The organism is Desertibacillus haloalkaliphilus, assembly GCF_019039105.1.
GTDB classification, from domain to species: domain Bacteria; phylum Bacillota; class Bacilli; order Bacillales; family KJ1-10-99; genus Desertibacillus; species Desertibacillus haloalkaliphilus.
This window is the reverse complement of sequence record NZ_JAHPIV010000023.1, coordinates 1-51,950: the sequence shown is the minus strand read 5'-3', so window position 1 is coordinate 51,950 and position 51,950 is coordinate 1. Positions and strand designations below refer to the sequence as shown.

Annotated in this window: 41 protein-coding genes and 3 tRNA genes; 29 read left to right on the top strand and 15 right to left on the bottom strand. The window is 39.2% G+C overall.

Features of this window, described 5'->3' with window-relative positions:
* Positions 1-217 precede the first annotated feature (217 nt).
* From KH400_RS19760 to KH400_RS19750, 3 genes are all read left to right on the top strand, one after another.
* Entirely contained in the window at positions 218-1,105 is an 888-nt protein-coding gene (locus tag KH400_RS19760) for a TetR/AcrR family transcriptional regulator (protein ID WP_217227617.1), read from the top strand.
* A 28-nt stretch (positions 1,106-1,133) separates the two neighbouring features.
* Positions 1,134-2,588, top strand: a complete 1,455-nt coding sequence (locus tag KH400_RS19755) for an MDR family MFS transporter (RefSeq protein ID WP_217227616.1) — start codon at positions 1,134-1,136, stop codon at positions 2,586-2,588.
* Between the two features lie 184 nt (positions 2,589-2,772).
* Complete coding sequence (locus tag KH400_RS19750) at positions 2,773-3,333, top strand: DUF6944 family repetitive protein (protein WP_217227614.1); 561 nt, start codon at positions 2,773-2,775, stop codon at positions 3,331-3,333.
* A 588-nt stretch (positions 3,334-3,921) separates the two neighbouring features.
* On the opposite strand, the gene KH400_RS19745 is transcribed toward KH400_RS19750, so the two are convergent.
* The 4 genes from KH400_RS19745 to KH400_RS19730 all read right to left on the bottom strand — a co-directional run bounded on the left by KH400_RS19745 (position 3,922) and on the right by KH400_RS19730 (position 8,243).
* Positions 3,922-5,904 (bottom strand): hypothetical protein, encoded by a 1,983-nt coding sequence (locus KH400_RS19745; RefSeq protein WP_217227612.1) that lies wholly within the window; start codon positions 5,902-5,904, stop codon positions 3,922-3,924.
* The gene (locus KH400_RS19740) at positions 5,879-6,781 is read right to left on the bottom strand and encodes an ABC transporter ATP-binding protein (protein WP_217227610.1); all 903 of its coding nucleotides are present in this window, start codon (positions 6,779-6,781) and stop codon (positions 5,879-5,881) included. Before KH400_RS19740 ends, KH400_RS19745 begins: the two co-directional genes overlap by 26 nt.
* Positions 6,778-7,155, bottom strand: a complete 378-nt coding sequence (locus KH400_RS19735) for a GntR family transcriptional regulator (protein ID WP_217227608.1) — start codon at positions 7,153-7,155, stop codon at positions 6,778-6,780. Before KH400_RS19735 ends, KH400_RS19740 begins: the two co-directional genes overlap by 4 nt.
* 188 nt (positions 7,156-7,343) lie before the next feature.
* Positions 7,344-8,243, bottom strand: coding sequence for a LysR family transcriptional regulator (locus KH400_RS19730; RefSeq protein ID WP_217227607.1), 900 nt, complete (start codon positions 8,241-8,243; stop codon positions 7,344-7,346).
* Positions 8,244-8,427: 184 nt separating this feature from the next.
* On the opposite strand from KH400_RS19730, the gene KH400_RS19725 reads away from it, so the two are divergent.
* Positions 8,428-10,605 carry a malate synthase G gene (locus tag KH400_RS19725; RefSeq protein ID WP_217227606.1) on the top strand — a complete coding sequence of 726 codons (2,178 nt, stop codon included), beginning with the start codon at positions 8,428-8,430 and terminating at the stop codon, positions 10,603-10,605.
* A gap of 63 nt (positions 10,606-10,668) precedes the next feature.
* Here KH400_RS19725 and KH400_RS19720 read toward each other — a convergent pair whose 3' ends face one another.
* Entirely contained in the window at positions 10,669-11,478 is an 810-nt protein-coding gene (locus KH400_RS19720; RefSeq protein WP_217227605.1) for a histidinol-phosphatase, read from the bottom strand.
* A 30-nt stretch (positions 11,479-11,508) separates the two neighbouring features.
* Positions 11,509-13,062, bottom strand: coding sequence for an FAD-dependent oxidoreductase (locus KH400_RS19715; RefSeq protein ID WP_246589891.1), 1,554 nt, complete (start codon positions 13,060-13,062; stop codon positions 11,509-11,511).
* Positions 13,063-13,285: 223 nt separating this feature from the next.
* On the opposite strand from KH400_RS19715, the gene KH400_RS19710 reads away from it, so the two are divergent.
* From KH400_RS19710 to KH400_RS19700, 3 genes are all read left to right on the top strand, one after another.
* A tRNA-Glu gene (locus tag KH400_RS19710) sits at positions 13,286-13,360 on the top strand.
* A 6-nt stretch (positions 13,361-13,366) separates the two neighbouring features.
* Positions 13,367-13,442, top strand: a tRNA-Val gene (locus KH400_RS19705).
* A 66-nt stretch (positions 13,443-13,508) separates the two neighbouring features.
* A tRNA-Asp gene (locus KH400_RS19700) sits at positions 13,509-13,585 on the top strand.
* A gap of 492 nt (positions 13,586-14,077) precedes the next feature.
* Here KH400_RS19700 and KH400_RS19695 read toward each other — a convergent pair.
* The 4 genes from KH400_RS19695 to KH400_RS19680 form a co-directional block, all read right to left on the bottom strand.
* Entirely contained in the window at positions 14,078-14,602 is a 525-nt protein-coding gene (locus KH400_RS19695) for a carbonic anhydrase (protein ID WP_217227604.1), read from the bottom strand.
* Positions 14,603-14,666: 64 nt separating this feature from the next.
* Positions 14,667-15,680, bottom strand: coding sequence for a sodium-dependent bicarbonate transport family permease (locus KH400_RS19690; RefSeq protein WP_217227603.1), 1,014 nt, complete (start codon positions 15,678-15,680; stop codon positions 14,667-14,669).
* Between the two features lie 157 nt (positions 15,681-15,837).
* A complete protein-coding gene (locus KH400_RS19685; protein ID WP_217227601.1) occupies positions 15,838-16,212 on the bottom strand; it encodes a Na-translocating system protein MpsC family protein in 375 nt (124 codons plus the stop codon).
* Positions 16,213-16,583: 371 nt separating this feature from the next.
* The gene (locus KH400_RS19680; RefSeq protein ID WP_438821130.1) at positions 16,584-18,101 is read right to left on the bottom strand and encodes a glycine betaine uptake BCCT transporter; all 1,518 of its coding nucleotides are present in this window, start codon (positions 18,099-18,101) and stop codon (positions 16,584-16,586) included.
* A 495-nt stretch (positions 18,102-18,596) separates the two neighbouring features.
* Between KH400_RS19680 and KH400_RS19675 the strand changes: the two genes are divergently transcribed.
* From KH400_RS19675 to KH400_RS19645, 7 genes are all read left to right on the top strand, one after another.
* A complete protein-coding gene (locus tag KH400_RS19675) occupies positions 18,597-20,135 on the top strand; it encodes an aldehyde dehydrogenase family protein (RefSeq protein WP_217227598.1) in 1,539 nt (512 codons plus the stop codon).
* 28 nt (positions 20,136-20,163) lie between these two features.
* Positions 20,164-21,039: a 50S ribosomal protein L11 methyltransferase gene (locus KH400_RS19670; protein WP_217227597.1), complete on the top strand. Its 876-nt coding sequence runs from the start codon at positions 20,164-20,166 to the stop codon at positions 21,037-21,039.
* Between the two features lie 231 nt (positions 21,040-21,270).
* Entirely contained in the window at positions 21,271-22,071 is an 801-nt protein-coding gene (gene motA / locus KH400_RS19665; protein ID WP_217227596.1) for a flagellar motor stator protein MotA, read from the top strand.
* The gene (motB, locus tag KH400_RS19660; protein WP_217227595.1) at positions 22,064-22,789 is read left to right on the top strand and encodes a flagellar motor protein MotB; all 726 of its coding nucleotides are present in this window, start codon (positions 22,064-22,066) and stop codon (positions 22,787-22,789) included. The genes motA and motB overlap by 8 nt, the downstream gene beginning before the upstream one ends.
* A gap of 20 nt (positions 22,790-22,809) precedes the next feature.
* Complete coding sequence (locus tag KH400_RS19655; RefSeq protein ID WP_217227594.1) at positions 22,810-23,202, top strand: flagellar basal body-associated FliL family protein; 393 nt, start codon at positions 22,810-22,812, stop codon at positions 23,200-23,202.
* A gap of 211 nt (positions 23,203-23,413) precedes the next feature.
* The gene (locus KH400_RS19650; RefSeq protein WP_217227593.1) at positions 23,414-24,679 is read left to right on the top strand and encodes a GntP family permease; all 1,266 of its coding nucleotides are present in this window, start codon (positions 23,414-23,416) and stop codon (positions 24,677-24,679) included.
* A 45-nt stretch (positions 24,680-24,724) separates the two neighbouring features.
* Positions 24,725-25,441 carry a glycerophosphodiester phosphodiesterase gene (locus KH400_RS19645; protein WP_246589887.1) on the top strand — a complete coding sequence of 239 codons (717 nt, stop codon included), beginning with the start codon at positions 24,725-24,727 and terminating at the stop codon, positions 25,439-25,441.
* A 62-nt stretch (positions 25,442-25,503) separates the two neighbouring features.
* Here KH400_RS19645 and KH400_RS19640 read toward each other — a convergent pair whose 3' ends face one another.
* Entirely contained in the window at positions 25,504-27,933 is a 2,430-nt protein-coding gene (locus KH400_RS19640; protein ID WP_217227619.1) for a glycogen/starch/alpha-glucan phosphorylase, read from the bottom strand.
* 313 nt (positions 27,934-28,246) lie between these two features.
* On the opposite strand from KH400_RS19640, the gene KH400_RS19635 reads away from it, so the two are divergent.
* From KH400_RS19635 to KH400_RS19620, 4 genes are all read left to right on the top strand, one after another.
* Positions 28,247-29,467, top strand: coding sequence for a NupC/NupG family nucleoside CNT transporter (locus KH400_RS19635; protein WP_217227591.1), 1,221 nt, complete (start codon positions 28,247-28,249; stop codon positions 29,465-29,467).
* 145 nt (positions 29,468-29,612) lie between these two features.
* Positions 29,613-30,305, top strand: coding sequence for a DUF2225 domain-containing protein (locus tag KH400_RS19630; RefSeq protein WP_217227590.1), 693 nt, complete (start codon positions 29,613-29,615; stop codon positions 30,303-30,305).
* A gap of 191 nt (positions 30,306-30,496) precedes the next feature.
* The gene (locus KH400_RS19625; protein WP_217227589.1) at positions 30,497-32,038 is read left to right on the top strand and encodes a bifunctional GNAT family N-acetyltransferase/carbon-nitrogen hydrolase family protein; all 1,542 of its coding nucleotides are present in this window, start codon (positions 30,497-30,499) and stop codon (positions 32,036-32,038) included.
* A 182-nt stretch (positions 32,039-32,220) separates the two neighbouring features.
* A complete protein-coding gene (locus KH400_RS19620; protein ID WP_217227587.1) occupies positions 32,221-32,724 on the top strand; it encodes a FixH family protein in 504 nt (167 codons plus the stop codon).
* 57 nt (positions 32,725-32,781) lie between these two features.
* On the opposite strand, the gene KH400_RS19615 is transcribed toward KH400_RS19620, so the two are convergent.
* Positions 32,782-33,033, bottom strand: a complete 252-nt coding sequence (locus KH400_RS19615) for a hypothetical protein (protein WP_217227586.1) — start codon at positions 33,031-33,033, stop codon at positions 32,782-32,784.
* A 188-nt stretch (positions 33,034-33,221) separates the two neighbouring features.
* Here KH400_RS19615 and KH400_RS19610 point away from each other — a divergent pair, with 188 nt between their 5' ends.
* From KH400_RS19610 to KH400_RS19580, 7 genes are all read left to right on the top strand, one after another.
* Entirely contained in the window at positions 33,222-33,767 is a 546-nt protein-coding gene (locus KH400_RS19610) for a glycerol-3-phosphate responsive antiterminator (protein ID WP_217227585.1), read from the top strand.
* Between the two features lie 187 nt (positions 33,768-33,954).
* On the top strand, positions 33,955-34,788 hold the full coding sequence (locus KH400_RS19605) for an MIP/aquaporin family protein (RefSeq protein WP_217227584.1): 834 nt from the start codon (positions 33,955-33,957) through the stop codon (positions 34,786-34,788).
* A 45-nt stretch (positions 34,789-34,833) separates the two neighbouring features.
* On the top strand, positions 34,834-36,327 hold the full coding sequence (gene glpK / locus KH400_RS19600) for a glycerol kinase GlpK (RefSeq protein ID WP_217227583.1): 1,494 nt from the start codon (positions 34,834-34,836) through the stop codon (positions 36,325-36,327).
* A 194-nt stretch (positions 36,328-36,521) separates the two neighbouring features.
* A complete protein-coding gene (locus tag KH400_RS19595; RefSeq protein ID WP_217227581.1) occupies positions 36,522-38,204 on the top strand; it encodes a glycerol-3-phosphate dehydrogenase/oxidase in 1,683 nt (560 codons plus the stop codon).
* Between the two features lie 208 nt (positions 38,205-38,412).
* A complete protein-coding gene (locus KH400_RS19590) occupies positions 38,413-40,164 on the top strand; it encodes a phospho-sugar mutase (RefSeq protein ID WP_217227579.1) in 1,752 nt (583 codons plus the stop codon).
* A gap of 544 nt (positions 40,165-40,708) precedes the next feature.
* Complete coding sequence (locus KH400_RS19585) at positions 40,709-42,235, top strand: AbgT family transporter (protein ID WP_217227577.1); 1,527 nt, start codon at positions 40,709-40,711, stop codon at positions 42,233-42,235.
* Between the two features lie 227 nt (positions 42,236-42,462).
* A complete protein-coding gene (locus tag KH400_RS19580; RefSeq protein WP_217227576.1) occupies positions 42,463-43,878 on the top strand; it encodes a SpoVR family protein in 1,416 nt (471 codons plus the stop codon).
* A gap of 152 nt (positions 43,879-44,030) precedes the next feature.
* On the opposite strand, the gene KH400_RS19575 is transcribed toward KH400_RS19580, so the two are convergent.
* Both KH400_RS19575 and KH400_RS19570 read right to left on the bottom strand, forming a co-directional pair.
* Positions 44,031-44,996 carry a TIGR03943 family putative permease subunit gene (locus KH400_RS19575; RefSeq protein WP_217227575.1) on the bottom strand — a complete coding sequence of 322 codons (966 nt, stop codon included), beginning with the start codon at positions 44,994-44,996 and terminating at the stop codon, positions 44,031-44,033.
* 52 nt (positions 44,997-45,048) lie between these two features.
* Positions 45,049-46,080: a permease gene (locus KH400_RS19570; RefSeq protein WP_217227574.1), complete on the bottom strand. Its 1,032-nt coding sequence runs from the start codon at positions 46,078-46,080 to the stop codon at positions 45,049-45,051.
* Between the two features lie 174 nt (positions 46,081-46,254).
* Between KH400_RS19570 and KH400_RS19565 the strand changes: the two genes are divergently transcribed.
* A complete protein-coding gene (locus tag KH400_RS19565) occupies positions 46,255-47,235 on the top strand; it encodes a CobW family GTP-binding protein (RefSeq protein ID WP_217227573.1) in 981 nt (326 codons plus the stop codon).
* 81 nt (positions 47,236-47,316) lie between these two features.
* On the opposite strand, the gene mgtE is transcribed toward KH400_RS19565, so the two are convergent.
* Positions 47,317-48,678, bottom strand: coding sequence for a magnesium transporter (gene mgtE / locus KH400_RS19560; RefSeq protein WP_217227572.1), 1,362 nt, complete (start codon positions 48,676-48,678; stop codon positions 47,317-47,319).
* Positions 48,679-49,178: 500 nt separating this feature from the next.
* On the opposite strand from mgtE, the gene KH400_RS19555 reads away from it, so the two are divergent.
* The 3 genes from KH400_RS19555 (at position 49,179) to KH400_RS19545 (ending at position 51,481) form a co-directional block, all read left to right on the top strand.
* Positions 49,179-50,321: a metal ABC transporter solute-binding protein, Zn/Mn family gene (locus tag KH400_RS19555; protein WP_217227571.1), complete on the top strand. Its 1,143-nt coding sequence runs from the start codon at positions 49,179-49,181 to the stop codon at positions 50,319-50,321.
* A 243-nt stretch (positions 50,322-50,564) separates the two neighbouring features.
* Entirely contained in the window at positions 50,565-50,870 is a 306-nt protein-coding gene (locus KH400_RS19550; protein ID WP_217227570.1) for a DUF2325 domain-containing protein, read from the top strand.
* Positions 50,871-51,211: 341 nt separating this feature from the next.
* Positions 51,212-51,481, top strand: coding sequence for a DUF1507 family protein (locus KH400_RS19545; protein WP_246589885.1), 270 nt, complete (start codon positions 51,212-51,214; stop codon positions 51,479-51,481).
* Positions 51,482-51,950: the final 469 nt, after the last annotated feature.

Here is a 51,950-nt window from a genome sequence, read left to right as displayed (position 1 = left end):
TACTCCCCCTAAGGTAAAACAGATTTTTATTTTTTAATCTGTCTACCCTAGAGGGAGCATATCATTTTGTCCCAGCCCCTTCTTTATTTTTATCGTAGTTCGAGCATCTCAATTGACACAACAGTAACCTGACTATATAATCAGTCATAAAACTGATCAGTTTTCATGATACTTAGTAGTACCGAAGAGTTGTGACTTCGATAAGGGTGTGTAAGAGATGAAAGAGAAAGTTTTTAAGGTAGCCATCGAACGTTTTTCTCATAAGGGGTTCTTTTTTACATCAATGCAACAGATTGCCGAAGATTGCGGGATGTCTAAAGCAACTCTTTATAAATATTTTGAGTCAAAAGAAGACTTATTGATTCAATTGTTTGAATATACTCTTGAGACGATGTTTGCAAAATCTGAAGAAATTAATCGCGTGACAAGTTTGTCAAAGAAAGAGCGTTTGCAAAAAAAAATATTCGTTGAATTAGACGAGAATCTTAAAGTGCGAGCTTTTTTGAATTTAGTTTTTAAATCAATCCCTATTCATCAAAACCTAGAAGTCATCTCGGCCATTAAGCAGTCAAAAGTAACATTTCTAAATTGGCATCGGGATTGCCTTAGGGAAGCTTATGGTGAGCAGGTTGATCTTTATGTTTGGGATATGTCTCTCCTTTTTCAAGGGACGTTACGAGAGTATATTGATCTACTAATGTATGAAAAAAAGCCATTGGATAAACAGGAGGTTGCAGCTGTACTCGTTGCACAACTTGATATGATTGTCGCTGGCCCTAAGACGGTCGAGCCAGCTTTACGTGCTGAAATGATGAGTGAATCTGAGTCGGTTACATCTATCCCATTAAAAAAGTCAAGGGAGCAGATGATTAAAGATGTCTTTAGGAAAATTAAACAAGAATTAGATCGTTCTCGAATGACGTCGTTGGAGAAGAAGGAAGCCTCAGAAGCAGTTGCTTCATTAGAAGAAGAATTAAAAGCTAACGAGCCCAGAAAGTTTATTGTTGAAGCATTATGTTATTTTCTTGAGCGCCGCATTGACATTAAACAAGAAACACCAGTCCTGCTTGCGCTAGTAGAGAATTCAAAAGCCGAAAAAGAATAAAACTTATAGTTAAAGAAGGTTTGAAAAGATGGACACAAGTCAACAATCAATCGAAAATATAAAAAGGATACCTCTAGTTGCTGTTTTGTTAACCGGAGCTTTTCTTGCCATATTAAATCAGACCTTGCTAACAACTGCGCTTCCTCACTTTATGAGGGATTTTGATATTACTGCTAACACAGGGCAATGGCTGACGACAATTTTTATGCTAGTAAATGGTGTAATGATCCCTATTACCGCCTTTCTAATTGAAAAGTTTACAACGAGAAAGTTATTCTTAGTGGCAATGGGATTATTCGCTTTAGGGACGCTTGTCTGTGCTCTTGCACCAACATTTTCTTTTTTAATGGTCGGTCGGGTGTTACAAGCGGCAGGGGCAGGGATTATGATGCCACTGATGCAGACGGTCCTTTTGTTAGTCTTCCCGATTGAGAAACGGGGAGCGGCAATGGGAATGGTAGGGCTCGTGATTTCATTTGCTCCCGCTCTTGGACCGACACTTTCAGGATGGATTGTTGAAAATTATCACTGGTCTGTTTTATTTTGGGTTGTCTTTCCTGTCGCTATTATTGATATGATAGCTGCTTATTTTATCTTGAAAAATGTGACAACGTTGCGAAACCCTAAGGTAGATATCTTATCGATCGTCTTGTCTTCACTTGGGTTTGGTGGTTTATTATTTGGTTTTAGTAATGCTGGTGAACACAGTTGGATCAGTTATATGGTGATATTACCTACCGCCATTGGGGTTGTCACATTGATATGGTTTATTCGACGTCAATTACGATTGGAACAACCGATTCTGGAATTTCGAGTGTTTAGATACGGTGTGTTTACATTAACAACTGTTATTGGGATGGTTGTGTTTATTGCACTGATTGGTGGTGCGACGATCCTGCCAATTTATATGCAAGATATGCATCATTTTACCGCCCTTGAAACAGGGTTAATGATTTTGCCTGGGGCAGTACTTATGGGATTGATGTCTCCAATAACAGGGAGAATTTTCGATAAAATTGGGGCGCGTACACTGACGATTATAGGGTTGACCTTGATAACAGTGACTACGTTTATGTTTACAAACTTAACACCTACAACTTCCTTTACTTATATTACGGTTGTAAATGCGGTTCGAATGTTAGGTGTATCAATGGTAATGATGCCTGTCACAACAGCAGGCATTAATGTACTGCCACGTGTATTGATCCCACATGGTACAGCAATGAATAATACGATGCGCCAGGTCTCTGGTTCAATTGGGACGGCTGTGTTAGTAACAGTGATGACAACGACAGCACTCGACCCGCAAGCGACTGGTGATATTGATTTGGCGCTGGTTCATGGTGTTAATATGTCCTTTATTGTTGCAGGGGCGTTATCATTGGCAGGTCTTATTTTAGCTCTTTTTATAAAGAAAAAAGAAGCGCCAGAAGATGATACAGATGAACGGAAAGAACAAGGAAAGGCCGTTACCGAAGGATAGTTATTATAAAGGGAAGAAAGCCTCAGCTTACATGTTAGATGTAAGGTGAGGTTTTTTAGACTTATCAAAAAAATACTATGGGAAATGATGCTTGTAGCTTTGCAACCAGGTTGATAACCTCACTGAAATTAAAGAGGATGAATAGAATAAAACAAACAGAGTACGAGCAGAGGCGGTGGTTGCAATGGCAGTAGATGAATATAAACTGTTAAGTGGTGCTTGGTTAGATGCAATTGGAACCATAGTCTCTGCGATTGCAGAGGGGAGAGAGTTAGCTGGCATACAAAATAGCAATGAACTCCTCGTTACTATCGGTGAAGGACTACAAGCAGTCGGGAGTTTGTTAATTGGAACGGTCGCAACAGATAACGTGCTTGATTTTACAGGAAACTGGATTGATGGTGTTGGGGCGTCAGCCTCCTCATTAGGGGCTTATTTGCAAGCGTTTGATGAGAATGGTGATGATAACATTCGTCTCGAAGCTCTAGGTGATACCTTTCAGTCAATGGGGTCGTCGATTAGTGCAGCGGCTGATCATTTTGAAGGGGAGCATGATTATGCCATAGGAAATGCGACACAGGCTCTTGGGGCAGGGTTAGAGGCTATTGCTGGTGTTTTTCGTTTGAATGAGCGGGGAGAAGAGGCTCAGCCGATTTCAACAATTGGTGCTGTTCTACAAGCGATTGGCTCTAACTTTAATGCGATTCTTTATACGAATGAACTAAGGGAGCAACAGTTGTTATAGAAAATCGGATGCCATGGATTAAACGTTCCTTGATTAGAAGTTTGGGAATCTCGTTAAATTGGGGAGTTAGTCAAAGAGGGGTGACATTAAAGTGAGTATAGTGACAAAAGGATAGTCACGAGAGAAAAGTCCTTCATAGAGCTGATGAAGGACAAAATGAGGTAGAAAAGCAGGGGAAAAGTCCTTCATGAAGCTGATGAAGGACAAAATGAGGTAGAAAAGCAGGGGGAATGTCCTTCATGAAGCTGATGAAGGACAAAATGAGGTAGAAAAGCAGGGGGAATGTCCTTCATGAAGCTGATGAAGGACAAAATGAGGTAGAAAAGCAGGGGGAATGTCCTTCATGAAGCTGATGAAGGACAAAATGAGGTAGAAAAGCAAGAGGAATGTCCTTCATGAAGCTGATGAAGGACAAAATGAGGTAGAAAAGCAAGAGGAATGTCCTTCATAAGAGCGATGAAGCACAAAAGAGCCAGGAATCTCATTAAAAAGCCGAAACACGCAGAGGTTAATCCCCCTGCGTGTTTGTGCGATTGACACTACTATCTCCCTTGTCATTGTAGTCTCACCGCTTTTGTGACGGTGAGATTACAATTGTGAATAAATCTCCTTGGGGATCGAATCGGATGTAAACATTCCATAAAATTCTGTACCATCAATAGTTACAAACTTAAGGAAATATTGCCCTTCTGTGTAGTCACTATATACTTGTAGTGCCGCGTCTATTTCCTGTTCATCAACGATTTGTGTAGACGAAAGAATATGATATTCGTGTGGGAGGTTGAAAACCTGAGTTGGATGGATATGTCTATCCCCGTTCTCGGCAATCTGTACGACTTCGAGATACTCAACCTCATGAGCATGTATTCTTGCTTGATCAAGATAATTATTCTCTTCTAACCATTGTTCCAAAGTTGAAAACGACTTTTTCCAAGGAAATGCTGTACGTTGCATGTTCAGTTGGTCTTGGTCTGTGTCAGTGAATGACAGTTGGATAGTCGCCCAATCTCTTTTACTTGTCATCATTTCGTCATAGCTCATGTTGATATACTCACCTTTTACAATTTGCTTCAGCTCAGCCATCTCATCAGGATCTATAATGGCTATACTTTTATTGATTGGTTCGTTTGCAATAATTGTAATCGTATCGGTTGGTCGCTCGAGCTGCTTAAGATGAAAGTGACTGTTTTTATATTGTTCAGATTCTAGAACCGGTGCAATCTGTTCTTTGGTTAGTTCATGTGAAAGCTCATATTCACGAACAAGACGATTTCCATTTTCAAGCTGGTAAGCTATGAAAAAGTAGTTACTACCATATTGGTGACTTTCTTGTTCATTTGATTGTTGTTGGCTTGCAGTTTCATGTAAAGCAATCACTTTTTCAATATAATCTTCGTCCGTAATGAAAGCATCACTGCTGTCTTTGTCTAGCTCGTCACGCAAATTGAAAATATTTTGACCGAAATAAACACTTTCTACTTGACTAGCTTCTGGAACCCTGGTTTCATAGCCAGTGATATCCATGCTTATTGCGATAATAAGGAGAACGGTAACGGCTGCAAACCCGATATATCCGATGAAAGCTTTTGGTTGGAAAATTCGCCATGTTTTTTGCAATATCATTTCTGCAATGATATAGCCAATGAAGGAGCCGATGATATAACCGAAAATGAGCCAGCTGAGCCCATCGCCTCTCTCAAAATATGCGCCGCTCAGTAACATGAAACAAAATGTGACTCCATATTTGAATACCGGACGCAACGGCTGAATCGCGATCGCTTGTGAAGCCGATTCGATATGGCGAAACTTATATAGAATGTAAGCGATGATCACTAGCAGGAGTGTACCACCGAAGTACATGGTCACCTCAAAAATAGAGAGTGCGTTGCGAGAAATCTCAGCAAAATGGATCAGTGGTGACCATTTTTCAACGTTAATACTCGTTGTGTATCGCTCTGAGAACCCATTTAAGAACATTCGTAAATGAAAACTCATTAACGTAATTAGTCCGAGCGGTAAAACTAGTAAAATATAAGTGAGGATCCCTTGAATCACGCTGATCCCTGTCATCATACCGACGAGAACGGAGCATGAGTAAAAGAAGATCGTAAATAGTGTCATTGTTACGGCCCACGTGATGAGATCACTTGCTGTGAGCTGGTCTCCGTATGAGACAATCGAACGTACTAAGTTTGTGATGATTGCGGTTGTCCATACAGGGATAAGTAACATGAAAAGCCCGCTTAAATAATGGTTGGTAAATAATGAGCCTCTGCGTAATGGGAGGCTATGGGCCATATCAGCAGCAACCTTAACGTGTAAATAACGGAAGATGAATATCCCAGTTAATATCGGTATGATACTGACAGCTAACGTTTGTAAAGGTCCTGCAAAACTAAAAAAATCATCGAGATGATTAAACCGGTGTTGGTGCAGCTCTGTATCAATCATGATCATCTGGAGTGGTAATGCAAAAATAAGAACGGTAAAATAAATTAGACTAATCCAACCATGTTGTTTAACGTTTTGCCTGATGATTCCGCCATTATAGAAGGATGTTTTCGATTTCATAGCCGTGTCCCTCCATTTCATAGATAAATATTTCTTCTAGTGTTAGTGGTAAGCTATCAAAAATGACCGGCTGATATGGTTTTACTGTGTCGTTAATATCATCCTGATGCCCTCTAACAATAAGTAGGGAGACACTCCCTCGTTTTTCACGGTGTAGGACCTCCAGTTGTGCTAACAGCTCTTGTTCATCATCTGGGTGTTGCAGGGCAACTTGGATTTTTTGTGTATCAGCCTTTAGGTCATCTAATTCTTTTTCAATGACGAGCTTCCCGTGATGCATAATCCCGATATGGTCACAGATATCTTCAATTTCTCTTAAATTATGCGAAGAAATTAGTACCGTCATTTCTCGTTCAGCGACATCCTGAAACAACAAATTTTTAATCTTTTTGCGCATTACCGGATCGAGGCCATCAATTGGTTCATCAAGAATCAATACATCAGGCATACAAGATAACGCTAACCAAAACGCGACTTGTCGCTGCATCCCTTTTGAGAGGCGATGAATCTTCTTTTTTGGATCAATTTGAAACACTTGCTCAAGCTTTTTAAAACGTTCTTCATTCCAGTTGATATAAAAGTGACGATAATAAGCCGCCATTTGTTTAATCGATGATTGCGGGAAAAAATACAACGCATCCGGGATAAACACTACCCGCTGCTTTAAACTATCATTTTCATAAACAGGTGCATCATCAATATGAATACTCCCTTGATTAGGACGGTAAATACCTGTGAGCATTTTAAGGAGTGTTGTTTTTCCGGCACCATTTGAGCCTAACAATCCATAGATCGATCCTTTCTTTACAGTTAAATCAATGTTTTGGACGGCCCTTTCTCCATCAAATGATTTGGTTAATCCTTTCACTTGAATCATTCTATTCCCTCCTTATCCACATCTTTGTACCATTCGATTAGTTCCTCTTCCGTTAAACCTAGATAAATAGCTTCCCGAAGCAATTGATAAAATTGTGGCTTTAATTCTTTCTCTAATTTCTCTTCGTTTGAGATCAGCTCGATTGGCGCTACGAAATACCCTTTCCGGTTTGATGAATATAAATAGCCTTGCCTTTCTAATTCACGATAGGCTTTTTGTATCGTGTTCGGGTTGATCGTCAGCTCTTTAGATAACAACCGAACGGAAGGTAGCTTCTCATCTGGTTTAAGCACTTGTGTCACAACTAACTCTTTGACTTTATCAACCAATTGTTCGTAGATGGGTTTACGACTTCGTACATCTAATTCAAACATTCGACCCCTCCTTTATATGTACTTGGATCTGCTGTATTACTTGTACCATCTGTATTACAACGTTTAATACAGATATAGTATAAAGGAGTGGTGCGCATTCGTAAAGAGTCTTTTGTGGAAAAGATTAGGGTGTACCTATAAAAAAACCGTCACGATCGGGTTTGATTGATCGGACGGGTTACCATTTTTTATATTTGTTCTTTTGTTAAAATCAGGTGGTGTGCAGTATCGATTAATTGACGTGCTGCAAATGGGAGGTACTTATCTTTTCTCCAGACGAGGCCTAACTCTAAATGTAAGTCTGTATCGCTTAAGGGGATAACTCGAATATGCTTATTCGTAATTTGTTCACAGACTTTACTCGGGAGTAGGGCAATACCTAACTTTGCTGCCACCATTTCGATCATAAAATCGCGTTGTGAGCTTTCGCAGATAATTTGTGGTTGGAAGCCATTCTGCAAACATTGCTCGATGATCGTATCGTGAAGAGAAAAGTCTTCACGATATAAGATAAATGATTCCGTTGCTAAAGTAGAGAAGTGAATCTTTGTTTGTGAAGCTAAGTGGTGGTCTTTGTAGACGACAAGCTGCAAGGGATCTTTCGAGAGTTTTAACGTTTCAAAGCTTTGGTTTGTCTTTGGGATTGAACAAATTAATCCGATGTCTAGTGAACCGTTTTCAACCCCTTCTTTTATTTTCTTGGTGCCTACTTCAGTTAGTTTAATGTTGATGTGTGGGTACTGTTCTTTAAAATATTTTACGACTTGTGAAAAAAATGTTGCCCCAACAATTGGCGGTATGCCAATGTTAATTTCCCCTTTTTTTAATTCGATGACATCGGTTAGTTCGGTAGTTAACTGCTCAAAGGCTTCTAAGACGTGTTTGGCATTCACTAATACTGCTTTGCCTGCATCGGTTAGTTCGAGACGTTTCGGTGATCGGTAAAACAATGGAACGCCGAGTTCATCTTCTAAGTTTTTTATAGCCTTACTAATTGATGGTTGAGAAACGTGCAGTGTTTTTGATGCCTTTGTGAAACTTAAGTGACTGGCAACAGCAGAGAAATATTCAAGTTGACGAATGTCCATAATCCGATGTCCACCTTCCATCTATAACTTTTGTGCATAATAGATATTTAAAATATGTATTTTGATTATACCATAGCAATATATTATAATATAACAGAGGTTAAAAGTGTTTTGTGTAGTATAATAGATAGTGAGTATTATATAATGGATGAACAAAGACGAAATTGAATGGGGGAAGCAGTTTATGGGAAACTATGTAAAAGTTGAAAATCTACAAGTAGCATCGGTTTTATATGAGTTTATTAATTCAGAAGCTTTACCTGGTACGGGTGTTTCTAGTGAACAGTTTTGGTCGGGGTTGAACACAGTTGTTCATGAATTAGCGCCTGAAAATAAAGCGTTATTAGTGGAACGGGAAGATTTGCAACGAAAAATTAGTGAGTGGCATAAAGGCAATAAAGGATCAATTGATTTTAAGACATATAAAACATTTTTAGAGGAGATTGGATACTTAGAACCGGAAGTGGAAGATTTTGAAATAACAACAACGAATGTTGACGATGAAATTGCGATTCAAGCTGGTCCGCAGCTAGTCGTTCCTGTCAATAATTCGCGTTATGCGATTAATGCCGCTAATGCTCGTTGGGGAAGTTTGTATGATGCGCTTTATGGAACGGATGCAATCAGTGAAGAGGATGGTGCAGAACGAGGGACGTCATACAATCCGACTCGTGGCGAGAAGGTGATTCGTTATGCAAAAGAATTTCTAGATCAAACGGCCCCATTAAACGAGCAATCTCATGGTGATGTGGTTCAATACGTCATTGCTGATGGTAACCTAAAGGCGTTCCTACGCAATGGAGAGACAACAGGATTAAAGAATGGTTCTCAATTGGTTGGTTATCAAGGGCAACCTAGTGACCCATCTGCTGTTTTACTAAAAAATCATGGATTGCACGTTGAAATCCAGATTGATCGTACTCATCCAATCGGTAAATCTGATGAAGCAGGTGTAAAAGATCTGTTGTTAGAATCAGCGATTACAACGATCATGGATTGTGAAGATTCTGTTGCTGCGGTTGATGCTGAAGATAAAACAGAGGTTTATCGGAACTGGTTAGGGTTAATGAAAGGTGACATTCAAGCAACGTTCAAAAAGGGCGATCAGGATGTTACTCGTAAGTTAAACCCAGACCGTGCGTATTCATCGATAACGGGAGGAGAACTCACTTTATCGGGACGTTCGCTGATGTTTGTCCGTAATGTTGGACATTTAATGACCAATAATGCTGTTTTGGATCAAAACGGTGAAGAAGTTCCTGAAGGCATCTTAGACGGGATGATCACGAGTGTAATTGCAAAGCATGATTTATTAAAAAATAGCGATTATCAAAACTCAACGAAAGGCTCTGTCTATATTGTTAAACCAAAAATGCATGGCTCTAAAGAGGTAGCGTTTAGTAACAAATTATTTAGCCGTATTGAGGATGTCCTTGGTTTAGAACGACATACGCTTAAGATCGGGGTTATGGATGAAGAGCGCCGTACTTCATTAAACTTAAAGGCATGCCTAAAAGAAGTGAAGGAACGAGCAGTATTTATTAATACAGGATTTTTGGATCGCACAGGTGATGAAATCCACACGTCAATGGAAGCAGGGCCGATGATCCGCAAAAGTGAGATGAAGAATTCAACGTGGTTACAATCCTATGAAAAATCAAATGTTAACGTCGGTTTAGCTTGTGGACTTTCTGGGCGCGCGCAAATCGGAAAAGGGATGTGGGCAATGCCAGACCTTATGGGAGATATGCTAGAGCAAAAGGTTGGCCAATTACATGCTGGTGCTAATACAGCATGGGTTCCGTCACCGACAGCAGCAACGTTACATGCCATGCATTACCATCAAGTCGATGTTCCGAGTGTTCAAACGGAACTTAAGGGCAAAATCACAGACTTAAAAGACGATATTTTACAAGTGCCGGTAGCCGAGAATCCGCAATGGAGTGCCGAAGAAATCCAGCATGAACTAGACAATAATGCTCAAGGTGTCCTTGGATATGTTGTTCGTTGGATTGACCAAGGTGTTGGATGTTCAAAAGTTCCTGATATTAATAACGTTGGCTTAATGGAAGACCGTGCAACGCTCCGTATTTCTAGTCAGCATATGGCAAACTGGTTACACCATGGAATTTGTACAGAGGAACAAGTGTTAGAGACCTTAAAACGAATGGCGAAGGTTGTTGATGAGCAAAACGCTGGTGATTCTTCATACCGACCGATGGCTGATAACTATGAGAACTCGGTGGCCTTCCAGGCAGCAAGTGATCTCATTTTCAAAGGATATGACCAACCTAGCGGATACACTGAACCGATTTTACATCGTCGTCGTATTGAAGCAAAAGAGAAATTTGTAACACAATAACGGGTATAAAAATAGAGGAGCCCTAGCGGTTGAAATACGAACCGTTGAGGGCTCCTTTTTGTACTAGATCGGAACTGGTACTTTCTTTTGGTCTACAAAATATACCCATTCATGATAGCCGATCTCTTTTAATCGTTTGGTAACGATATTAAATTCATCACCAACCCGCTCAGGTACATGGGCATCTGAGCCGAAGGTAACTGAAACATTGTGAAAAAGAGCCCGCTCGAGAATCTCGTCGGATGGGTACCAGCCACCGGAATCTTTAGTTTTTCCAGACGTATTAACCTCAATGACTAACTCGTGGTCGGCAATCACCTGTAATGTTTGGTCAATGACATCAGTTTCGATCTCAGAAAACTGAGGATAGAAACCTTTCATCGCATCAATGTGACCGAGGACTTGGAACATTCCTGACCGTGCCGACTGTTCAATTAGGGAGTAATAGCTTTCTTTTGTTTTTATTTTTTGTTCCTTAGTCAGTCCTTCCCAACGCCCTTTTTTAAAAATGCTGATGTCATCAACGAAGTGCACGGAACCAATAATGTAGTCAAACGGTATATTACGTACCGCTTGACGGTAACTCTCCATATGGGCAGGAAAATAGTCACATTCAATCCCAAGTAACACATCGATTTTATCGCGATATTTTTCTTTAAAGGTTAAGACTTCGTTTACATAGTCATTAAATTGACTTTTGGCCATCGTCACACCAGGAGAGGGGTGGTCCTCTTTGGAATGGAAGTATGGCGAATGATCAGCGATACCAATAACATCTAACCCATTTGAAATCGCTGCGGTGATATAGTCTTCGATCGTTCCCTTCGCATGACCACAACGTTCGTGATGAGTATGTAAGTCAAATACGGTCATTATTCATCACCTTTTGTTTATAAAGATTGGTTATTCAGCTGTTTTTTCTATTTTTTGTAACGGTTTTTTTGCTGGCCCTTCAATGACTTCACCTTCGATCGAGTATCTTGAACCATGACAAGGACAATCCCACGTACGATCACCACTATTCCATTCAACTTCACAATACATATGGGTGCATGTCGTATCAACGATGTGTAGCTGTCCGTCTGTATCTCGATAGGCACCAGCTCTTTTTCCGTTAACTTTAACGGCACTTCCCTCATCTTCACTTAATTCTTCAGGCTTACGTAAATCAAGGGCAAACTCTAATTTTCCTTGAATTAAATGTTTGGCCACATCGGCATTTTCATTTAAGAAGTATTTAAGACTTGGATCACTATAAAAGCGTGAAGGTGAATACAAGTCTTTGTATGGACTTGTTCGTTGCGTAACTAAATCTCTTAATACAAGTGCGGCTGCTGTTCCATTTGTCATTCCCCATTTTCGGTACCCAGTCGCCACAAATATATTTTCAGTCTTTGATGTAAGTTGTCCGATATATGGCACTTTATCTAAGGTCGTTAAGTCTTGAGTGGACCAACGATAAGGAATTTCTTTAATGCCAAATAGGTCTTCACCAAATGCTTCAAGTGCTTGATAATGATTGATCATCGGTTTCCCTTGACCTGCTTTATGACCCTCACCACCAATAAGAATAAGGTTCTCACCGTTATAGGGTGTTGAGCGGAGTGATCGTGTCGGTTGCTCTGCACTCAAATACATACCGCCAGGATAATCCGCCTTAACCGTTGCGGCTAACACGTAAGATCGATCCGCATACATGCGTGAAAAATAAAAGCTCTGTTTATCGTAAAATGGGAAATGTGAACAACTAATCACCTTATCGCATTTGATTTTATAACCGTCTCTCGTTACAACTTTTGGATACAGGTCGTCCTCGATATCAACGGCTGTAGTGTTCTCGTAGATCGCACCGCCATGATCAACGATATAATGAACAAGGTGTTCTAAGTACTTCAAGGGATGGAATTGCGCTTGATTTTTCATGACGATCGCTGCTTTGATATCGATAGGTAGAGGGATGTTTTCTAAATAAGCACCATCAATCCCTAGTTGTTCGTACGTACGGTATTCATTCATTAAATCAATCACATATTTATCTGAATTAGTGTAAATGTACGCATCCTCTTCGGTGAAGTCACAGTCAATATCAAACTCATTGACGGTATCTTTAATAAAACGATAAGAATCATTTGTTGCTTGATAGTAAAGCTTTGCTTTTTCTTGGCCAAAGTGGTGAACTAATTCATTATAGATAATGTCGTGTTGTGAGGTGACTTTTGCTGTTGTATGACCGGTAGTACCATTCAAAATGTTGTCTGCGTCAACAAGTGCAACGTTCATTCCTGCTTTGACTAGGAGATACGCAGTCGTAATCCCAGTAATTCCACCGCCAACAATCGCTATGTCAACTTTAATATCCTCTTTTAGTTTCGGGAAGGACTTGACATCAACAGAGTCCGTCCAATAAGGTTCAGGGTACTTTGGCATATTCTCATTTACTTCGTTTGTTTCACTCATAAAAGCCTCCTGTAGATGATCAAAGTTTAATACATGTAGTGGGTGAAAGTAGATGGTATTCATATATTTCCTTAGCTGATAAGAGGTTATACACTTAGAAGATAATTGTGGAAACGATCTCGTTACCACGAATGAAATAAAAATAAAAAAATATAAAAAAAGCTATTTACTTTTTTAAAATAGTTTTATATAATAACATTATCAAGTTGAGAGAAAACAGTTTGGCCCGTTGGTCAAGTGGTTAAGACACCGCCCTTTCACGGCGGTAACACGGGTTCGAATCCCGTACGGGTCACCAACATATGGAGGATTAGCTCAGCTGGGAGAGCACCTGCCTTACAAGCAGGGGGTCGGCGGTTCGATCCCGTCATCCTCCACCATATTTAAGTTGACGATACAATGGTGTAACACATCACTGCAAGTCAACATCAGTAAATATCATATCTGGTCCGGTAGTTCAGTTGGTTAGAATGCCTGCCTGTCACGCAGGAGGTCGCGGGTTCGAGTCCCGTCCGGACCGCCATATTTATTAAAATAATAATGCAAGGTAGTAAAAGAAACTCTAAATGACTTAGGGTTATTTTTTTGATTAAGAATAGTAAAAATATTTGGAAAATAGAAATTTTCCAGTGAGTAATGGGTTCAGTTTTGTCAGAGAAAATGACAATTTACATAAAAGGCCGGAATCGCAGTAGAAATGTCCTTCATAAAGGTGATGAAGGACAAAGGAGTTGGAAATCGCAGTAGAAATGTCCTTCATAAAGGCGATGAAGGACAAAGAAGTTGGAAATTGCAGTAGAAATGTCCTTCATAAAAATATACGAACTATTTTCGTCGGTATAGCGACATCTTCAACCAATGGATATCTTAGTTCAACAAGGGAAGAAAATATGAGTAAAAACGCACAGAAAAAAATCTGTGCGTTTTTGTATGCTAATTGTAATGCTATTTAACCTGCGAATTAACGTTTTCCCTCCCAAAACTGAACCTGTTATCTGTTGTCCTAGCCTCTTTATTATTGGTTTGCAAATTGATCTTCTAAATATGTCACTGTTTCTTTTTCGTTATTAACTAGCAACCCACGGACGCTAATTCGGTTAGGGATGAGTGGGTGATTGCTAATGGTTGCTTTGCTTTTTTTAATAGCAGATTCGATGCAGTTCTCATCTCCTACTAACCATTGATACATATCTTCACCGATAGGGTCTTTTAAATATTCAAGAGTTTTGATGGCATTCTTTGTGATGCCATCATCATTCATTTTGCGCATGATCAGCTCTCGATCCAGCGTTCGTCGTTTAGCTTCTTGCTCACCGATGATATAAATTTCATCAACATTGTTTTCATAAATACTAATAATAATATTTCTTATTATACTATCAAATGGGTGAGAAATGACGTTATCATAGCTTTTTAAGACGATCATTTCTGTTGAACGAATATTTAATTCATCGAGAATGAATGGTTTGATGTCGTGGTCTAAACATGTAATAAATAGCTTCTTTGTCGTCGTGGCTTGCGTTTCTTTTGTTAATTCCATCTGAAAAATCCTCCTTTAATGATCTCACATTCGCTAATGGATGGTACTAATAGGGAGTATTTTTTTAAGCGATCCACTGTGCGACCGTAAAATAGATAGGAATACCTAAGATTAGGTTAAATGGAAAGGTGATTCCTAAAGCTAAACCTAAATAAATCGATGGATTTGCATGAGGAACACTCGTTTTCAGAGCAGCTGGTGCAGCGATATAGGATGCACTTGCAGCAAGTACCCCCATTAAAGTCATTCCCCCAAGTGATAGGTTCACGGCATAACCAACGAGTACACCGATCACTCCATAAAGGATTGGGATACAAATACCAAACAAAACAAGTTTTATGCCATGTTTTTTAATGAGATCTAACCGTTCTCCAGCCATAATTCCCATGTTCAATAGGAATAACATGAGGACACTGTTGTACAAATCAATGAATAAAGGTTCGATGACAGGGAGCCCATCTTTTCCAACAATAAGTCCAATAAATAAGCTTCCAACTAATAAAAGAACACTTTTTCCAAAAAAGCTTTCTTTTAAGACATCTTTATCGATCCATGAAAGTCCTGGTGTGGCTGTAATCCCTACCTGTTTTGTAGGGGCCATTGGTTGTTTTTTCGTCGTTTTAATGGCTCCGTAAATAAAAAGAGCAACAAGGATCGCTGGGATTTCCATTAGAACAACCATTGCATTCATGAAGCTTTCATAGCCTATGCTGTGGTTCTCTAAAAAGGATAAGGCAGCACCATACGTAACAATACTTACTGATCCATACGTCGCGGCTAAACCAATCGCGTTATTGATGTCTAGTTTTAGAGTGAAGCGGAGAATAATTAGCGTCAGGATTGGAGTGGCAATCCCTAGAAATAAGGTACCTGCAATCGGTTGAATCACTGCTTCTAGTGTATAATTAGAAAGTTCAATCCCGCCTTTAAGCCCGATCGCTACTAATAAATAAATACTTAAAGCTTCACTTAAACCTTTGGGAAACGTTAAGTCTGACTTGAAAATCGCTGCAATCAAACCAAGTACAAAGAATAAGACGACAGGAGATAAAAGATTCTCAGTAATAATTTCAATCATACTCTTTACCACCTTTTTTTAACTTTTCTTTATGTCCGGTTCAGAGACATAAAAAAAGCCGACAAGACAATGGCGGAAATAAATTTCGCCTATTATGTCATGTCGGTCTATTATTAACTCACCTTACCTTAAAGGTGTTTTAATGAATCTCCCGGAATCATATTAATTTTTTTTCAAGATTATCATTTAGCATAAATACAATGACACGTTCGCCGTTATGAACGCTTATATCTGTATGAAAGCTAACAACTTCTTCGTTTGTCATCTCATAAATAATTGATTTCAATTGTTGGTTGCCGCTCTCAATCAATGCTGCTCGTGTTTTTTTAATGTCTAATATCCCTTGAGGATCTTTAGCAAGTTCCTTTTCAGCAGGTGTAAGAACCCCTTTTAATATGACGATAATCATGTTTCTGACAATGTCAGTTTTTACATTTACTGACCCACGTCCGAGGTATTCTTTCTCCCACTGTGTTAATGATTTGCTGATTTCTGCTTCTAGTACGCTTTTTTTTAGTTGTGTCTTTTGCATGGTTCTCCCCCTTTTTTGGAACTAAAAAAGGTATACTTCTACCTAGACATGTCTAAACAGAAATATACCGATAACTTCTAATCCCCATCTTATAGCAACAAATAAAATTTTCACATGATCAATAACAAATATTAATCATATGCTAATTTCACTTTAGCTATAAGTGTGTATTGATAAAACTATTCGGAGTTGATTATTATATTACATACAGTATATAAAAACCGTCTATGTTTGTCAATATAAAATATTATAAGGAGTGAACGATTCATAACAGATCGGTTGTTTATTAAGCCAACTAACAGTCACCTCAGGTAAGAAACTAAACGAGGTGAGCTGTTAGTTGTTAACCAATGTCCTTTTGTTCGATTCGGTTAGGATTGAATTCTACGCTCACGTTTCCAACGTCTTCCACCTTTGTCTTCTTTGGTGAACTCTTGACTTAAAGCCTTATACAGAGAAATACATATCCCAACCATAATAATGGCAAATGGTAAGGCCGAGGTGATGAGCATCTGCTCAAGTGCCACTAGGCCACCGGCTAGTAGAAGGATGGCTGCAACCGCAGATTGTAAAATACCCCATGTAAATTTAATTCTAAGCCCTGGCTCCATTGAACCGTCGCTTGACATCATCCCAAGAACAAACGTCGCCGAATCTGCTGATGTAATAAAGAACGTCATTACCAGCAGAATCGCAATGAGTGAGGTAACCATACTTATTGGGAACTGATCAAGCGTAACAAATAGCGCAGTATCCATATCCGTATCAACCGCTGTACTAATATCTACGCCTTGGAATAGATCAAGGTGTATCGCGGATCCGCCAAAGACAGAAAACCAAAAGAAACATGTGACTGTCGGTACAAGAAGTACACCGATGACAAATTCTCGTATCGTTCTCCCTCTAGAGACACGAGCGATGAATGAGCCGACAAATGGAGCCCATGCAATCCACCATGCCCAATAAAAGATTGTCCAATCTTGTACCCAAGGGTGCTGGTCAATGGCACTTAATGAGAAACTCATTTGGACAAGGTTACCTAAGTAATCCCCAATCGACTGAGTGAATGTATTAAGAATAAATAGGGTTGGACCTAGCAAGAACGTAAACAGAAGCAGTAGCGCTGCCAGCACTAAGTTCGTGTTACTTAAATATTTGATCCCTTTCTTCAAACCGGTATAAGCAGATAACATAAATAATACGGTCACAATGGCAATAACTGAAATTTGAGTTGTTGTTGTGTTTGGTATGTCAAAGAGATAATTAAGTCCTCCGGAGATCTGTGACGCACCAAAACCGAGCGTGGTGGCGACACCAAAAATTGTCGCGAAAATCGCAATGACATCAATAATGTTGCCGATTGGCCCATAAACGCGATCACCAAGTAACGGTTTGAAAATCATGCTAATTAACCCTTTTTCTCCCTTTCTGAAGTTAAAGTAAGCAAGGGCAAGGGCAACTAATGAATAAATGGCCCAAGGTTGCAATCCCCAATGGAAGAACGTATAACGAAACGCCAATTTTGCCGATTCCTCTGATTCTGATGGTGCTATATCAAATGGTGCATACAAGTAGTGAAAGGTTGGCTCTGCTACTCCCCAGAAGACTAACCCTATCCCCATTCCGGCACTAAAAAGCATGGCGAACCAACTCGCTTTTGAAAATTCAGGTTCATCGTCATCTTTACCTAAGCGGATTTTCCCAAAGCGGCTAAATGCTAGATAAAAAATGAAAATAACGAATAACACGGCAATTAGTACATAGAACCAACCAAAAACTTCAAGTACAAAGGCTAGGGCATCAGCAGTGAGATTTGAGAGGTGATCTGTGAAGAACACACCCCAAAAAACAAATAACAGAGCGATAATAACAGACGTATAAAAGACAATCCCTGGTTTGCCTTGTTGATTTGTTTGTTCCAAGTCCATCCCTTCTTTCCTTATAGTGTTGTTTAACTAGTGTGTCCACTTGCTTGATTTTCATTTATGATATAGGGGCTGCCTGTCATCCAAGTCATCGTTACCTTAGGACAATAGGTGCGATAACTTGTAGACAGCCCCAAACGATAGGTGTAGATGTTTAATATGTGGTACGATATTTAAGGTTTAGCGTGATTTTTTTGATGTTCGATTACCGCTCCCATATTCATAAGAAGCTTCAAGCCCCGTATTTTTGGCTTTACGACTTAGTACGTGATATTGGTTGGGATCGCGTTGTCCGACTCTGTTATTGCTACGGTTTGTCAACATGCATCCTCCTTTTGAAGTAGTCATAGGTTAGTTTTGATAAATTTTTCAATCCTATACAAAAACTCATGAATGTTAGTAGGTATGAATTAAGGGTATAAATAAGGACACGTTGAGTAGAAAGAAGAGGTTGAAGCCATGCAAGAAAATAATAAGTTACACTCTTACCATCCAGCCACAGGCCAATGGATCGGTAAAGTTGAATTGACAGCCACCTCAGATGTGCCCGATCTTTATTCGAAGGCGAGAGCAGCTTTTGCGACATGGTCAGGTCTACGGTTACCTGAACGAATTAAGTACATAAGAAATATTCGCATTTATATGACGGAGCATCTTGATGATATTGCTACGGTTATCGCCGATGATACGGGAAAGGTAAAGACTGAAGCAGTTGTAGCCGATCTTTTGCCCGTTGTAGATGGTTTGTGCCATATCGAAAAACATGCCAAGCATATATTAAGTGAGCAAAAAAAGACGACACCACTTTTGTTTTTTGGTAAAAAATCGTACGTTGAGTATATCCCCCGTGGTGTTGTGTTGGTTATTTCACCTTGGAACTATCCGCTCCAACTCGCTCTTATCCCAGTTGTTAGTGCACTAGTTGCTGGGAATACTGTTATCCTCAAACCATCTGAGGTGACCCCGTTAGTGGGAAAGCAAATTGAAGACATTGTCCAAGGGGCAGGTTTACCTCCTCATGTTGTTCAAGTTGCTCATGGAGGAGGCAATCTTGGGGCCGCGTTAACAGCTGGGAAGCCGGATTATATTTTTTTCACAGGCTCTGTACGAACAGGCAAAATGATTCAACAACAAGCAGCCAAGGATTTGATACCGACCACTTTAGAGCTAGGAGGGAAAGATCCAATGATTGTCTTTGAGGATGCCAATATTGAGCGTGCTGTTCAAGGGGCTTTGTGGGGAGCGTTTACTAATAGTGGACAAGTATGCATGTCTGTCGAAAGGCTTTATGTACATCGAAGCATTTATGACTCGTTTAAAGAAAAATTAGTTGCAGAAGTGAAGAAGTTAAAACAAGGTACGGCTATTGATGATGACATTGGCTCGATGACCTATCCCCAACAGGTAGAAATCGTTAAAGCTCAAGTAGAAGAAGCGATACGTGAAGGGGCTACATTAGAAGCTGGTGTGGTACCGGAACAATGGGATCAGAGTAGTGGGTTGTTTATCCCGCCAACTGTTCTAACCAATGTGAACCAAGAGATGAAGGTTGTCAAAGAGGAAACGTTTGGCCCTATATTACCGATGTTGCCATTCGATACAGAAGAAGAGTCCATTGCCCTTGCTAATGATTCAAATTATGGATTAAATGCAAGTGTTTGGAGTTCAGATATAAAGAAGGCTAAGCGAGTGGCTAGTCAGTTGCTGAGTGGAAATGTCTTAATTAATGAGGTGATTGTTACAGTAGCTAATCACCATTTGCCGTTTGGGGGAATAAAAGAAAGTGGGCTTGGACGTTATCATGGTGAGGCTGGTTTGCGGGATTTTTGCCATGAAAAATCAGTCATGGTCGATAAAGGAAGCAAGAATAGTGAACTCTATTGGTATCCATACCGTGAGAAATACCCGTTACTAAAAGATTTAATTTATCATTTATATTCAAAAAAGCGTAACTGGGCAAAGTTTGTTCGTACGTACAAAAAGCTACTTAAAAAGTGAAAAAATTGTTTGGAAAGGAAGATGTGAGATGCTCCATGAATTTGTTATTTCTGTTTCATCAGATGAAATTGAGCATGTTATTGAAAAATTAACGGCAGCTGGAATCATCAACCTTTATTATGAGGCGCCAATCGAGGTCACAAAAGTAAGAAATGGGTATGATTTTATAGAAACGAATAAGGAGATCATTGAACTGAAAATTTACGGTGATCCAGAAGAAGTACCAGATTTACCGGAGAGTTATTTTAATCAACTCACTCAAGTACTAGCCATTGAAAAGTCAGCTATTCATTACCAAAAAATAGAAGTCGATTACTCTACTCCAGCTTTTACTGATGTTGACTTAGGGAATGGTTGGGTGATTGCCTATCCTGGCTCTGATGAAGATTATACGAATAAACAGGTCCTCAAGTTTGATCCGCAAGCTGCGTTTGGGACAGGGCTGCATGAAACCACTCAAGATTGTTTACGGATGTTATTAGCACGTGATTTAAACCGATGTGACGTCCTTGATTTAGGTACTGGATCAGGAATCTTAAGTGTTGCCTGCGCGCGAAGGGGAGCAAAAGCAGTTACTGCTGTTGATATTGAGCCTGTTGAACGTGAAGTGAACCATAATGCATCATTAAATGACATCTCTACTATTCAAATCGTACAGGCAGATTTGTTTGCTACAGATTTCAATATTGATCAGACATATGATTTGATCATTATTAATATTGGTGCTGATGAAACGATTCAGCTCATTCATAAGCATCAGTTATTAGCTAAAGGAAAAAGCTTTTTGATTTCTGGTATTGTCGAGTGGAACTGTGAGCAGCTAAGGTCTCTGTTTACAAAGGCGGGTTTTGTGATCAAGGATGAGCAGCAATCAAATGAATGGATTACGCTTTATATTGAATAATGTAGCAGCTTTTTTGAAGATCGATGAGATTTGTAAAAAGGTGTTTCCATTTTCCCATTTATACAGTATGATAATTAAAATAGATAGTTCTATAGGCGTGGATCTGAAGTGCCTTACGATGCTGATAGGTAAAAGTTACTAACACAAACCTATTAATTTTCATAGCGGATAGTAGTATGATAGAAAAGTGATTATTATGACTTCAGAGAGAAGCAAAAGTGAGGGGTTATTATGGATAAGACATCCGTTATTGGAGTTTTACTAGGTGTTGTCGCATTGTTAGTTGGTATGGTAGCCAAAGGAACTAGTCTTGCCGTCTTAGTTAATCCAGCGGCCATTTTAATTATTTTTGTTGGAACCATTGCTGCTGTGTTAATTGCATTTCCAACAAATGAGATTAAAAACGTACCAAAATTATTTAAAATCTTATTTTCAGATCAAAAGGAACAGAAAATCGTTGATGTTATACCGTTCTTTGTTGAATGTTCAAAAGTCGCCCGACAAGAGGGACTTTTGAGTTTAGGAAATAAGATAGAAGAAGTAGAAGATCCATTTTTAAAGCAAGGTCTGCAAATGACAATGGATGGGATGGAACCTGAATACATAAGAGATACGATGGAAGAGGAAATAGCTGCGATGCAAGATCGTCACGCTGTTGGTGCAGGGATTTTTACACAAGCAGGAACCTATGCTCCCACATTAGGGGTGCTTGGAGCTGTATTAGGTTTGATTGCAGCTCTTGGTGATTTAAATGATATGGATGCCTTAGGTTATGCCATTGCAGCCGCGTTTGTTGCTACACTTTTTGGTATTTTTAGTGGGTATGTATTATGGCATCCGTTTGCCAATAAGTTGAAGAGAAAGTCGAAACAAGAGGTCATGGTTAAGCAAATTATCGTCGAAGGGGTCCTATCCATCCAGCAAGGTGTCGCACCTCGAGCGATTGAGGAAAAATTATTGGTTTATTTACCGATTCGTGAACGTAATAAGCTCCAGTCTACGGACGGTAAAGGTGCGGATATCGATGCCTAGGAGAAGGAGAAAAGAGCAAGAAGAACATGTTGATGAATCATGGTTAATCCCGTACGCGGATATGTTAACGTTGCTACTTGCGTTATTTATTGTATTGTTTGCGATGAGTTCAATCGATGCTGAAAAATATCAAGAGATGAGAGTCATTTTAAATGATGCTTTCGGTGGTGGTGACCTTTTTGATCATTCTGGTCAAGTTCCGATCGATGTCGGTCAAACAAGTACATCTCAGCAAAATCAAGGTGATGGTCAGGACGAATACCATCAATTGGAGAACCTTCAAACTGAAATTGATGAATACATCGCAGTTAATGATCTAGAAGAGCACCTTGATACTCATTTAGATCAGGAAGGACTGATGGTAACGATATTAGATCATGCTCTATTTGACTCGGGAAGTGCTGAAGTGAAAGCAGAGGCTAAAGAGTTAAGTGAACAAATTTCTGACATGCTTATTTCTGAGCCAGCCCGTCGTATTCGTATTTCTGGTCATACAGACTCCCTTCCAATTTCCAATCAGCAGTTTCGTTCCAACTGGGACTTAAGTGCGATGCGTGCACTCAACTTTATGAAAGAAATGTTAGAGAACCCTAACCTTTCACCAGAATATTTCAGCGTGACAGGATACGGGGAGCATCGCCCGGTTGAATCGAATGATACAGTTGAGGGTCGAGCGGAAAATCGGCGCGTTGAAATATTGATTTTACCGAATCAATAGTATATCTGTTGGGGGTAGCCATGAAAAATTTAGTTGTTATATTGAGCATTTTGGTGGTAGGTTTATCTGCTGCGTTAGTCTATCTCATATTGGGTGATGGTGATGGGGTCGATGACCTTGCTGACCGAGTGAATCATACAGAGACGATCGTGACCAATTTAAATGGTAGTGGAATGATTCAAGCAAGTTTTGCTTTTGAGGTTGATGCTGCATCAACGACAAAGGAGCTAGAAAAAGCATATCCATTAGTTGAGAGCGCGATTATTAAATATCTTGCCTCGCATGATCGACACTCTTTGCAGGGAACAGAAGGTATTGATGAGGTGGAGGATGAGCTAAAGAAGAACCTAAATGAACTGTTAAGTAGTGGTGAAGTCATAAATGTATATACGACTCAGAAGGTCGTTCAATAATCTATCTAAGCCTTCCTGTACTGGGGAGGTTTTTTTGTTGTACAGTCTCCTATATTTCCCCCCCTAATGCTCTAGTCAAAGATGGTTGCTATTTTTAAAAAAGTAGTGAATAGTGAACCTATTATTGTTGCAATCATACATCTAAACAGATAAAATGACAGTTTAATAGAAGGAATTATTTTACACTATATTAGTTTATAGGAGACAGGTAATGGATGTACAAGTAGGTTCAGTAGGTACAATCATAGGGTTGCTCGTCACGATCGTATTAATATTGCGAAAGGTAAACCCTGTCTATGCGATGATGGTCGGTGCTTTGTCTGGTGGTCTAATCGGTGGCTTGTCAGCGGTAGATACCGTTAACCTCATGATCGATGGTGCAGAAGGGATGACCGGGGTTGTTTTACGAGTATTGGCAGCAGGGGTCCTAGCTGGTGTTTTGATTGAATCTGGAGCCGCCAAGACAATTGCTGAATCAATCTTACATAAGTTAGGAGAAACAAAAGCGTTGCTTGCGATTGCAGGGGCAACGATGATACTTACGGGTGTCGGTGTATTTATTGGTGTAGCTGTCTTAACCGTAGCACCAATTGCACTGTCAATTGCCAAAAGAGCCAACCTATCAAAGTTTGCAGTTTTGCTCGCGATATCAGGAGGGGGAAAAGCAGGAAACATTATTTCCCCGAACCCGAACACGATTGCAGCAGCCGAAGCTTTCCAAGTTCCCCTAACGTCAGTTATGTTTGTTGGCGTCGTTCCGGCGTTCGGCGGTCTATTAATGACGTATGTACTAGCGAAGTTCTTGATTCATAAAGGGAGTAAGGTCAGTAGTGAAGATGTTAATGTTGAAGAGAATAAAGACTTACCATCTCTGGCTTCAGCACTAACAGCTCCGTTTGTGGCCATTGTCCTCCTTCTCTTCCAACCGCTCTTTCATATTACGATAGACCCAATGCTTGCACTTCCGATTGGTGGGATTGTCGGGGCGATTGTGATGGGCAAATCAAGCCATTTAAACTATTACATTCGTTCAGGCTTAGATAAGATGGCTGGTATTGCCATGCTTTTGTTAGGAACAGGGACGCTTGCAGGTATTATTGCTCATTCTGCTATAATTGATGTTATTCTTAATGGTATTGAATCACTAGGATTACCTGCTTATTGGCTCGCTCCTATTGCAGGGGTAACGATGTCAGCGGCTACTGCTTCAACATCAGCAGCCACTGCCGTAGCAGGTGGTGTGTTTGCGCCAACAATCATCGAGTTAGGGATTCATGCACTAGCAGGGGCCGCCATGGTACATGCAGGGGCAACTGTCCTTGATCACTTGCCTCATGGAACATACTTTCATATTACACAACGTAGTGTGAATATGGATATGAAGGAGCGGTTTAAACTGTTACCATATGAAACGCTTATTGGTATCACTATTGTCTTATTTTCGACATTGATTTTTGGTGTGTTTGCGATTCTGTAACCTTTGATAAGTGATCAAAAGGCACGTGATATGAGGGGTGTAAATATGGAAATTTTTGCTCACCGTGGAGCATCGAGTACTCATCCAGAAAATACGCTGGCAGCTTTTGAGGCGGCTGCCAAGCTCGGTGTCGACGGAATAGAATTTGATGTCCAACTGACAAAAGACGAAGTTCCGGTCGTTATTCATGATTTTACGATCGATCGTACGACGAATGGAACAGGGAGTATAGCAGACTTATCGTTAGCAGAGTTACGCCAGTTCAGCGCAGGGAGATGGTTTGCGCCAAGATTTGCAAGTGAACTCATTCCCACCCTCGATGACGTCCTTGAATGGGCGCAGAGCTATCCTTTGACGCTAAATATTGAGCTAAAGGGTACTGCTTTGGATCGTGAGAAATTAGCAGCACAAGTTCGTAACCGATTACAAACGTTTAAGATGAATCGCGTCATTTTATCTTCTTTTGATCATCAGTTAGTGCAGTCACTTGCGAAAATCGATCACATTGAGACTGCTATTATTGTCCGTGCTAGCCTTCATCAACCACTGAAGTACCTGACATCGGTTGGCGCTCAAGCGCTGCATTATTATTACCCGATGATGAAACAGTCGGAGGTTAAAGAGTTAATTGATGACAATATTTTTGTAAGGCCATACACTGTGAATGATGAAGAGCAAATGAAACGTTGTATGGAAATGAATTGTTCTAGTATCTTTACTGATCACCCCAAGTTAGCTCGATCGATACGCGAAGGACAATAGGCATGAAGGAACAACCCATACAAAAAGGATGATCTCCTTTTTGGTATGGGTTGTTTTGATATTTACATTGAATCAATCGGTGTTCGTGTTAATTTCCAGATTTTATTTGCATACTCAGAAATGGTGCAATCACTTGAGAATTTACCGGAATGTGCGATATTGGTGATGCTTTTCTTCATCCATAACTGTTGATCACGATACGCTTCGTCGATGATTTCCTGTGCTTCGGTGTAACTATCGAAATCCTTTAGCACGAAAAATTCATCATTTTGGGCGAATATCGAATAATGGATATCACTAAAATCAACATTTTTGCCAAAAAACCCATTGATCAGCTGATCGACAACGGTACGGAGGCGTTCATCACTATCGTAAACGTCACGGGCATTGTAGCCACCATATTGGTAATAATGTAAAACATCCTCGGGTTTTAGTCCGAAAATAAAGATATTATCTGTACCAACCATATCTTTAATTTCTATGTTAGCGCCATCAAGTGTACCAATGGTGAGCGCACCATTCATCATCAGTTTCATATTCCCAGTCCCAGAGGCTTCCTTACTTGCGGTTGAGATTTGTTCGCTAACATCGGTTGCAGGAATGATTTTTTCAGCTAAAGATACGCTATAATTTTCTAAAAAGATGACTTTAAGCTTATCATTAATTGCTTTATCTTGATTGATGACCGAGGCCACAGTTGTGATCAGTTTTATCACTTTTTTGGCGAAATGATAACTAGGAGCTGCCTTTGCCCCAAAGATAAACGTTCTCGGTGTAATATCTAATGTTGGATTTTCTTTGAGATGGTTATAAAGGTCAATGATTTGAAGAATGTTTAATAGTTGTCGTTTGTACGCATGGAGTCGCTTAATTTGGACATCAAAAATAGATGTCTCATCAACTAGGATGCCTGTTTGTGCAGCGACAAGGTTAGCGAGTTTTCTTTTATTATCCAATTTGACTCTCCTTACTTTTTCTTGAAAAGAGAGGTCCGATGTATATTTAAGTAGCCCGATTAATTCTTTTGGATTTGAGATCCAACGTGTACCAATCGCTTCTGTAATCACTTTGCTTAATTTAGGATTTGCTTGCAACAGCCAGCGTCTGTGCGTAATTCCGTTTGTTTTGTTATTGAATTTATGTGGATAAATAGAGTAGAACTTCTTCATTTCCTTTTTCTTTAAAATGTCGGTGTGAATTTTTGCTACACCGTTGACACTGTGACTCCCCACAATGGCAAGGTGTGCCATTTTCACTTGCCCATACGCAATAATTGCCATTTCGGAAATGTCATCACGCATATGAGGGTAGTGATCCCAAATCGATTTGCAAAAACGCTCGTTGATTTCTTCAATAATCATATAAATTCGAGGTAATAGTGATTTCATCATTTCAACCGGCCACTTTTCTAGTGCTTCGGATAAGGTGGTATGGTTCGTATAAGCGACGGTTTGTGTCGTGATTTCCCAAGCTCGATCCCAGCTATAACCCTCTTCATCCATAAGGATTCTCATTAGTTCAGGGATGACTAATGTTGGGTGTGTATCGTTAATATGAATTGCAATTTTTTCATGAAGCGTTTCTAATCGAGAGCTGTAGTTCTCCTTATAGGAACGAATAATGCTTTGGACCCCAGCTGAAACAAGGAAGTATTGCTGTTTTAGACGCAATAGCTTACCTTCGTGGTGTGAATCATCAGGGTATAAAAATTCGGAAATCGTTTCAATCGAACGTTTATAATCAAGATAATTATAATAATCATGGTGCCCCGAACGATGAAACGGAACTTCTGATTCAGCGACCTCCGCACTCCATAACCGCAACGTGTTAACCGTGTTTGTGCCATAGCCAACAATAGGAACATCATAAGGAACAGCTAATACGGTTTGGTGGTTTCTAGAGTGAAAATGAAGTCGTCCACCCATTTCTTCAACATCAACCGTGCCCCCGAACCTAACTTTGACACTTTTATCAACGCGACGGACTTCCCATACATAATCTTCTTTTAACCAGTAATCAGGTAATTCAACTTGATATCCATCGATAACCTTTTGTTGAAATAATCCATATTTATAGCGGATGCCACAGCCGTGTCCCGGGAGTTGTTGCGAAGCTAAAGAGTCAAGAAAGCAAGCGGCTAATCGACCTAATCCGCCATTGCCAAGCCCCGCTTCTGCTTCCTGGTCAAATACTTGTGAAGGATTCAAGCCTAACTCTTGAAGGGCATCGTTACAGGTGGTGAGCATCTGCGTGTTCACTAGGTTACTTTTCATTAATCGACCAAGTAAAAACTCCATTGAAAAGTAGTAGACTTGTTTCTCTTCTTGTTCATAATATTGTTTATTCGTAGAGATCCAGTTTTTATTGATTTCGCCTTTAATGACAAGTCCTAGCGCCTGATAGACATCCATAGGCGTTGCATCCTCAATGGTTTTTCCGTGCCGTGAGTGAAGCGTATCAATTAACTTTTTTTTCAACTCTTCTTTACTCATTTGAATCAATGGGGTCACCTCTAATTTGAAATTAGTGTCCTTGTTGAACAACTTATCCATATGTTTGTGTTGTCATTATAAAACTGGTCCGACTCTTGTTGTTGTGAACTCATTATAAGCATGAATACAGCGTTTTAAACCGTCTGTCCGTTTCCTATTCTATGCTATACCTTTATAAAAATGGCTGTTTTTATCATTATACTCCAGATTTTAATGGACTGAGAGAAATGAGTAATATTTCTACATTTGGATAATTTAAAAACAGAGTCTTGTTACGTTACAAATATGAGTAGGAAGAGGTGTGTTTATTACCATGAATTTTCTATGGGGAATATTAGGTATTGTTACTGTTTTTTTAATTGCTTTTCTTTTTTCAAGAGATCGCCGTCATATACGCTTAAGGACCGTTCTTGGGGGATTAGCGATTCAAATCGGATTTGCCGTTATTGTTCTAAGATGGGAAACAGGACGAGCAGCTCTCCAATGGCTAACAATGGGTGTCCAGAAAATTATTGACTATGCCGATGAAGGCGTCATGTTCTTATTTGGAGGCCTATGGGATGGAGAAGCTGTTGGGTTTGTTTTCGCTTTTCAAGTGCTAACGGTTATTATTTTCTTTTCTTCATTAATTGCAGTCTTGTACTACATCGGGGTGATGCAATGGTTTATCAAGATCCTTGGTGGTGCACTATCAAAAATATTGGGCACAAGTAAGGCTGAATCAATGTCAGCAGCAGCTAACATTTTTGTCGGACAAACCGAAGCGCCACTTGTTGTAAGACCATACTTGGCTAAAATGACACATTCTGAATTGTTCGCAGTCATGACAGGAGGGCTTGCATCAGTAGCCGGTTCGGTGCTTATCGGTTACTCACTCATGGGTGTTCCATTAGAATATTTATTGGCGGCAAGTTTTATGGCAGCACCAGCTGGTTTAATCATGGCTAAGATGATCTTACCTGAAACGGAACGATCTGAAACGACAGACGATATTAAGATTGAAAAAGATAACGAATCCACAAATGTCATTGATGCTGCAGCTAGAGGCGCAGGCGTTGGTTTGCAATTAGCATTAAATGTCGGTGCCATGTTATTAGCCTTTATTGCATTAATAGCATTAATTAACGGGATTTTAGGTGGTATTGGCGGTTTATTTGGCTTTGAGAACCTGTCACTTCAGTCGATTTTAGGCATTCTTTTTTCGCCGATTGCTTTTGCGATTGGTGTTCCGTGGGGAGATGCCATTACTGCAGGTAGTTTAATTGGGCAAAAAATTGTCTTAAATGAGTTTGTTGCGTATGCGGAGTTTCAACCTTATATTGAAGCTGGGGATTTGTCCGAAAAGACGATCGCTGTCGTTAGTTTTGCATTATGTGGATTTGCGAACTTCTCCTCGTTAGCTATTCTTCTTGGGGGACTTGGTGGACTAGCACCAGATCGTCGTAGCGATATTGCTAAATTAGGGATGAGAGCAGTCGTAGCAGGTACTTTAGCCTCGTTATTAAGTGCATCCATTGCAGGGATGTTATTTTAATAAAGACGTATGATGTGGATGGTCTAAAATTCTTTACTTTTGACCGTCCACCTTTTTTACAATCACCTAAAAGAAAAAATAGAGTAGAAAGGACGGGGACTTTTATACTAAAATAAAGGTAACTATCAAGCAAAAAGGTGATTGTATGTCTGAAGGGATAGAACCATTTTATGATAAGGAAGTAACTTGTTTATTATGTGAACATAAATACATAACGAAACGTCTACGATCTCGATTCGTGCGTGTCAAAAGAATTGAAAGTGATTTTTATACAGAATATAAGGATGAGAATTACATTCCCTATTTTTATGAAATAAGTGTTTGTCCCCAGTGCGGTTTTTCATGTGCGGATACGTTTTCAACAACTTTATTGCCACATATTGAAGAAAACATTGTGAAAAAATTGAGTAGTCAGTGGCAACCACGAAATTATGGAGGGCTACGAACCGTAAATGATGCGATTGAAACTCATAAGCTAGCGCTTTTGTCAGGGTCATTAAAAGAAGAAAAGCATATCGTTCTAGCGGGAATTTGTTTACGCTTATCTTGGCTATATCGAATGAAAAAAGTGGCTGACCAGGACCTTCGTTTCTTAAGACTTTCACTGAAATATTATGAAGGTGCCTATCAGGATTCTGATTTTATAGGAACGCAAATGACAGAAATGAAGCTGTTGTATTTAATCGGAGAATTACATCGCAAAGTAGGTAATCAATCCGAGGCTGTTGTCTATTTTTCCCGGGTTATTAATCATAAAAACCGATCGATTGAAAAGAAAGTAGTAGAAATGGCTAGGGAACAGTGGCAACTGATGCGTGAAGAAAAAACGAAAGTGTAGAGTGACATCTGAAGTAAAAGCTCACACGTTAAGATACATGACGGAGGGGACAGCCTTGTTTTTTAGCCCTTATCAATTTTCGTTTGTAGTGACTTGCTGTTCAATTGGTGCAAAAAAGGGTAGAATTTATAGGATGTGATAAACGAACAGCTCCTCCAACAGAGGATGGCTTGGAAAGGAAGGAAGAACCTATGTCTAAGATTGATGTCTCGAAGTTTGAGAAAATTATTGAGATTAGGAATATAGAACGAGACGATTTTGAAGATCTTATCGAGTTACAAAAATTATGCTTTCCAAATATGGATCCTTGGAAGAAAGAGCATTTAGAGAGTCATTTGAATATTTTCCCTGAAGGACAATTTTGTGTTGAATATGATGGAGAAATAATTGGATCTTGCTCTAGCTTAATCATAAATTTTGATGAATATGATGATGAACATACATGGGAAGAAATCACAGAAGATGGTTATATCACAAACCATGATTATGAAGGATACAATCTCTATGGCATGGAAGTCATGGTTCACCCAGACTACCGGCGCATGAAAATTGGTAGACGCTTGTATGAAGCGCGTAAAGATTTAGCGCGTCAACTTAATTTGAAAAGTATTATTATTGGTGGGAGAATTCCAAACTATTATAAACATGCTAGTGAGTTGACGCCAAGGCAATATGTTGAAGAGGTCATGATTCATAATCTTTATGACCCTGTATTAACCTTTCAAATTATTAATGGGTTTACGTTAAAACGAATTAATAAAAATTATTTAGAAGATGATGCAGCATCGATGAAATATGCGACGCTGATGGAATGGAACAATGTTGATTATAAGGCGACGACGAAACGGCATTTTAAAACGTCGTTTCCTGTACGTATCACAACCATTCAATATATGATGAAAAAAATTGACTCATTTGAAGAGTTCGCGACCCAATGTGAATACTATACAGACGTAGCCGCAGGGTATGGCTCAGATTTTGCAGTATTTCCTGAAATATTTACAACGCAGTTGCTTTCGTTTTTGCCGGAAAAAAGTCCTAGCCGCGCGATTCGTCGGCTCACTGAATTTACAGAAGACTACATTGAGTTATTCACGAACTTAGCTGTCCGATATAACATTAATATCATTGGTGGTTCGCATTTTGTCGAGGAAGGGAACAAGATTTATAACATTTCCTACCTGTTCCGTCGCGATGGGACAATTGAAAAACAGTACAAGCTTCACATTACACCAAATGAACGCAAGTGGTGGGGCATTTCACCAGGTAATGAAGTTAACGTATTTGATACTGATTGTGGTAAGATCGCCATTCAAATTTGTTATGATATTGAATTCCCTGAACTCGCCCGCATCGCTGTTGATAAGGGTGCCAATATTATTTTTACACCGTTTTGTACTGATGAACGACAGGGATATTTACGTGTGAGGTACTGCTCGCAGGCGAGAGCCATTGAAAATCAAGTGTATACCGTCATTTCAGGTACGGTCGGGAACTTGCCACAAGTTGAGAATATGGATATTCAGTATGCTCAATCAGGGATTTTTACACCATCGGACTTCTCGTTTCCGCGAGATGGCATCGTTGGTGAATGTAACCCGAATATTGATACGGTTGTCGTCGGCGATGTTGACTTAGAGATCTTAAGACGTCATCGTAAAACGGGAAGTGTCGCTCAATTAAAGGACCGACGACGCGATATTTATGAAATTAACTATAAATTAAAGAAATAACACTCGAAGGCTAAGCTTGTATTCAAACATGAATGCAAGCTTTTTTAATGGGAGAACATTCGAACGAAATCGGTTCGACGGGAAATTGTATACTGGCGGGTCCTTCCGTGAATGAGGACCATTTGAATATGATCGTTATTTTTTGACAATGATGTAATTGAGAGAAAAGAAGAGGTGGGACCATGAACGTTATTAAGAATGTGATGAAAAAGCCTTATGCCGCGATAAGTGCAGCAATTGTTTTCGTGTTGATGACAATATGGTTTCTGAATGGGGTGAGTGCACCGCCAACGATTGCGACAAATTGGCAAATCGATGTTATTGGTACGGATCGTGTAATTAACGCCGGTGAGGCGACAGATATTCAACTGTTCTTGGAAGACGATATGGGAGACCCAATTACAGATGCCAATGTGACCGTCATTCTAGATATGCCGAATATGGTGCATCATATGAAGAAGAAAATGAACCATGTTGAAGGTGGTCTTTACGAAACAGAGGCTGTAGTATCAATGGGTGGTACATGGATTGGAATGGTTGAGGCTAGCAAAGGAAGTCAAGTGTTTTACGACCAGTTTCATTTACGTGCAGAGGGGCCTATCGTTTCTAAGGGATACCGAGACCCGACAGATCATATAAACCTTGAACAACCAATGCCTACATGGGTAGAACATCAATTGCAGTAGATTATTTTAGGGGTTGTCTTAAAAGGAGCGATGGTAGAGCAACCCCTAAAGTAATTTTTATAATAAGAGCATCTCCTCAAGCGGAGCAATCATATTGATCATGTACATCGATGCTTCGTGTTCTTTTCCTTCAGAGATAAAATCATTATACGTACGGTAGCAGTCAATGATTAGTAGTTTCTTCTCTTCGAATTCTTCCTCGGTCATTAAAGGTGGTGCTTGTTCGGCCATTTCTTCATCGAGACAAAACATTGAATATCGATCCATGTATTCTTTATAATCCATCGTAAATTGTAATTTTGCTTTCATCAGCTATTCCCCTTCATTTTAAAACATTCGTTTTCGATCATATCTATATTTAAAGAAAGATGCAAGGTTATGAGCATGTCGATTTGTTGAAGATTTTATCCATTGACATATTAATTAATACACGATTACATTTAAAAGCATGAGTCGAACATAAAAGAATTCAAGTGACACAGAAGGTGGAGAGATAGATGCATTTTGATGGTCAGCGAATTTTACCAGCTATACGTAATATGAAAGAGTTTGAGGCGTTAATAAAAAGTGATTTTACGTATATCGTTCTATTAAATAGCCATGTCGGTCAGTTAAGAAGTCTTGTTCAGCATGCAAAACAAGCTAAGAAAAAAATTCTTGTTCATGCCGATCTTATCTCTGGTCTTAAAAATGACGAGTATGCGGCACAGTTTTTGTGTCAAGATATCCGGCCAGCTGGCTTAATATCAACCCGAAAAAGCGTAGTACTTACTGCTAAGAAAAATGGGCTTTATGCGATACAACGATTATTTTTACTTGATTCGATTGCCCTAGAATCAAGTTATAAGCTTCTTGAGGTGACTAAACCCGATTATATTGAAGTATTGCCAGGTGTTATGCCTCATATTATTACAGAAGTTTATGAGAAAACAGGGATTCCAATTATTGCAGGAGGACTAATACGAGAAAAAGAGGAAGTAGATATGGCACTAAAAGCAGGTGCCTTAACAGTAACAACATCACGAAAAAACCTTTGGGAATGATTGATTGGCTTTGTTCACAAACTCGAAAAAAAGGATTGACAACGTTTTCATTTAGAATTACAATGTATTTAAGTTAATACGTTGTGCAGGAGCTTAGGAGACCGAAACAGTTACTTATCTAGTAGCAAGACTAGATAGGATGTTTCTGGTCTCCTTTTTTTGTTGCAAAAGAATGGGGGGAGTACAAATGTCGGTATTTCTAGGTGAACTGATTGGTACAATGATCATTATCATTTTCGGGGGAGGTGTCGTTGCTGGTGTTGCACTAAAACAAACAAAGTCCGAAAATTCCGGCTGGATCGTGATTACAGCGGCATGGGGGCTTGGTGTTGCAACTGCGATTTATGCGGTAGGAGCGATCAGCGATGCCCATTTAAATCCAGCGGTGACCGTGGGGATGGCATTAATAGGAGAATTTTCTTGGGCACTCGTTCCGGGTTATATCGGAGCTCAGTTGATAGGGGCATTTATCGGTGCCGTTTTAGTTTGGTTGCATTATTATCCACATTGGCAGGCAACAGAAGATCAAGGTGCAAAGCTTGGAGTGTTTTCAACAGCCCCAGCGATTCGGCATACACCATCAAATTTCTTTGGTGAGGTATTAGGTACATTTATGTTAGTGTTAGGAATTTTATTTATTGGAGCCAATGAATTTACAGAAGGTCTGAACCCATTAATCGTTGGACTGTTAATCGTTGTTATTGGTTTATCGTTAGGTGGGACAACGGGTTATGCGATCAATCCAGCACGTGACTTGGGACCGAGAATCGCTCATTTTCTATTACCAATCGCAGGTAAGGGTAGCTCAGATTGGAAATATTCTTGGATTCCTGTCGTTGGACCAATCATTGGTGGGGGATTAGGAGCATTGTTTTATGCCGCAGCATTTGAGGGAATTTATTATCGTGCCCTTTGGATATTTTTGGCAGCGTTTGCAGTTGTTACGATCCTATCGATCGTGTTAAATAAAAAGGAAACAAAAAATGTTGCTACGCATGATCACAGCGATATCGCAGCGTGATAAATATAATAATAGACATCAAGTGAACTATTGGAGGGGTAGAGAATGGAAAAGAAATATATTCTTTCGTTAGACCAAGGGACAACAAGTTCAAGAGCAATCCTGTTTACTAAAGAAGGGGCAATTGCAGGTAGTGCACAAAAGGAATTTGAGCAGATCTTTCCTAAGCCGGGCTGGGTTGAACATAATGCTAATGAAATATGGTCATCGATTTTAGCTGTTGTAGCAGAAGTGATGGAGACAAACGAAGTCAAACCAACTGAAATAGCTGGAATTGGAATTACAAATCAACGGGAAACAACAGTTGTTTGGGATAAACATACGGGGAAACCAATCTATCATGCTATTGTTTGGCAATCGCGTCAAACGGCAGACATTTGCGAACAATTAAAAGATCAAGGATATGAAACAATGGTTCGCGATAAAACAGGTTTGCTTATCGACGCTTATTTCTCAGGGACGAAAGTAAAGTGGATCTTAGACAATGTCGAAGGGGCAAGAGAAAAGGCTGAAAAAGGTGATCTGTTATTCGGGACCATCGATACGTGGCTCATTTGGAGGATGTCAGGTGGGAAGGCACATGTAACAGATTACTCGAACGCATCTCGAACGTTACTCTACAATATTTATGATTTATGCTGGGATGATGAATTATTAGAGATGCTTGATGTACCTAAAGCGATGCTCCCTAATGTTCGACCATCATCAGAGGTGTATGCGAAGACGATTGATTACCATTTCTTTGGTGAAGAAATTCCAATCGCTGGTGCCGCTGGTGATCAGCAAGCGGCTTTATTCGGTCAAGCTTGTTTTGAAGAGGGGATGGCGAAAAACACCTACGGTACGGGCTGCTTCATGCTCATGAATACGGGTGAACAGGCGGTCACATCAAAGCACGGGTTACTCACGACACTAGCTTGGGGGATTGATGGTAAGGTTGAATATGCTCTTGAAGGAAGTATTTTTGTTGCTGGATCTGCCATTCAATGGTTACGTGATGGCTTACGGATGATTAAATCTGCAGCGGACTCGGAGGAGTATGCGACAAGAGTAGAATCAACGGACGGGGTTTATGTTGTCCCTGCATTTGTCGGACTTGGTACACCGTATTGGGATAGTGAAGCCCGAGGGGCCATTTTTGGGATAACAAGGGGGACGGAGAAGGAACATTTTATCCGAGCAACGTTAGAATCGCTTGCTTATCAAACAAAAGACGTTGTCAAAGCAATGGAGGCAGATGCGGGAATTTCATTGAAAAAGCTTCGTGTTGATGGTGGTGCTGTAGCTAACGAGTTTTTAATGCAATTTCAGAGTGATATGCTCGATGTTCCGGTTGAACGCCCAACTATTAATGAAACAACGGCGCTCGGGGCTGCTTATTTAGCGGGCTTAGCGGTAGGGTTTTGGGATAGTAAAGATCAACTCGCCAAGCAGTGGAAGGTTGAACGACAATTTGAGGTTGGTATGGACCAAGAGCAACGTGAGAGCTTATATGAAGGCTGGAAAAATGCTGTTGCAGCGACGATGCAGTATAAGTAATAGTTTGTAAAAAAGAAGCAGTGAAGCTCTTTTCAAAACAAGATAATTTCGTTATAATAAAGATAAGTTAATAAATGATTGGTCGGAGATTAGGAGAGACCACAACACTCTACATATTATATGTATATATAATTGTAGAGCTGTTGTGGTCTTTTTTTGCTCTCATTAACCAATATACTGAAAGGGTGTAAGAGATGACTACTACATTTTCAAGTTTAGATCGTTCTCACTATTTAGAAAAAATGAGTAAACAAACGCTTGATATCCTTGTGATTGGTGGAGGAATTACAGGAGCAGGAATTGCTCTTGATGCGCAAGTGCGTGGGTTAAATACAGGTTTAATTGAGATGCAAGATTTTGCTGCTGGAACTTCAAGTCGTTCAACGAAGCTTGTGCATGGTGGTTTGCGTTATTTGAAACAATTCGAAATCAAGCTAGTCGCTGAAGTTGGGAAAGAACGAGCGATTGTATATGAGAATGCCCCACATGTGACGACACCTGAGTGGATGTTACTACCAATGATTCAAGGCGGAACATTTGGGAAAACAGCAACCTCTGTTGGCTTAAAAGTCTATGACTTTTTAGCTGGTGTAAAAAAAGATGAACGACGTAAGATGCTAAACAAAGCAGCGACATTAGAAAAAGAACCATTAATTCGTAAAGATAAATTAAAAGGTGGCGGTATTTACGTAGAATACCGTACCGATGATGCGAGACTAACACTTGAAGTCATGAAGGAAGCTGTACAACGTGGGGCGACAGCTGTTAACTATGCAAAAGCTGATGACTTTATCTATGAGAACGCAAAAGTTGTTGGCGTAAATGTCACTGATCAGCTAACAGGAAAAACGTATACGATTTATGCAAAAAAGATTGTGAATGCAGCAGGACCATGGGTTGATACCTTACGTGAAAAGGACCAGTCTAAAAAAGGGAAATACCTTCATCTAACAAAAGGTGTCCATTTAGTCATTGATGGTGACCGATTCCCATTAAAGCAAGCCGTCTATTTTGATACAGAAAAAGATGGACGGATGGTATTTGCGATTCCGCGTGACGGAAAGACCTATGTAGGTACAACGGACACATTCTATGAAGATGATATTATCGTTCATCCAAGAATGACAACAGCTGACAGAGATTATATTATCAATGCGGTTAATTATATGTTCCCATCCGTAAAGTTGACGACAAAGGACATTGAATCAAGTTGGTCAGGATTACGCCCATTGATTCATGAAGAAGGAAAAAGTGCATCCGAGATCTCGAGAAAAGATGAAATTTTCTTTTCGGAATCCGGGTTAATTTCAATTGCAGGTGGGAAGTTAACAGGTTATCGAAAGATGGCTGAACGTATTGTGGATATTGTCGCTAAAGACCTTGGGAACAAACAACCATGCACAACGGATCAAGTTCGTTTATCTGGTGGAGATGTTGGCGGATCAAGGCAATTTGACCGGTTCGTTAAAGAGAAAACAGAAGAAGGAATGAATCTTGGTTTCTCAGAGAGTGAGGCGCGTAAGTTAACGAAGTTATATGGATCGAACGTAACAAACGTCTATAAGATTGTAAAAGAACAAAAGCAAAAGGCTAAGGAGAATCATCTACCTATTGATGTATATGCGGGACTTGTTTACGGTATTGAGGAGGAAATGGTTTCCTCACCAGTTGATTTCTTTAATCGCCGGACTGGAGCTGTTCTTTTTAATATTGATTGGGTACAAAAGTGGAAACAACCAGTGTTAGATTATATGAAAAAACGTTTTAGTTGGACTGAAGAGGAGACGCTTCTTCATAAAAACAAACTAGAACAAGATCTTCACTATGCGACGACACCGATTGAAGAAGATGTGATTGAAGATAAAAAAGTAATCTAGGAACAAGGGCTTTCCCTGCTGTTATCTCAGACAATTTGAGGTGAGCAGTTAAGGGATAGCCCTTTTTTAAAAGGATGAAGGTCAAGTTCTGAAGATAGATTGTAAATCACTAGAAATAAGAAGGAACAAATCATTTAAAATGGAATTATTAATGAGGGTAGAGCATTTAATATAAAAGTAATCAAAAATACATGTTACGGAGGTTTATATGAGTTGGAAAGAGGAGTATGAACGATGGAGTCGTTTTAAGCACTTAGAAGAAGGATTAAAACAAGAGTTAGAAGACATGAAAAATGATTTGACCCAGCTCGAGGATTGCTTCTATAAGACATTAGAGTTCGGTACAGGTGGGATGCGAGGAGAGATTGGTCCTGGTCCTAATCGAATGAATACATATACGGTAAGAAAAGCTGCGAAAGGTTTAGCCAGTTATATTGAATCTGAAAGTGAGGATGCCAAAAAACGGGGAGTAGTCATTGCTTATGATTGTCGTCATTTTTCACGTGAGTTTGCGCACGAAGCAGCTGCAACGCTTGGGAACTGTGGGATACAAACGTACGTCTTCCATGAATTAAGACCAACCCCTGAGCTGTCTTTTGCAGTTCGGCATTTACAAGCGTTTGCTGGTATTGTCATTACAGCAAGCCATAACCCTCCGGAATATAATGGTTTCAAAGTTTATGGGCCAGATGGTGGTCAATTGCCGCCAAAAGAAGCTAATGAGTTAATTGAACATGTTAAACGCATTGATGATGAATTGACAATTGAGGTTGCTAATGAACGAGAGTTGAAAGCAAATGGTCTTTTGAAAGTGATTGGAGAAGAAATTGATCGTGCTTATAATGAAGCATTGCAGTCAATTATTGTCAACCAAGGACTTGTGCAAGCGTATGGGAAAGATGTTTCAATTGTTTTTTCACCGTTGCACGGGACCGCCAATGTTCCTGTCCGTACCGTCTTAGAATCATCGGGATTTACCAATGTCACTGTCGTCAAAGAACAAGAGCTTCCAGATCCAAACTTTTCAACTGTAAAATCTCCTAATCCAGAAGAGCATGCGGCATTTGCATTAGCGATTGACTATGGAAAAAAGCTAGACGCAGATGTATTAATTTCTACAGATCCTGATGCTGACCGTGTCGGGGTGGCTGTTAAAGATCCCGATGGAGAATACACAGTGCTAACCGGAAATCAAACAGGAGCACTTATGCTTGAGTACCTCTTATCTCAAAAGAAAGCTCTCGGAACATTACCTAAAAACGGTGTGGTTCTAAAAACGATCGTTACCTCTGAATTGGGGCGTAAAATTGCAGAGACGTATGGCATCGAAACGATTGATACACTCACTGGCTTTAAATTTATTGGTGAGAAGATGAAGGAATATGAACAAACAGGTGAGTATAAGTATCTATTTGGTTATGAAGAAAGCTATGGGTATTTGTTAGGTGATTTTGTAAGAGATAAGGATGCTGTACAGGCGTGTTTATTTGCTTGTGAGATGGCTACGTACTATAAAACCCGAGGGATGACGCTTTACGAAGGTTTACTAGAGGTGTTTGAGAAGTATGGATACTATCTTGAAGGTCTCGAATCGTTGACGTTAAAAGGGAAGGTGGGTCTAGAGCAGATTGATAAGATTATAACTTCCTTTCGAGAACAGCCACCAACAAAGGTTAATGGGCAGAATATTAATGTGATTGAAGATTATCTAGTAAGTAAGCGAACTAAAAGAATGGAGGAATCAACCGAAGTCATCACTCTTCCTGTTTCAAATGTACTCAAGTATAAACTACAAGATGGTAGTTGGTTCTGTATTCGACCATCAGGAACTGAACCAAAGGTGAAGTTTTATTTTGGAGTCAAACGTGATACGTACGAAGAAAGTAGCCAAGCATTACAAGCAATAAAAGATGCTGTTATGAAGCAAGTATATTCAAACATAGAGTCTAATGGTAATTGAAAAGAATTTGATAAATGCTGGCTAAAGAACGTTTAACATAAAGCGGTGTTCTGAGGTATGAGTAAAATGTTTTTGTGAAGAAATGATTAAGCCCTTTGTAAGATTGGTGATCAACAAAAAAAGTGAAATAAAAATATATTAGAATAGAAAGAATGATCCTACTGAAATAAAATGTTTTCAATAGGATCATTCTTTTTTATTTATCTATATCAAAAAATTTCACATAGCTATTAATTCTGGAAAGGAAGCTTGATTCATCACGTGGGAAGAGGCTGTACTTGGCGTTGAGAAAGAGTGAAAATGATAAGTGAGTTACTTCCAGCTATGTGTTTATTTCCCTAGCAACATGCGCTACTTTACGTTCATATCAGTCTTTATATTAATATAGTAAATAGACATAAAGTTTCGAATCTTATTATTTTAAGGAATTATATTTTAAAAACTATTTATCCCGTTTATAATTGTGACATCGATTAATGAAATAAATTTTTGCGTTCTTTTTTACTATATTGTCAAAATTTTATAACAGGAAGGGGAAACAAGAATGGCTAAGGAACGTAAGGGGTTTTTTCAACGTTTTTTGGATCGTGTTGAAATTGTAGGTAATAAACTACCACACCCAATTACTTTATTTGCAATTTTATCATTAGTAGTAATTTTCGTCTCTGCAATTATATCGGCATTTGGTGTAAGTGTAGAGCATCCTGGACGAGAAGGTGAAATGGTTGAAGTCCAGAACTTACTGAGCGCAGAAGGAATCCAATATATTTTCACAAGTATGGTTGATAACTTCATAGGGTTCGCTCCGTTAGGTGTTGTACTAGCAACGATGTTAGGTATCGGACTAGCTGAGCGAACAGGCTTAATAAGTGCTTGTTTACGTGGCTTTGTTTTATCGATTCCACAGCGCTTAATTACTGCAGGACTTGTGTTTGCAGGGATTATGTCTAGTGTGGCTTCAGATGCGGGTTATGTTGTTCTACCGCCACTAGGAGCTTTAATCTTCGCAGCGATTGGTCGTCATCCGCTTGCTGGTTTAGCAGCAGCGTTTGCTGGAGTATCAGCTGGTTTTAGTGCTAACTTATTCTTATCTGCAACGGACCCAATGCTTGGGGAGTTAACGATTCAAGCAGCGAGTATCATTGACCCAGCGTATGCTGAGACAATGAATATTGCGATGAACTATTACTTTATTATTGCTTCTGTATTCCTACTTACAATTGTAGGTGCGTGGGTGACTGAGAAAGTTGTTGAACCACGTCTTGGTGAGTACAAAGGTGAGTACCGTGAAGATATTAAAGGTCTTGATGCGATTGAAAGAAAAGGTCTGATATGGTCTGTCCTTGCACTTGCGGTGGCATTAGTAGCAACAGCGCTATTGATTTTACCACCAGATGCACCGTTACGTGGTGAAGACGGTGGAATTATCCAATCTCCATTCATGTCTTCATTAGTGCCAATTATTATGATTTTGTTCTTTGTTCCTGGACTTGTTTACGGAATTGTTACGAAAAATATTCGTAATGACAAAGACGTTGCGAACCAATTATCAGATACAATGTCTGCGATGGGGATGTTTATCGTTCTAGCCTTTACAGCGGGTCAATTCGTAGCATTCTTCGCAGAGACAAACCTAGGACTAGTGATTGGTGTGTACGGGGCGGAATTCCTACAATCGATTAACTTCTCAGGTATTCCGTTAATTATTGGCTTTATTCTTGTAGCTGGGTTTATTAACCTATTTATCGGAAGTGCCTCTGCAAAATGGGCAATGATGGCTCCAATCTTCGTGCCAATTATGATGCAGCTTGGTTATTCACCAGAAATGACGCAAATGGCATACCGAATTGCCGATTCAACAACAAATATCATTACACCACTAATGACATACTTTGCGATTATCATCGCATTTGCACAAAAGTATGATAAGAAAATGGGAATTGGTACACTGATCTCTGTTATGTTCCCATACACAATTATCTTTACAATTATTTGGACCCTGATGCTTATTGTTTGGATGGTATTAGGAATTGACCTTGGACCAGGGTCTCCAATTCTTTACCAACAATAAGTATAAACAAATAACGTTAATAAAAAGCGTCAGCAAGGTCTTTAGAGACTTTGTTGGCGTTTTTTCATTATAGAGATATAAGTAGGTTTGGGTTTGAACGGATCAAGTTTTACTCATTGGAATATTAGGAACTATTCGTGAAAAGTCGAAGAAAAGTGTATATTTTTTCATCATCAGCGCCTTCCTTTCATAAATTGTATAAATGACAAGTGAAGGAGGCGTTGTACGTGCTAACGGAGGACAGGAAAGCAATCGAATATGCGATTGAAGAAATTAACGAGATTGCTAAAGGGTTCGGGCTTGACTTTTTTCCAATGCGATATGAAATTTGTCCAGCGGAAATCATTTATACATTCGGGGCATACGGTATGCCGACAAGATATTCCCATTGGAGCTTTGGTAAACAATTTCACAAGATGAAGTTACAGTACGACCTTGGTTTAAGTAAAATTTATGAGCTTGTCATTAATAGTGATCCTTGTTATGCGTTTTTACTTGATAGTAATAGTCTAATTCAAAACAAAATGATTATTGCTCACGTGTTGGCACATTGTGATTTCTTTAAGAATAATGTACGGTTCTCAAATACAAGACGTGATATGGTTGAGAGTATGAGTGCAACGGCAGAACGTATTTCAAATTATGAAATGATACACGGGAAAGAGGAAGTTGAGAGGTTTTTAGATGCAGTGTTATCAATTCAAGAACACATTGATCCTAGCCTTTTGCGACCGAAGTTAAGCTGGCATATTGATGATGAAGAGGATGAGGAAGAACTTACAAAAGCCGAAACCCCATATGACGATCTTTGGGATTTAGATAAAAAGCCAAGTAGCGTTCCAAAAAGACGCACGAAAAAGCAATTTCCACCCAAGCCAGAAAAAGACTTGCTGTTATTTATTGAAGAATATAGCCGAGAGTTGGAACCTTGGCAACGAGATATCCTCACAATGATGCGTGAAGAGATGTTATATTTCTGGCCGCAGCTTGAAACGAAAATTATGAACGAAGGTTGGGCTTCGTATTGGCATGCACGAATTTTACGCGAAATGGACTTAACATCTGAGGACACGATTGAATTTGCCAAGTTAAATGCTGGCGTTGTCCAACCGTCGACAACAACGATTAACCCTTATTATCTCGGTTTGAAGATTTTCGAGGACATTGAAGAACGCTATAACAACCCAACTAAAGAGATGCAAGAACGTCAAGGCGTGCAACCAGGAAGTGGGCGGGATAAAATCTTTGAAGTCCGTGAGATTGAGTCTGACATCTCGTTCATTCGTAATTATTTAACGAAAGACCTCGTTTTACGAGAAGATATGTATTTGTTCCAAAAGCAAGGAGCGGATTATAAAATTGTTGATAAGGAATGGCAGCATGTACGTGACCAGCTCGTTCAGTCACGAGTAAACGGTGGCTTTCCTTATTTAATGGTTACGGATGGAGACTATTTGAAAAGCGGTGAGTTATATATTACTCATTCGTATGAAGGGACTGAATTAGACGTAAGTTACCTTGAACGTGTTCTTCCATATATTTATCAACTGTGGGGAAGACCGGTTCATCTTGAGACAATTGTTAATGACAAGCAAATGGTATTTATTTATGATGGCAAGAAAGTTCATCGAAAGTATTTATAACGTTGGGAAGTGAAAATATTGCCATGAATAATTTCGTAGCAACCTCTAAACTGATTAGGGGTTGCTGCTTTTTTTCTTATATCGAGCATAAAAAGCATATAAAGAGTGTCTCTAAAGGTAATAAGCTAGCTTTAAAGACACTCGTGATGTTATCAACGGAAGGTTGGAAAGACGTACGGTTGATCCGGAGCTTCGATGACTTCAATTTCTCTTAAGTGGACAAGTGGGACAATGAATTCGTTATATTGAGACTGATCAATTGTGCCTGATATCTGTATCCATGTATCGTTTTCAAACTGTTCTGCTTCTGGAAATTCAACTAGCGTTCCGTAGACGGCTGCATCAGCCACACAGCATGTCATTGAAAAGCGAGCAACGACTAGCTGATTTTCTTCGAAGTCTGGTTCACGGTAGACGAATCCCATGATTTCAATTTCACGACCAATAAATTGATCCAAGTGCATATCTAAGACGGTCATAACATCTAGATAGTTTTCATCAGTAACGATGATCCGGTCTTCTTCAAGCAGCTCATTGGCAAGCTCATCATAATAGCTATTGAACCCTTCTTCTGTATAGAAATCCTCAATTGTGTAATGTTCAGTATCCGTATCACCACCATTTGCTAGCTCTCGATAGTATTGGTCAGGGTCATCTAAGAAAGCTTCAGCTCTAGCGGTCGAGTTTTGCTCGGGACTAGCTGCTGCTGGTGTTGGTTTTGAATAGAGACCTGAACCTAGTTGGATTCCTCGATTTGCAGCTACCGAGCTATCTAATACATGATCAGGGAGCATAAATCCCCCGACAATTGGTACGATGAAAATACCATAGACGATCAATTGACGTAGGCGCGAGCCGCTCATCCCATGGTCTGCACCACAGTCACAAGCGATTTCTTCCTCTTGGTTCTTTGCGGTGCTCCGGAGGATTTGTATCACTCCAAGGATAAGAAAAACCACCGTTGCAAAGTATATAAACGGCATCATTTTAGGAGAAATATACAATTGGATGCTCCCAGAAATGATAAAACCTAGTAAAAGAAGGGCAAATCCAATTAGGATAATTCCACGAATATAAGCATGGAAGCTTAAATTCTTAATTTCAATATCATTGTTCATCTACAATCTCCTTTCTATTTTTCAGGGCTCTCATTTGAGAGAAAACAATAACTTAAAGGATGAAGAATTGAAGCCCCATGATGGCGACGAAAACAACAACGGTTACAGTAATCATAAACGTAATAACAAATTTAGCTTTGAAAAAGGCAAATAGCATCACGGTGTTTTTTAAATCTAGCATTGGTCCATAGACTAAAAAGGCAATGATAGAGCCGGTCGTAAATGTACTCCCAAATGAAGATGCAACAAACGCGTCAGCTTCCGAACATAATGATAGTAGAAAAGCAAAAGCCATCATGACTGCTGTCGATGACCATTCATTTGAGCCGATTGCAGCTAGCAGGTTTCGATCTAAGAACGTTTGAAACAAGGATGCAATAAAAGCACCGGCAATCAAGTATTTACCCATTAAAAAGAATTCATCGGACGCATGATAGAACATTTGTTTAAAGCGATTCATTTGTCTAACAGGTACTTGACTAGTAGCGCCCTTTTGTTTTCCGATAAGTTCCTCCGTACTCCATTTTAATTGATCGCTATTCTTAAAGATGAGATATAAAATCGCACCAATCAGAATAGCCAGTACAAAAGCAAGCCCCATTCGTGAATAAAGAACGGATAAATCATTTCTAAATGCGAAGTACGTAGACGCTGCGACAATAGGGTTTAAAATCGGTGCTGCAACTAGAAAGACGACACCAATATGAAGCGGCATCCCTTTTTTTATTAAACGGCGAACAACGGGAACGATCGCACATTCACAAATCGGAAAAATGGCCCCTAAAACAGCTGCTGGGACTAAAGCAGACAAAGCATTACGAGGCAAGTACCGTTGAATTGTTTCCTCGGAAACATAAATTTGAATCAGCGATGAAAAAAAGACGCCTAATAAAATAAATGGAATCGCCTCAATGACAATACTTAAAAAGATCGTATTCACATTTAACCATGCTTGTGGGATCGAGTTAAACGCTTCTTGATCTTTAAAATAGTCAATATTAAAAAACAAAATTAAAAAGACGATTAACAACAGTAAGCCAATCAAGTCTTTCGTTACGGAAGAAAGAGACTCTTTTAATTTCATTGTAAGCGGTAATCTCCTATCCTTAAATAATAGTAATAACTCTAGTATTTTATCACATATTTAAGTGATAGAATGATGGAAATAAATAATAATCGTTCTGATTTGTGAAAAGTCTACCCGTATGGTAACGTAAAAGCATTATAATCACAAGTCATTACATATGGAGGCATAGTGATGGGAGAAAAAAAGATTCCAGTCTATCTAATTACTGGCTTCTTAGGCAGTGGTAAAACAACTGTACTAATGAAAGTTCTTAAAGAATTAAAGGAAAAGAACATGACCCCAGGCATTGTTTTAAATGAATTAGGTGAGGTAAATGTAGAAAGAGATTTATTTGAAAATGAACCATTACTTGAAATGCTGAATGGATGCATTTGTTGTACAATTCGAGAAGATTTGACGAAGGAGTTAGAAACGTTCATAACAACTGTCAACGATCATGAACGACCAGATGCATTACTTATAGAAGGAACTGGAGTAGCCAATCCAAGGGAGATTGTCGAGGCAATCACTTCACCAGCTTTATTTGAAGAGCTTGAATTAAAATCGATTGTTAGTTTGATCGATGCGAGTCATTACCTCGAATACCAAAGTATTTTTTCAAGTTCAAAAGAAATCCGTACCGTACTCAAACAACAGCTAACCAATGGGACACTTATTCTTTTAAATAAAGTCGATTTAATTTCCGCTGCAAAATTAGTTAAAGTACGTAAAAAAGTAAGAAGCACTGTAGATAATGAGCGTGTCTCGATTTTTGAAACCTCTTATGGTGATGTTGATGTTGAAGAAATTTTAAAACCGAGGGTGATAACGAAAACGGTTGATGGAGATCCTCAGCACAAGGACCATTCGAGTCACCACCACCATGATCATGATCACCATGTTTTTCAGACGATAAAAATTGATACTCCCCCCGTTTTAGATCGGACGAACTTAGAGAAGTGGTTAAAGGGATTGCCGGAACATGTCATCCGTGCAAAAGGAATGATCCAATTAAAAGAAACACCGGGTTATTTTCAATTTCAATTTTCCTCAAATCAGCTATCAATTAGCCGTATTGATCAAAAAAAACTAGCACCATGCATCATTATTATCGGTCACTCGATTGATGCAACTGAAATTGAACAATCATTTCAACGTCTAGTCTTAGGTTAATTTAGAGTCAAGCGAAGTTTAGTGGAAATGAATCCAACAATAAAGGGCTGTCACTAATGGAACAGCCCCTATATTATAGGGTTATAAGTATTGAAGAAGTGAGGTTGCGATTGAAAAATAAATGAGTAAGCCTAAAATATCATTTACGGTCGTAATAAATGGACCTGAAGCGATTGCAGGGTCTAATTTTAATTTTGTAATGATTACAGGTACAACAGCGCCTATGATTGTTGCAACGCTTAACGTTAAAAATAGTGATATTCCTACGATGAAGGCTAACATATAACTATCGTATAATAACGGAACAAGAATCATTAACACAACAGCACAGATGATGCCAAGCATAAGACCTGTACCAAATTCACGCTTAATCGTATTCAACAGCCCTTTCTTTTCAAAAGATCCTGTGGCTAACGCACGAACCATTACTGCCAGAGATTGCGTCCCTGTATTTCCAGCAGAGTCCATAATCAATGGAATAAATACAGCGAGTAATACAATCGCTTCAAGTGTTTCTTCAAATTGACCAATCACTTCGGCAGTAATTAAACCAAAGAACATTAATAAAATAATCCAAGGGGCACGCTTTTTTGCAGCGGTGAATGCACTAACATTAACGTCAGTAGCCCCTCTTGCAGCACTAATTTCACCAACATCTTCAGTTGTTTCTTCTTCGATAACATCAATGACATCATCGACGGTGATGATTCCAATCAATTCATTTGTACTCGTAACAACGGGTGCGGCCAGAAAGTCATAATCACGAATAATTTTAGCGACCTCTTCTTGGTCAGTATGAACTTCAACAGAAACAACACGTGAACTCATTAATTTCTCAACCTTTTCTTCGGTGGAGGCGATGATTAGATCACGTAATGAGACAACACCTACCAGTTTATCTTTATCGTCAACGACATAAAGATAATAAATCGTTTCAGCATTCGGTCCTTCTTGGCGAAGGAGTTCGATGACGTCAGAAGCCGTATTAGTTGCCCTAATGGATATATATTCCTTAGTCATAATCGCGCCAGCTGTTTCTTGTTCATAAGAAAGGAGTTCTTTTACATCATCGGCTTCATCTTTATCCATTGCATTTAGTATTGCCTTTGCATGTGGTTCGTTAAGTTCACTTAAAAAGTCGGCAATATCATCGGCATGCATCTGGTTAAACATCTCTGCAGCATAATTTTCTTCTAACTCTAAAACGAAATCTTCTTGCTCATCTAGCTCAAAACCTTGGAATATATCCGCAAATTCATCAGCTGTTACATATTGATACACAAGAGCCCGTTTTGTTTTATCTAAAGACCGAAAGAGCTCCATTTGGTCGGTCGGGTGAAGTTCCAAAAAGCTTTCACGAAAAGCTTCTTTCTTTTGTTCATCTAGTGATTGAATGATGTGATCAAAGTATTGCTCACGCTCTTCATCATCTAATCTTCTCATCGGGATACCTCCTTACCCGCTACGGTTTAGTCGGTGTGACTCCAATAACAACGTCGGTTAAAAAGTAAGAGCAAATATGCCAAATGGATTCCTATAACACTCTGCCTTATTCCTTAGCATGACAATTTTTACTTCATGGTATCCATGTCATAAGGAAGACAGTGTTGGTGTTTGTATGAAAACAACAAAAACATAAAAATATTGAAGGTTTATTGCTGATACAAGAATTATCACAAATATTACCTACGCCAAGACATATACTGAAATGTTAGTTATTTAATTGTCCAACCATAGCAGGGATTAAACACTACGAATCGCAGTGGAGTAGTTGCAACGACAAAGTCCAAACCAATGTAGACGATACATTGCCCATTTGAACAGAATTTTAGACTATTCGCTTCGCCCTTGCTAAAATCGTAATTTCTTGTTTACAAAACGTAATGATTACGATATAATTCTGATTATTGATAAATCGTAACAATTACGAAAGGGGTTATTTGATGAAGGTTAAAGCTAGTTTCTTTTTTGCAATTATTATTGTGTTATCATCATTTCTTGCTGCATGTGGAAACCAACAAGAAGATGCAAGCGAGACAAATGAAAATGAAGAGGAGACGTCTAATGAAACGTTAGATATTTTCACAACGATTTTTCCATTGGAGGATTTCACAAAGAAAATTGGTGGCGATTATGTTAATGTAACCAATGTTGTGCCTGTTGGGGGAGATGCGCATACATTTGAGCCTACACCTCAAACAATGGTTGATATTGCGGAATCAGATGCATTCTTCTATAATGGCATCGGAATGGAAGGATTTGCGGATGCTGTCATTGATTCTGTAGGTGAAGAGCTTCTCGTTGTTAAAGCATCAGAAGGTATTGATTTAATTGCTTATGACCATGATCACGGACATGAGCATGAAGAGCAAGGTCATGAGGAAGATCATGATCACGGACATGAGCACGAAGAGCAAGGTCATGAGGAAGATCATGATCACGGACATGAGCATGAAGAGCACAGTCATGAGGAAGATCATGATCATGGACATGAGCATGAAGATCAAGGTCATGAGGAAGAGCATAACCACGAAGGTGATGACGGTCACAACCATGATCATGGAGATGGAGACCCACATATTTGGTTAGATCCAATTTTATCGATCCAAGTAGCGGAAAATATAAAAGATGCATTAGTAGAACTATTGCCAGAAGCAGCAGAGGAATTTCAAGCGAACTTTGAGGTAGTCAAAGAAGAATTAGAAGGATTAGATCAAGAGTTCCAAGAGATGGTCGATGAAGCTTCTAAAAACACATTTATCGTTTCTCATGCAGGCTTTGGCTATTGGGAAGAGCGTTATGGATTACAACAGATGGGGATTACTGGATTATCACCGACAAATGAGCCATCTGCAAAGCAGTTAGAAGGAATTATTGATTTTGCGAATGATAATAATATTAACTACATTTTATTTGAACAAAATATTACGACTCAAGTAGCAGAGGTTGTTCAAGAAGAAGTTGGTGCTGAAGCCCTTGATCTTCATAATCTTGAAGCTCTAGTTCAAGAGGATATTGACAATGATGAAGACTACTTTAGTTTAATGAGAAGTAATATCGAATCATTGCGAACGGCACTTCAGTAATAAATCAATACGTAACATCTTTATAATTAACAGAGAGGCAGCAATTCCTTGATTACGATCTTGGAATTTGTTGCTTTTTTGTTTGTTTTGGGGTAGAAGAGCATCGGTTTAGGTAATACTAAGTTATTTTAATTGTCACAAAATAACCATTGACGTTGATAATCAATATCAATTAGAATAGTAGATGAGAATAAATATCATTTAAAGGGCAGTTTTAATACATCACAAATAGGGGGGCGAATTATGCAATCGTTATTAATCGTAGGGGCGGATCATTTAGGCTCAATACCAAAAAAATTAAATCAGTTGGGGTTTGAACAGGTTGAACATGTAAGTGGACGAAAAGTACAGATGGTTAAGAGGGCGATTCCTTCTCATGTTGATCTTATCCTAATATTGACAGACTATATCAACCATAACCTAACCTCAGTTGTCAAAAAGAAGGCAGGGGAACAAGATGTTCCGATTTGTTATGCGAAACGGTCATGGTGTTCGATTTATCAAGCAATAGGAAAGTGTACTGCCAGTTGTGATAGGGAGAATTGTTAACCGAAGCAAGTTTATATGCGAAGGAAACAAGTGATAAATATGAAATAATTTGATGATGCAGGACTTGGACGGAGTATAAAATGAAATACGTAAGAATTGGTTTGAAAGTAGGCATGTTGTCATTAAAATGGTTTTAATGAAGCAGGTAAAGATACCTGCTTTTTTACGTTGGTCTTTCTATAAGGATAGATTACGAGCAAGCTACAAGAAACTATTAGTGATATTGATAATTACTTTCAATTATTATATAGTAAACAGAGAGCCTACATATAAATTCAATTCATAAAATACAGTGCCAGAATAAACGTATAACCAGTAGCATGGATGAGGGGGGAGATGGCTTGGCAAAATCTAATGTCCCAATTAAAGCCGTAGCATTAGAGTTACTTTTAGAAGAGGCAAATAAAATAGAAAGTTTGATAAAGGCACAAGCAGGAAGTTTAAATGTCTCAACGTGTCCAGTCTATGAAGAAGTGTTAGATACGCATATCTATGGATTTTCAAAGACTGTTGAATTTATTACTCGTCTAAACTTAGTAAATGAACAGGAAGGGAAGGATCTATTAGCTGACCTAGAAAAGAAGTTACAACAACACTTAACGATTGCTTGATTTGGTTTGCAGGAAATTCCTATGCAAATACTTCGAGATTTTCAATTATCCCCTTTTACAGAGAAGAGGCTGTAGAAGAGGGATTTTTTGTATTACATATAGAAACTTTTGAAAAAAACGATAATGAAAATCATTGTAATTTATATTGAAATTAGATATTGAAAGTCAGATTATTTAAGGTGGATTGGATTAAATATGTGATGGATGATTGATTATGAATCATAGTGATATGGGGTGGTAGTTATGCATATTGAGGGCCTTGGGGATTATAAAGACGATTAGGAAACTTGTAAAGAGAGGATTAGTCGTAGCGTAGTCGGTCGACTAACTTTATGTAGAACAATGGGGGCGGGACAAAACTAGTTAAACGATTGGCAATGGCTTCGAGGCTAGGACAAAATGAACTGCCCCCTGTCAAGTAGACAGTGGAAATAATAAAAATGACCTAAGCGGCTTTAGCTCTATATTC

Excerpts from the sequence above, each read along its gene's own strand:
- KH400_RS19760 (WP_217227617.1), top strand. The coding sequence starts at position 218 with ATGAAAGAGAAAGTTTTTAAGGTAGCCATCGAACGTTTTTCTCATAAG.
- KH400_RS19755 (WP_217227616.1), top strand. The coding sequence starts at position 1,134 with ATGGACACAAGTCAACAATCAATCGAAAATATAAAAAGGATACCTCTA.
- KH400_RS19750 (WP_217227614.1), top strand. The coding sequence starts at position 2,773 with ATGGCAGTAGATGAATATAAACTGTTAAGTGGTGCTTGGTTAGATGCA.
- KH400_RS19745 (WP_217227612.1), bottom strand. The coding sequence starts at position 5,904 with ATGAAATCGAAAACATCCTTCTATAATGGCGGAATCATCAGGCAAAAC.
- KH400_RS19740 (WP_217227610.1), bottom strand. The coding sequence starts at position 6,781 with ATGATTCAAGTGAAAGGATTAACCAAATCATTTGATGGAGAAAGGGCC.
- KH400_RS19735 (WP_217227608.1), bottom strand. The coding sequence starts at position 7,155 with ATGTTTGAATTAGATGTACGAAGTCGTAAACCCATCTACGAACAATTG.
- KH400_RS19730 (WP_217227607.1), bottom strand. The coding sequence starts at position 8,243 with ATGGACATTCGTCAACTTGAATATTTCTCTGCTGTTGCCAGTCACTTA.
- KH400_RS19725 (WP_217227606.1), top strand. The coding sequence starts at position 8,428 with ATGGGAAACTATGTAAAAGTTGAAAATCTACAAGTAGCATCGGTTTTA.
- KH400_RS19720 (WP_217227605.1), bottom strand. The coding sequence starts at position 11,478 with ATGACCGTATTTGACTTACATACTCATCACGAACGTTGTGGTCATGCG.
- KH400_RS19715 (WP_246589891.1), bottom strand. The coding sequence starts at position 13,062 with ATGAGTGAAACAAACGAAGTAAATGAGAATATGCCAAAGTACCCTGAA.
- KH400_RS19695 (WP_217227604.1), bottom strand. The coding sequence starts at position 14,602 with ATGGAATTAACAAAAGAAACGCAAGCCACGACGACAAAGAAGCTATTT.
- KH400_RS19690 (WP_217227603.1), bottom strand. The coding sequence starts at position 15,680 with ATGATTGAAATTATTACTGAGAATCTTTTATCTCCTGTCGTCTTATTC.
- KH400_RS19685 (WP_217227601.1), bottom strand. The coding sequence starts at position 16,212 with ATGCAAAAGACACAACTAAAAAAAAGCGTACTAGAAGCAGAAATCAGC.
- KH400_RS19675 (WP_217227598.1), top strand. The coding sequence starts at position 18,597 with ATGCAAGAAAATAATAAGTTACACTCTTACCATCCAGCCACAGGCCAA.
- KH400_RS19670 (WP_217227597.1), top strand. The coding sequence starts at position 20,164 with ATGCTCCATGAATTTGTTATTTCTGTTTCATCAGATGAAATTGAGCAT.
- motA (WP_217227596.1), top strand. The coding sequence starts at position 21,271 with ATGGATAAGACATCCGTTATTGGAGTTTTACTAGGTGTTGTCGCATTG.
- motB (WP_217227595.1), top strand. The coding sequence starts at position 22,064 with ATGCCTAGGAGAAGGAGAAAAGAGCAAGAAGAACATGTTGATGAATCA.
- KH400_RS19655 (WP_217227594.1), top strand. The coding sequence starts at position 22,810 with ATGAAAAATTTAGTTGTTATATTGAGCATTTTGGTGGTAGGTTTATCT.
- KH400_RS19650 (WP_217227593.1), top strand. The coding sequence starts at position 23,414 with ATGGATGTACAAGTAGGTTCAGTAGGTACAATCATAGGGTTGCTCGTC.
- KH400_RS19645 (WP_246589887.1), top strand. The coding sequence starts at position 24,725 with ATGGAAATTTTTGCTCACCGTGGAGCATCGAGTACTCATCCAGAAAAT.
- KH400_RS19640 (WP_217227619.1), bottom strand. The coding sequence starts at position 27,933 with ATGAGTAAAGAAGAGTTGAAAAAAAAGTTAATTGATACGCTTCACTCA.
- KH400_RS19635 (WP_217227591.1), top strand. The coding sequence starts at position 28,247 with ATGAATTTTCTATGGGGAATATTAGGTATTGTTACTGTTTTTTTAATT.
- KH400_RS19630 (WP_217227590.1), top strand. The coding sequence starts at position 29,613 with ATGTCTGAAGGGATAGAACCATTTTATGATAAGGAAGTAACTTGTTTA.
- KH400_RS19625 (WP_217227589.1), top strand. The coding sequence starts at position 30,497 with ATGTCTAAGATTGATGTCTCGAAGTTTGAGAAAATTATTGAGATTAGG.
- KH400_RS19620 (WP_217227587.1), top strand. The coding sequence starts at position 32,221 with ATGAACGTTATTAAGAATGTGATGAAAAAGCCTTATGCCGCGATAAGT.
- KH400_RS19615 (WP_217227586.1), bottom strand. The coding sequence starts at position 33,033 with ATGAAAGCAAAATTACAATTTACGATGGATTATAAAGAATACATGGAT.
- KH400_RS19610 (WP_217227585.1), top strand. The coding sequence starts at position 33,222 with ATGCATTTTGATGGTCAGCGAATTTTACCAGCTATACGTAATATGAAA.
- KH400_RS19605 (WP_217227584.1), top strand. The coding sequence starts at position 33,955 with ATGTCGGTATTTCTAGGTGAACTGATTGGTACAATGATCATTATCATT.
- glpK (WP_217227583.1), top strand. The coding sequence starts at position 34,834 with ATGGAAAAGAAATATATTCTTTCGTTAGACCAAGGGACAACAAGTTCA.
- KH400_RS19595 (WP_217227581.1), top strand. The coding sequence starts at position 36,522 with ATGACTACTACATTTTCAAGTTTAGATCGTTCTCACTATTTAGAAAAA.
- KH400_RS19590 (WP_217227579.1), top strand. The coding sequence starts at position 38,413 with ATGAGTTGGAAAGAGGAGTATGAACGATGGAGTCGTTTTAAGCACTTA.
- KH400_RS19585 (WP_217227577.1), top strand. The coding sequence starts at position 40,709 with ATGGCTAAGGAACGTAAGGGGTTTTTTCAACGTTTTTTGGATCGTGTT.
- KH400_RS19575 (WP_217227575.1), bottom strand. The coding sequence starts at position 44,996 with ATGAACAATGATATTGAAATTAAGAATTTAAGCTTCCATGCTTATATT.
- KH400_RS19570 (WP_217227574.1), bottom strand. The coding sequence starts at position 46,080 with ATGAAATTAAAAGAGTCTCTTTCTTCCGTAACGAAAGACTTGATTGGC.
- KH400_RS19565 (WP_217227573.1), top strand. The coding sequence starts at position 46,255 with ATGGGAGAAAAAAAGATTCCAGTCTATCTAATTACTGGCTTCTTAGGC.
- mgtE (WP_217227572.1), bottom strand. The coding sequence starts at position 48,678 with ATGAGAAGATTAGATGATGAAGAGCGTGAGCAATACTTTGATCACATC.
- KH400_RS19555 (WP_217227571.1), top strand. The coding sequence starts at position 49,179 with ATGAAGGTTAAAGCTAGTTTCTTTTTTGCAATTATTATTGTGTTATCA.
- KH400_RS19550 (WP_217227570.1), top strand. The coding sequence starts at position 50,565 with ATGCAATCGTTATTAATCGTAGGGGCGGATCATTTAGGCTCAATACCA.